Source organism: Caldovatus sediminis, from assembly GCF_014644455.1.
GTDB classification, from domain to species: domain Bacteria; phylum Pseudomonadota; class Alphaproteobacteria; order Acetobacterales; family Acetobacteraceae; genus Caldovatus; species Caldovatus sediminis.
In genome coordinates, this window is record NZ_BMKS01000009.1 from 53678 (window position 1) to 107793 (window position 54116).

Consider the following 54116-nt stretch of genomic DNA (forward strand, 5'->3'; position numbering starts at 1 on the left):
CCGCCGCAAGGAGCGCAAGAACATCGCGACCGGCGTGGCGCACGTCCTCGCCTCCTTCAACAACACCATCGTCACCATCACCGACGCGCAGGGCAACGCCATCGCCTGGTCGTCGGCCGGCAGCCAGGGCTTCAAGGGCAGCCGCAAGTCCACCCCCTACGCCGCCCAGGTCGCGGCCGAGGACGCCGGCCGCAAGGCGCGCGAGCACGGGATGGAGACGCTGGAGATCCTGGTCAGCGGCCCCGGCTCGGGCCGCGAGAGCGCGCTGCGCGCGCTGCAGGCCGTGGGCTTCAACGTCACCGCCATCCGCGACGTGACCCCCATACCCCACAACGGTTGCCGCCCGCGCAAGCGCCGCCGCGTCTGAGCGCACCGCGCGGCGCGCCGCCGCATCGCGCGCGCCGCGCGGCCGCCCGCCGCACCGCCGCCCGGGGGGCAGAGGAGAGGTTAGACCGTGATCGAAAGGAACTGGCGCTCGCTGATCCGCCCGGAGAAGCTCGACGTCGAGCCGGGCGCCGACCCCAGCCGCACCGCCACCATCGTCGCCGAGCCGCTGGAGCGCGGCTTCGGCATGACGCTCGGCAACGCGCTGCGCCGCGTGCTGCTCTCCTCGCTCCAGGGGGCAGCCGTGACCGCGGTGCGCATCGACGGCGCGCTGCACGAGTTCAGCTCGCTGCCCGGCGTGCGCGAGGACGTGACCGACATCGTCCTCAACATCAAGCAGCTCGCCATCCGCTACCACGGCGAGGGCCCGAAGCGCCTGCAGCTCAGCGCCACCGGACCCGGCGAGGTGACGGCGGGCCAGATCCAGACCACCGGCGACATCGAGATCGCCAACCCCGAGCTGGTCATCTGCACCCTCGACGAGGGCGCGAAGCTCTCGATGGAGCTGACCGTGGCGACCGGCAAGGGCTACGTCCCGGCCGCCCAGAACCGGCCCGAGGACGCGCCGATCGGCCTGATCCCGGTGGACGCGATCTACTCCCCGGTGCGCCGCGTCGCCTACCGCGTGGAGCCCACCCGTGTCGGCCAGGTGACCGACTACGACAAGCTCGTCCTCACCGTGGAGACCGACGGCACCGTCGCCCCGGAGGACGCGGTCGGCCTCGCCGCGCGCATCCTCCAGGACCAGCTCCAGCTCTTCGTCAACTTCGAGGAGCCGCGCGAGCGCAAGGTCGAGGAGACCCACGAGGAGCTCCCCTTCAACCGCAACCTGCTGCGCAAGGTGGACGAGCTCGAGCTGTCGGTGCGCAGCGCCAACTGCCTGAAGAACGACAACATCGTCTACATCGGCGACCTGGTGCAGAAGACCGAGCAGGAGATGCTCCGCACCCCGAACTTCGGCCGCAAGTCGCTGAACGAGATCAAGGAGGTCCTCGCCTCCATGGGCCTGTCCCTCGGCATGACCGTGCCGGGCTGGCCGCCGGAGAACATCGAGGAGCTCGCCAAGAAGCTGGAAGAGCCGTTCTGAGCACGGCGAAGGTCTAGGGATCACGCAACCATGCGCCACGGCATCTCCGGCCGCAAGCTCGGCCGGCCGACCGACCATCGGCTCGCCATGCTCCGCAACCTCGCGACCTCGCTCATCAGGCACGAGCAGATCACCACCACCCTGCCGCGCGCCAAGGAGCTCCGCCCCTACGTCGAGCGCATCATCACGCTCGGCAAGCGCGGCGACCTGCACGCACGCCGCCAGGCCTACGCGAAGCTGATGGACGAGACGGTAGTGGCGAAGCTGTTCGGCGAGATCGCCGACCGCTACCGCGCCCGTCCCGGCGGCTACTGCCGCGTCCTCAAGGCCGGCGTCCGCCAGGGCGACGCGGCGACCATGGCGGTGATCGAGCTGGTCGACCGCAACCCCGCCGCGAAGGGCCTCGGCAGCGGCCCGAAGCCGCAGGCGGAGGAGGGCGCCGAGGCCGGCGCCGCCTGAACCGCGCCGCGTCCCTCGCGCGGCCAGCCGGGCGGGGGACGTGAAGGTCCCCCTGCCTCTCTCGCGCGCCTCTGCGCCGCCTCGCCGTTCCGGCTTGCCCTTTCCCTGCGCATGCGGAGGGCGGGCGGGGGGATGGCCGCGGGATGGGAACGCCGCCCCGCCCGACGAGACGACGCTTTGCCGGTTCCGGGCCGCGCTCGCGGAGCGTGACCTCACCGAGCGCCTCTTCGCCGAGGTGAACCGCCAACTCGACGCGAAAGGCCCGATGCTGAAGGCCGGCACGCTGACCGACGCCGCTCTGGTCGAGGCCGCAGTGGTGCGGCCCCCTCGGCGGGGGCGAGGTCTCGACGCAGGACCCGGACGCGACGAGCTTCTCCGGTTTGAAGGTGCATCTCGCCGTGGACCTCGGCTCGGACCCGGTGCGCGGCGCGAGCCTGACCGGCGCGGACGTCGGCGACAGCCTCGCGGCGGATGCGCTGGTGCAAGGCGATGAGGCGGCGGTGTTCGCCGCCAAGGCCCACGATGCGATGGTCCGCCGCGAGGCGCTGGCCGGTTCGACGCATGCGTCGAACGGCATCGCGGACGGCATCGTGCACCGCGGCCACACCCGCCGGCGGCTGGCGCCCTGGCAGCGCTGGATGGACGCCGTGCTCGCGCTCATCCATGGCCAGGTCGGGCGCGCCTTCGGCACGCTGAGACGCAGCATGGCCGGCGCCGGGTGTGCTATCGTGGCCTCGCCCGCAATGGCGCCCACCTGCGGCTGCTCTGCATCGCTCTGAACCCCCGCCGCACCGAACGCCTCGCCGCCTGATGGGGGCAGTGCGCCCGGAGCTCCCGCCCGGGTGCCGAGGATGGCGTCAACGAAGGCGAACCAGCGCTCCGCCACTCCTTTCGCGTCGGTCAGAGCCATCAACCCGCGTTTCGCAGGGGGCTCCTCGCCGAGGAGCGGGCGGCGCGGCGCGCGGCAGAACTCGGGCTGCAGGCCAAGACGCTCGAGGCGAAGCGGCTGCGGCAGCAGCGGTTTGGGCGCTCCTTGGAGCGCCTTGCTGCCGAAATCGCCCCGCGCGAACCGCACCTTGATGACGTGCTCGCCGGCATCTCCACCGCGGATGGCCCTGGTGCCAACGGGGACGGCGCCCAGGCCGGAGCGCCGGGGAGAGCTCCACACCCGCGGCCATCGCTCCTTGCCGGACCGCTTGCCGCACCAGATCATCAAGCGACTCCCCGGCGAGGGTTGCACCTGCCGCGCCTGTGGCGGCGTGCTGCGGAAGGTGGACAAGGACGTGACGGGTTCAGGGCATGCCCTGAGCCCCGGAGTACCGCCCGGCCGGTTCGAGATGGCGCGGCGCGTCCGGACCGCGTTCTCGTGCAGGATCTGCGAGGCGATGGCGCAGGCGCCGATGCCCTCCTCGCCGATCGAGCGCGACAGGCCCCACCCAGGGCTGGCGGTCCACCTACTGGTCTCGAAGTGCTGCGACCACATTCGCCCTACCGGCAATCCGAGATCTATGCCCGCAGGGGCGCCGACCGGCAGCGGGGCCTGATAGTGGGCTGGGCCGGCTCGTCGGCCACCCTGCCCGAGCCGGTCCCGGGCACATCGGCCGCCACGTCGTCGCCGCCGCCCGCGTCCACGCCGACGCCAACGCTGGCACCGGAGCGCGGCCGCGCGGCGACCGGTCGGTTCCGCGCCTACCTCCGGGACGACCGGCCGTTCGGTGGCCCCGATCCGCCGGCAGTGCTCTGCGAGTTCACGCCTGACCGGTGGGGCGAGCGCCCGTGGCGGCTGCCCCGGCTCAACGGCCTCTACAGGGGGGCCGCCGCCTGGCCGAGGCGGCGTGCCGGTCACATGCCGACGCGAGTTCCACCATGTCCTGCTGGCGACCGATACCCACTGGCCGCGATCTCTCGCCGCCAATCCAGCTTCGAAGGGCCTAACCGGCGGAGGTCCGGGAGAGGCAGGCCAGCCCCGGCGGGCGGCGCCGCGTGGCGCCCTGCTCAGGCCTCCGGCAGCAGCGGCCGCCGCGCGGCGACGAACTCCTCCACCGCGGCGACGTAGCGATCGCAGTCCGCCTCCGTCACCGGCAGGCTCAGCGCCGTCATGCCGCGCCGCGCGATGTAGACGCGCGCCTCCAGCATGTCGAGGAAGAACAGCTCGCGCAGCCCGGCCTCGGCGGGCGTCTCCGCGTAGGGCTGCGTCACCGGCCCGCGGCGGAAGTGCGGCTGCGTCATCGAGCCGACGCCGGTGAAGTGCATCGCCGTGCCGGCGCGCGCGCAGGCGGCGTTCAGCCGCTCGCGCAGCGCCTCGCCGCGCGCGAACAGCGCCTCCGCGGCCTCGGCCCGGAAGATCTCCCCCATCGCCACGCAGCCCGCGGCCATCGAGAGGACGTTGTTGTTGAACGTCCCCGCATGCGGCAGCGAGCCCGGCCGGTGGCCGTCGAACACCGACATCACGTCCGCCCGCCCGCCGAAGGCCCCGAAGCTCATCCCGCCGGCGATGTACTTGCCGAGCGTCGTCATGTCCGGGATCACGCCGGTGCGCTGCTGCAGCCCGCCCGGCCCGTGGCGGCTCGTCATCACCTCGTCGAAGACGAGCAGCGCGCCGGTCTCCCGCGTCGCCCCGCGCAGCGCCGCGAGGAACTCCGGCCGCGCCGGGATGCAGCCGCCGGAGCCCAGCATCGGCTCCACGAGCACCGCGGCCAGGCTCTCCCCCGCCTCGCGGATCGCCCGCGCCGCCCCTTCCGCGTCGTTGTAGTCGGCGAAGACCAGCGGCACGGGCAGCGACACCGCGCTCGACCCGCCGACCGGGAAGGTCAGAACCCCGCCGTGGTAGCCGCCGCGCATCACCATCACCGTCCTGCGCCCGGTGAAGGCCCGCGCCGCGGCGAGCGCCATGATGTTCGCCTCGGTCCCCGAATTGGTGAACCGCACCAGCTCGATCGAGGGGAACCGCCCGACGATCAGCCCGGCGAGGCGGCCCTCGTTCTCCCCCACCGCGGCGAGGTTCACGCCGCGCGCCAACGCCTCCCGCACCGCCGCCAGGATGCGCTCGTCCGAATGCCCGAACAGCCCGGCGGTGTACTCGCCGCAGAGGTCGAGATACTCGTGGCCGTCCACGTCCCACAGCCGGCAGCCCTCGCCGCGCGCCATGGCGGTCGGGAAGGGGGTGTAGAACAGCACGGTCCGGGTGTTGCCTCCCGGCATCACCTCGCGCGCCCGCGCATGGATCGCCGCGCTCCTCGGCCGCTGCGCCGTGTAGCGCTCGCGCGCCTCCGCCAGGGCGGCGTCGAGGTCGCTGTTGCGCGCGGGGGCGTCGAGCGGGCTCATGGCGGCACTCCTCCAGGCTCGGTCGCCGAGCCTCGCCCCGCCCCCGCGCCGCGTCAACGCCTGCGCGCCGGCCGGCGAGCGGGGCGAGGCGCGGAGTCCGTGCAACAGCCCCGCGAGAAGCGTCCTCCGCGGTGCGTAACGGTTTGCGCCTTGCTCCCGCCGCGATTATCCCTCGCTCCCGTGAGCCCGAAGTCCCTTCTTCCGCTGGCCCTCGTGGCGGCGCTGGCCGGATCCCCGGCGCTATCCGCTTCGGCTGCCGGCCCTCGGCTCCTCGCTCCGCAATTCGTCCCGGTGACCGCGGCGGCGGCCGACCAGGCTGCCCTCCTCCGCCTGGCCGAGCGGCTTCGCCGTCTGGAGGAGGACGGGCTCGACCCGCGCCACTACGACATCCCGCCGGACGGGCTCGCAGCCTCCGACCCGCAAGGACATCAGGCGGCCCTCCTCGCGGCCGCCGGCGAGGCGCTCGAGGACCTGCTGCACGGCCGGGCGCGCCGGATGCGCGGCCGCGTCGACATCGAGCGGGATCCGGCCGCCCACCCGCTCGCTCCCTGGCTGACCGAGCTGGCCACCGCCGCCGAACCCGCGGCGGTGATCGAGCGGGCCGCGACCCTGCACCCGGAGGCGCCGGTCCTGCGGCGCGAGCTCGCCCGCCTGCGCGCCATCGCTGCCGCGGGCGGGCACGTCCCGGTTCCCGCGGATGGCGGAACGATCGAACCCGGCACCACCGATCCGCGCCGCATCCCTGCCCTGCGTGCCCGGCTCGGCGTGGACGAGCCCGCCCTCGTCGCCGGCGCCGCCGCCGCCAGTCCGCACTACGACCCGGCCCTGGTCGAGGCGGTGAAGCGCTTCCAGGCCGCCGAGGGGCTCGAGCCCGATGGGCGCGTCGGCCGCCTCACGCTCGCGGCGCTCAACCGGCCGGTCGAGGCGCGCATCCTCCAGCTCCGCGTCGCCCTCGACATGCGGCGCGGCCTCGCCCGGCCCGTCGCCGAGCGGCGCATCGAGGTCAACGTCCCGGACTACCGCCTGCGCCTGATCGAGGAGGACGGCCGCGTCTCCCTCGACATGGCCGTCATCGTCGGGCGCGCGACGCGCCAGACGCCGGTGCTGCGCACCCGCCTCACGGCCGTGATGTTCAATCCGCCCTGGGGCGTGCCGCAGCGCAACGCGCGGGAGGACCTGCTGCCGCGCCTCCGCCGCGACCCGCGCGCCGTCATGGAGGGAGGATTCCGCATCTATGCCGTCGCCGGCGGCGCGCGCGTCGAGATCGACCCGACCACGGTGGACTGGCACTCGGTCAGCGCGCAGCGCTTCCCCTACGTCATCCGCCAGGATCCGGGCGAGGCCAACGCCCTCGGGCGGATCAAGTTCGTGATGCCTAACGAAGAGGACATCTTCCTGCACGACACGCCGGACCGGCACCTGTTCCGGCGCGCCGCACGCGCCTTCTCCTCCGGCTGCATACGCCTCGAGCAGCCGATGGAGTTGCTCGAGGCCGCCCTGTGGGGTACGCCGGGCTGGGACCGTGCCCGGGCCAGCCGGGCGATCGCGGCGCGCAGCACCAGCAGCGTGCAGCTCGCGCGCAGCATCCCGGTGCGGCTGCACTACACGACGGTGACCGTGGAGGGGGGCAACAGCGTGCGAATCCGACCCGACATCTACGGCCTCGACGAGGCCTATGTCCGCGCCATGGACGCGCCACGGCAGAGCCAGCGGCGCGTGGCCGCCGTGGACTCCTCCGTGGCGGCGGTGCCTGCGGCGGGGCGTTAGGGGATGCGCTGGAGCCTCGAGCCGGCCTGCCCCTGCTGCAGCGGAGGGGCGGTCGGCCGCCGGGGGGTGATCCGCGTCGCACTCGGCGGCCTCGTCTGCGTCGGCGCCGCGTCCGCTATCCCCGCCGCTGCCTCGGCGGCCGCTCCGGCCGGATCGGAGGCGGTCCGCAGCCTCGCCGTGCGCCGCGTGCAGACCGGCGACTCCTTCGAGGGCGTCTACTGGCGCGACGGCCGCTACGACACCGACGCGCTGCGCCGCCTCGACTGGGTGTTCCGCGACCCGGCGCTCGACGAGGCGACGCCGATGGACCCGCGGCTGTTCGACGTGATGCACGTCATCGCGCGCCGCATGGACACCAGCGAGCCCTACGAGGTGGTGAGCGGCTATCGCGCCCCGGAAACCAACGCCAGCCGCGCGCAGCGCTCGCGCCGGGTCAGCCGCGTCAGCCTGCACATGTCCGGCATGGCTGCGGATGTCCGGCTGCCGGGACGCGACTCGGTCCAGCTCGCCCGCCTGGCCGCGGCGCTCCAGGCCGGCGGCGTCGGTCTCTACCGGCGCGACGGCTTCGTGCATCTGGACTGCGGTCCGACCCGGCGCTGGTAGGCGGCCGGCTTTCGCCCGAAGGCCCGGGCGTGGCCGTTGCGCGCAAGACCGGGCCGCCGGGCGCGCGACGGCCTCTCGCCCAGGGGCACTGCCCCGGGCCGGCGGGCGTGCGCGGTTGTGGGTCGAGGCGGTCGGGGGAGCGGTGCCAAACGGGCTCCACGCGCCCCGCCACCGCATCGGCCCATGTCCGCACCGCGTCCTGCGCGGTGCGCGCGGCAGGCGGGAAGCCCGCTATTCGCGGGCTGTGCGGCCGCCTTCCGCGGCGGTTCCGGGCCGTGCGGGCGGGGCTGGCCTGCGCGCACCCGATTCCTCGTCCTTACGGCTCCGCGCCGCGCTCCGCGGCGATCCCGCGGTGCGTCGCACGCTCCCCGGACGCTGCCGGCCGGCCGCCGATCCCGCTGACGCGCCCCTCGCGGAATGGTAGCGTGCCGCCGGGCGGGCGTGCCGGCGAAGGCGTGACGCACCATGCGGCGGCCGCCCGGACGGCTTTGTCGCGCCCCGGGCCGCGGCCGAAACGGCCGGCCCGCGCCCTCGGCGCCGGCCCAGCCGTTCCGCTTTGCCAAGGACAGCCCACGCCCATGGACGAACGCGCCGGGCCCCGGCCTGCATCGCCGCCATCGCCCGATCCCGGCGCGGACACGCCGGAGGGGCGGCCGGCCGCTTCTGGCGGCAGAATCCGGACCATCGGCCTGCTGCTCGGCCCCGCGGTCTTCGTCGCGATGCTTCTCCTCCCGCCGCCTTCCGGCCTCGAGACCGCGGCGTGGCGGGTGGCGGCGGTGGCGGCGCTGATGGCCCTGTGGTGGGTGACCGAGGCGATTCCGATCCCGGCGACCGGGCTGCTTCCGCTCGTGCTCTTCCCCCTGCTCGGCATCGCGCCGGTGGGGGAGGCCTCGGCGCCCTATGCCGATCCGCTCATCTTCCTCTTCCTCGGTGGCTTTCTGATCGCCCTCGGGCTGGAGCGCTGGAACCTGCACCGGCGCATCGCGCTCGGCATCGTCTCCGCCGTCGGCGTCCGGCCCGGCGCGCTGGTCGGCGGCTTCATACTGGCCACGGCCTTCCTCAGCATGTGGGTCAGCAATACCGCGACCGCGGTGATGATGCTGCCGATCGGCGTGTCGGTGATCGGTCTGCTGCAGCGCGATGCGAGGGCCGCTGCCGGCGCCTCGGCCCCCGGCGGCCGGGACGGCTTCCCGAGCGCCCTGCTGCTCGGCATCGCCTACGGGGCGAGCGTCGGCGGGCTGGCCACCCTGATCGGCACCCCGCCGAACGCGCTGCTCGCCGCCTTCATGCGGCGCACCTACGGCGTCGAGATCGGCTTCGCCCAGTGGATGCTCATCGGCCTGCCCGTGGTCGCGGTGATGCTCGCCATGACCTGGCTGATCCTGACGCGCATCGCCTTCGCCCTGCCGCGCCAGGCGATCCCCGGCTCGGCCGAGCTGATCCGACGCGAGATCGCGGACCTCGGGCCGCTTACCGTCCCGGAGCGGCGCGTCGGGCTGGTCTTCGCCGGGGCGGCGCTGCTCTGGGTGATGCGGCCGCTGCTCGGCGGCGTCCTGCCGGCGGGGCTGAACGACACCACCATCGCCGTCGCCGCGGGGCTGCTTCTCTTCCTCGTTCCGGCCGGCGGCCCGGCCCCCCGCGGGACCGCGCTGATGGACTGGGAGACGGCGAAGCGGCTGCCCTGGGGCGTGCTGCTGCTGTTCGGCGGCGGCCTGTCGCTCGCCGCGGCGATCGGCGCGAGCGGACTGGCCGACTGGATCGGCGCCGGCTTCGCCGCGCTCGGCCAGTGGCCGATGCTGCTCGTGGTGGTGCTGGTGACGGCGGGCATCGTGTTCCTGACCGAACTCACCAGCAACACCGCGACCGCGGCGGCCTTCCTGCCGCTGATGGCCTCGGTGGCGCCGGCGCTCGGCGCCGACCCGTTCCTGCTGACCATCCCGGTGGCGCTCGCCGCCTCCTGCGCCTTCATGCTGCCGGTGGCGACGCCGCCCAACGCCATCGTCTACGGCAGCGGCCACCTCACCGTGGCGCAGATGGCGCGGGCCGGCTTCCTGCTGAACCTCGCCGGCATCGCGGCGATCGTCGGCCTGACCTGGCTGCTGGTGGGCCCGGTCTTCGCGGTGCGGTGAGCGGCGCGACGCGCCGGTCGTCCCGGTCACGCCTGCTCGCGGACCGCGCCGCCGCCGATCAGCGCCCGGCGACCAGCACCATGCCGAAGAGGATGGCCACCACCAGCAGCGACAGCCCGGCCGTTGGCCAGGCGCGCAGCACGCCCTCCATCCCCGCCAGCGCCCGGACGGCCTCGGCGGCGAGGCGCTGGCCCGACGCGGCGAGACGCGGCGCCCGCAGCGGCGGGCGCCAGCGCGCCAGGGCCCGGGTCGCGCCCTCGCCGATCACCACGAGATCGCCCTCCGGCACCGACGGAAGGCGGCCAGCCCGCCACCACAGGCCGAGGGCGAGCCCGGAGCCGGCCAGCACCGGCCAGCCCGCCTCCCAGAGCGCCGCCGGCGAGAGCGCGCCGGCCAGCCCTCCTCCGCCGGCCGTCAGGTAGATCCCCCAGGGCACCAGGACCGCCGCGGCCGCCGCCATCAGCCAGGGGAGGACGATCCCGGCCGGCGGCGCGGCATCGGGCGCAGCCGCCGACCCGCCGCCGACCGCGAGGCGGCGCAGGAAGTGCAGCATCAGCAGCGTGGTTGCCGCCGCCGACAGCGAGGCCAGCGTCCCCGCCGCGCCGCCGCCCAGCGGCTCCTTCACCGCGAGCTTCGCCAGCGCGCCGCCGGTGAGGGGCAGTCCGCCCAGCCCGATCGCGAGCACCGCCGTCACCACCAGCACGGGCAGGAGCCGCCGCGCGCCGGTGGCGGCGGCGACGCCGACCGCGAGGAACATCGCCCCCTTCGCCAGCGCGTGGTGCGCCGCGTAGAACGCCGCCGGCAGCGCCGCCCCGCCGACCCCGCCCGCCGTGGCGAGGCCCATGCCGAGCACCGCCGCGATCACCCCCATCTGGCTCAGGCTGGAATAGGCGAGCACCGTCTTCGGGTGCTCCTGCGTCACGCCGGCCGCCACCCCGTAGAAGGCCGTGCCGAAGCCGATCCAGACCAGCGCCAGCCCCCAGCCCGCCGGCGCGGCCTCCGGCGGCAGGAAGCGGATCAGGCCGATCACGCCGGCCTTGATGATGGCGCCGCTGAGCACCGCCGAGGCCGGCGTCGGCGCCGCCGGATGGGCCAGCGGCAGCCAGACGTGCAGCGGCACCAGTCCGGCCTTCAGCCCGAACCCCGCGACCAGCAGCGCGAGGGCGAGGTCGCGCCAGGGCGAGCCCGGCAGCGCCGCCGCCGCGTCGCGGATCAGCAGGCTGTCCGCCGCCGTCGCCGCCACCATGAAGCCGAGCAGCAGGCAGGTCTCGCCCAGCACGGCGAGGATCAGGTAGATCCGCGCGGCGCGGCGGGCGCGCGGGGTCTCCTCGTGCACCACCAGCCCGTAGGCGGCGAGGCTCGCCAGGGCGAAGGCGAGGTAGAAGCTCGCCAGGTCCGCGGCCAGGAAGACGCCGAGGCTGCCCGCCTGCGTCAGCAGCCAGAACGCCGCGAAGCGCTCCCCATGCGGCTTCCCGCGCAGATAGGCGCCCGCATAGGCGCCGGCCGCGCTCCACAGCAGCGCCACGGGCCCGAGCAGCGTCGCGCCGACGGGGTCGAGCGCCAGCGCCATGCCGAGCAGCAGCGGCTCGCTCCGCGCCTCGCCGCCGACGGCGAGCAGGGAGGCAGCCAACGCCGGCAGGGGCGCAGCCCAGAGCAGCCCCAGCATGCGCGCCCCGAGGCGCGGCGCCGCACCGGCAAGCAGCAGGGCCAGCGGCAGGGCCACCGCCGCCGCCAGCAGGGTCGGGGACTCCGGCACCGCCACCGTGCTCACCACAGCCCGTAGTCCCGCGCCACGATCAGCCGGGCCCAGCCGAGCGGGCTGAAGGCGACGGCCGCGAACAGTCCGGCACCGAGCGCCGCGGCGGCGGTGACGAGCGGCGGCAGCACCAGACCCCACTCGGCCTCCTCGCCGAGGGGCGCCGCCGCCCGGTCCGGCCCTGCCGCGCCCCCGGCGGCGGGCAGGAACCAGGCGCGGTAGAGCAGCGGCAGGAAATAAGCGGCGTTGAGCAGGCTGCTGCCGGCCAGGACGAAGATCACCCAGACCTGTCCGGCCTGCAGCGCGCCCGTGCCGAGGTACCACTTGCTGATGAAGCCGGCGACCGGCGGCACCCCGATCATGCCCAGCGCGGCGACGCTGAAGGCCAGCATGGTGAGCGGCATGCGCCGTCCCGCGCCGTCCAGCTCCTCCACCCTGTGGATGTGCAGCGTCTCGGCCAGCGCGCCGGCGCAGAAGAACAGCGTGATCTTCATCAGCCCCTGGTGCACGAGGTGGACCAGCCCGCCCACCACCGCCGCCGGGCCCGCCAGCGCCGCGCCGAGCGCGATGTAGGAGACCTGGCTGACGGTGGAGAAGGCGAGCCGCCGCTTGATGTCGCTCTGCGCGAGCGCGCGCAGCGAGCCGTAGAGGATCGTCGCCGAGGCCGCGACCGCCAGCGGCAGGCCGAGCCCGAGCCCCTGCACCAGCCCGATGCCATAGACGTCGAACACCACGCGCAGGATGCCGAAGGCGCCCGCCTTCACGACGGCGACCGCGTGCAGCAGGGCGCTGACCGGCGCCGGCGCCACCATCGCCGTCGGCAGCCAGGCGTGCAGCGGCACCAGCGCGGCCTTCACCCCGAGGCCGCCGACGAGGAGCAGGAAGCAGACCCGGAGCGTGCCCGGATCCACGCCGGCGAGGCTGCCGTGCACCGTGAACTCGATCGGACCGACCAGCCCCTCGAGCCACAGGATGCCGAGCAGAAGCGCGGCGCTGCCGCCGAGCGTGTAGGCCAGGTACAGGCGCCCGGCGGCCAGGGAAGGGGCGTCGCCGCGGTGCACCACCAGCGGCCAGGTGGAGAGCGTCAACAGCTCGTAGAAGACGAAGAAGGTGATCAGCGATCCGGAGAGGGCGATCCCGGTCGTGGCGAAGACGCACAGGCTGAAGAAGCCGAAGAACCGCGACTGGTTCGGCCCGTGGCCGAGATAGGCGATGGCGAAGATCGTCGTCAGCAGCCACAGGAAGGCGGAGAGGGTCACGAACAGCAGCGCCAGCGCATCCACGCGCAGCAGCAGGTCGAGCCCGGCCACCAGCGGGAACCCGAACTCGTAGAGCGCCCCTGCGGCCACCCGGTCGAGCATGTACATGACCAGCCCGAGCTTGGCCCCCGCGCCCGCGAGGTTGATCGCGCTGCGCATCCGCCATGCCCGCTCCGGCAGGAAGAAGATGACGACCGCCGGCACCAGCGAGGTGAGCAGGATCAGCAGCGGCAGCAGCGCGGTCATCCGAGGCCCTCCTCCGCCGCGGTCGGCCGGCCGACCCACAGCAGCCGGTAGGGCCCGAGCGGGAGCAGTCCGAGCAGCACGGAGAGCAGCGCGAGCACGAGCGGGATCGCCTGCCGCCGCCGCGGCACGGGCCGGCGCAGCGCCACCGGCTCGTCGGCGCCGGCGAGCGCCGGGTTCAGCACGCGGAACACGTAGCCCGCCGCGAGCAGCCCGCCCGCGAGCATCGGCACCGCCCACCACCACTGCCCGCTCGCCAGCGCCGTGGTCACGAGCAGCCACTTGGCGATGAAGCCGCCGCTCGGCGGCAGGCCCATCAGCGACAGGCCCGCCAGGCCGAAAGCGAACACGGTCATCGGCAGCGCCCGCCCGATCCCCCCCAGCCCGGCGATCCGGTCGTGGCCGACCGCCTCCAGGATGAGCCCTGCGGCGAGGAACATCGCCGACTTGGCGAAGGCGTGCGAGATCGCGTGCAGGATGCCGCCGTTCCAGGCTCCCGCGCTCCAGGGCTGCGCCTCGGTCGGACCGCCGGTGAGCGGGAACATCAGGAACAGGTAGCCGAGCTGCGCCATGGTCGAGTAGGCGACGGCGAGCTTGAGCCGCTCCTGGCGCAGGGCGAGCACGCTGCCGAAGAGGATCGCCGCCGTCCCGAGCGCGGCGAGCAGCGTCGCCGCCTCCGGATGCGCGACCGCCGGCAGGGCGTCGAACCAGAGCCGAACCAACAGGTAGAAGGAGGCCTTGACGACCAGCCCCGAGAGCACGGCGCTGGCCGCCGCCGGCGCGCCGGCATGGGCGGGGGGCAGCCAGAGGTGCAGCGGGAACAGCGCGGTCTTGGCGAGCAGCCCCGCCGTCATCAGCGCGCCCGCGGCCCATGCGGCCGGCTCGCTGCGCGCCGCGCCGGCGAGCAGGGCGATGTCGAGCGTGCCGTAGGCGCCGTAGAGCAGCGCCACCCCGACCAGGTAGAGCACCGAACCGAGCAGGGCGAAGAGCAGGTAGCGCAGCGCCGCGGCGAAGGTCTCCGGCTTCCCTTCCAGGCTCACCAGCGGCACGGCGGCAAGCGTGAGCAGCTCCAGCGCGACGTAGAGGTTGAACAGGTCGCCGCCGAGGAACGCCGCGTTGAGCGCGCCCCACAGCGCGAAGAGCAGCGGCCAGAACAGCACCGAGGCGCGCGCCTCCCGCTCCGCCGAGGGTGGGCGGAACTCCGCCAGGGCGAACAGGCCGGTGGCGCAGACCACCAGCGCCGTCGTCAGCACCAGCAGCGCCGACAGCCCGTCCGCCCGCAGCGCGATGCCGAGCGGCGGCGCGAAGCCGCCGATCGCGTAGGCCACCGTCTCGCCGCCCCGCCAGACCTGGACGACGAGCAGCACCGAGACGGCGAGGCCGGACGGCAGCACCGCCCAGGCGAGGCGGTGCGCGTGGCGGCCGAGGGGCAGCGCCAGCAGCATGCCGGCGAACGGTAGCGCCACGGCCATCACCACCCAGGGCATGTCGTCACCCGCCATTGCGCTCGCCCGGCGCGGGGGGTGGCGGTTCCGGCGACAGCGTGCTCCGTCCGGTCGCGCCGGCGAGCCGCAGGAGCAGCGCCACGGCGAGCGCCGTGGCCGACAGGGCGACGACGATGCCGGTGATGATCAGGGCGTGCGGCACCGGGTCGCCGCGGCCCGGCGCGGCGCGCTCGGCGATCGCGCCGAGGAGCAGGAACACGCCGCTGCCGATCAGGTTGAAGGCGAGGATCTTCCGCAGCAGCGGCGCCTGCACGATCAGGCCGTAGAGGCCGATCCCCACCAGCGCGGCCCCGCAGAGGCCGTAGAGGGTGGCGGCGTCGGTCATCGCGGCGGCCGCTCCGGCGCGCCGGCCACCAGCAGTCCGAGGGTGACGGCGATGGACAGGGTGAGCGCCGCCTCGACCAGCACGACCAGCGGCTTCACGAAATCCGGAGGATAGCCGAGGAAGGCGCCCGCGGTGGCGAGGCCGGCGAGGCCGACGCCGAGGAACACCGCCGGCCCGCCGACCAGGACAAGGCGCAGCGCGAGGCCGCGCACCGCGGGCGCGTCCGTCAGCCCTGCCATGATCGCGAGCAGCCAGACCGCCGCGAGGATCGTGCCGGCCTGGAAGGCGCCGCCGGGCCGGTCGGCGCCGGCCCAGAACACGTGCGCGCCGACCAGGAGCCCCGCGGGCGGCAGCACGCGGCCGAGGAACACGAGCACGCCCTCGGGCCGGGTGCGGTGCCGCGGCCCCGGCACGCCGCCCCACAGGGGATCGGGAGTGAGCGACCACACGCCAAGCAGCGCCAGCAGCAGCACCACGACCTCGAGCAGCGTGTCGTAGCCGCGCCACACCAGCAGGACGGCGGTGACGGGATTGCCGAGCCCGGTGGCGGGCAGGTGCGCCGCGGCGACGTCGGCGAGGCCGGGCGCCGGCTCCGGCAGCGCCAGGACGGCCGCTCCCAGCCCGAGCGCGAGCGCGGCGCAGAGGATGGCCGCGGCGAGGCGGAGCGCCGTTCCCGGACTCCCGTCCGCCCCCGGCTCCGCCGGCGCGGCGGCCGGCAGGCGCGCCAGCGCGCCGAGCAGCAGCACCCCGGTCAGTCCCGCCCCGATCGCCGCCTCCGCCAGCGCCACGTTCTCGGCGCCGAGGCGCACCCAGGCGAGGGCGAGCAGGAGGCCATAGACGATGTAGAAGACGATCCCGGTGAACTGGGCGCGTGCCCCGACCGCGCACAGGGCTGCCGCCAGGATCATCGGCACCAGCACGAGATCGAGGAGGAGCCAGGCGCCGTTCACCCGGCCGCGCTCCCGCCCGGGGACCGGCCGTTCCGGCGCAGGGCGACGCGGGCGACGAGTTGCGCCACCGTCGCCGCCGCGAGCAGCGCGAACAGCCAGACGGCGAGCAGCTTCAGCGCGGCCAGCGGCCCCTCGGCGCGCGGCAGCAGCCCGAGGACGATCAGGCCGAGGCCGAGATTGTCGGCCTTGGTCAGGGCATGGAGGCGGGTCAGGACGTCGGGGAAGCGCAGCAGCCCGACCGTGCCCGCGAGGAAGAAGAAGGCGCCGGCCGAGACGGCGAGCACGGTGAACAGGTCCAGCGCGAGCCTCATCCCCGGTCGTCCTCCGGCAACTCGGGATCGCCCGAGCCCGAGGAGGTGGCGCCCTTGACGAAGGCGACCGCGGCGAAGGCGGCGAGCAGGGCCAGCACCAGCGCCACGTCCACCGCCGCCGGCCGCTCCGCCGCCGCGGCGAGCAGCAGCACCACCGCGATCCCGCCGGTGCCGAGCAGTTGCGCCGCCATCATGCGGTCCGCCGCGGTCGGTCCCTGCAGGATCCGCACCAGCCCCGCCGCGACGGTGATCAGGAGGAAGGCCGCGGCAGCGACCAGGAATTCAGCCATCCGGACCCTCCCCGGCGCCGTCCCGCCCCAGCGCCCGGGCGAGCCGGGTCTGCTCCGCATCGAGCTGTGCCCCCGCCGCCTGGTCGCGGTCGAGGCAGTGTACGGTGAGACGGTCGCCGTTCGCCGCCACCGCGAGCGAGCCGGGCAGGAGGCTGATGCCGGCGGTGAAGACCTGCCGGGCCGGGCCCCGGGGCAGCCGGAAGCGAAGGGTGACGAGGTCCGGGGCCAGGGGCAGGCGGGGACTGAGCGCGCGGCGCGCCACATCCACGCCGGCCAGCACCGACTGGTGCAGGAAGCGCAGCGCGAGGCGGAGCAGCGCCCCGGGCCGGACGCGCCCGGGCGCGTCCGGTGCCGGCGGCAGAAGCCGCAGGCTCAGCCAGCCCGCCGCGACGGAGGCGAGCAGGCCCGGCAGCAAGGCGCCGCCCGCGCCATCGGTGAGGATGAGCCAGAGGCCGAGGAAGCCGACGCTCCGCAACACCAGGCGACGCCACATCGTGCGATCCCCTCATCCGTGCCGCGCCGCGCGCCGCCGGGCGGACAGGCGCGCCGGCGCGCGCCCGGGTGCGCCGTGCTCGTGCCGTCCCGCGCGCCGTCGCATCGCCGTCAGTTCCCGAACGGCATGGCGGCCCAGGTGGCGAGGCGATGCCCGGCGAGCAGCACCGCCGTTGCCCAGGCGAGCGCGAGCAGGGTCAGCACATGGCCGGCGAGAAGCGCCGCCGCGTCGCGTCGCAGCAGGCCGAGGCCGAGGGCGGCCACGGCGAGCCCCGGGAGCTGGTTCCCGAACGGGATCGGCACCAGGATGACGAGGCCGGCGAGCGTCACTGACACCCCCGTCAGCCATCGCCCGAGCGGCCCGCCGATGCTCTGCGCCGCGCGGCCGCCGCGCCGTGGCGGTCGCCGCCCCGCTCGCCTGAGCAGCCTCGCCAGGCGCCTGAGGCCCGCGCGCACCGCGCTGCGCTGCAGCCGCACCCGCCGGAGGGGGCCGGGCAACCAGGGATGCTCGTAGCCGAGCAGCAGCCGTCCGGCGGTGATCAGCACGCCGATTCCGGCCGGCATGCCGGTCATCGGCACGGGCAGGGCGGCGGGCAGGGCGAGCGCCAGCAGGACCGCACCGAATCCCGCCCGTCCGGCACCGTCCACCAGCTCGCCGAGCGTGATCGTCTCGGTCCGGGGGTCGGGGGGGGCCGCGCCGCATCGCACCCGTTCCTCCCTTCAGGCGATCGCGCTCGGCGGAAGGACGCGGCATCCCCCTCGCGGGCGCCCGCCGCGCGCGATTCCGGCTCGCCGGCGGCCGCGCGGTGCGGCCGGGGCAGCGGCGGCGGTCATGGCAGCACCCGCCGAACGGCGGTCTCGAAGCCGCTCTTGATGCCGGCCACCACCGCCTCGGGCGAGGCGGCGTTGATGCTGTGGATGAAGAGTGTCCGCCGGTCCTCCGAGACGTGGATGGCGGTCGTGCCGGGCGTCAGCGTGATCAGGTCGGCGAGGAGGGTGATCCCGGCGTCGCTCCGCAGGTCGAGCGGCACCGCGAGGATCGCCGGATTGACGGCGAGGCGCGGGCTGAGCGTGGTCAGGATCACGTCCCAGGCCGACAGCACGAGCTCGCGCAGGAACAGCACGGCCAGGTACAGCCAGGCGAGGAGGTTCCAGGGGTTCGGTCGGCGCGTCTCGGTCATCGCGCGGCGGCTCCTCCGACGCATCCGGCGGCGCCGCGCCGGCGCGCTTGGCCGGGACCCGCGCCGGCGGCCGCGATCCAGGGCTCGAATCCAGGGCGTCCCGGCTTGCGCATGGTTGCTGCGGCGATGATCCGATGCGGCGTGCCAACGCGCGGCGCGGCGCGGGTTTCCCCGGCGTCGCGCCGGCCCGCCGCGGCCGGGGGCGACGCCGGCCGGCGGACACGGCGCAGGCCGCGGGCTCGCTGCGCCCGGCGGTCGCCGTGCAGCCGCCGCCCGCCGGGCGCGTTTACCGTCCCGATCCCGACGCGCGCCGGTGGCGGAAGACGAAGGACATGTCCCATGGAGGCCGATTCCCGGCTGCAGCGGATCCTCGAGAGGGTCGAACTCGTCGGCGGCATCGGCGCCCCGAAGTTCGGCCGGATGTGCGTCATGTCGCTCGCGGCCCACCTCGCGGGGGAGCCCCATACCGACTGCCCGGCGAGCGTCTCCCCGGTGATCCGCGGCTTCGCCGTCCCGATCAACGACCAGATGCCCGGCCCGGTGCGCCAGCGCCTGAAGCCCTTCGCGCCGCGGCTCATCGGCACCGATGACGGCCTCGACGCGGTCCGCACCGACCTCCTGCGCGCCGCGCTGGCGGAGCGGCTCGTCCCGCGGGCGGCGGCGCGGCATGGAACGCCGCCGGATGCGCGGCGGCCCGCCGGTGCGCCGGTCCACGCGCGGAGCTGGCTCGCCGGCGGCGACCTCCGCTGGCGGATCGGCAGGCTGCTGGAGCAGATCAGGGCGGAGAGCGACCTCCGGCCCGGCAGCGATGTGCATGCGGCGAGCCTGGCGGGGTACCTGATCGGCCTGTGCGCCCGCGCCGCGCCGGACCCCCGCGAGGCGGAATGGTACTGGACCGAGGGGCTCGGGCTGCTGGACCGGATGTGCGATCTCGGTGCCAGCCGGCGGCCGGCCGGCGGCGGGGTGCGGGCGGATCGGCTCGCCCGGCTCGCAAGCGCGCTCCCGGCGCGCGGACGCGGCTCGGTCGGCTTGCGGATGCCTGCCGCCGGGCCCCTGGCGGCCCGATTCCCCGGGCACCCGGTGGGCCTCGGCAGGGCGTTCGGCCGGTCCTGATCCGTCGCCGCTGCCCGGCGCCGGAACGGCGCGGCGCCAGGGCGTGCCGGACCGCGGCGCATCATGGGGAGGGCGGCGCGGGCGGCGCGGGCTCGCGGCCCGGATCGGAGCGCTCCGCCTTGTCGGGAGCCGCCTCTTCCTCGGCGGTCGGCTGCAGGGCGCGCCGCCGTTGCCCCGCATCCACCGGATCGAAGGTCCCGCGCGGAAGCACGCCGGCGAGCTGGTCCGCCACCGTGCCGGTCCAGAGCGGCGCGCCGCCGACATACGCCGCGCGGCCCAGGGCATTGGCGGCCACCGGCGTCGTCGCGAGCAGGAAGCCGAGGATCACCAGGGCGCGCACCCAGGCATCGCCGCCGCCGAAGGCCAACGCGGTGCCGATCAGCACGAGCCCGGAGCCGACCGCGCCGGCCTTGGTCGAGGCGTGCATGCGCAGGAAGGTGTCCGGCAGGCGCGCCACGCCGACCGCCGCGACCAGCACCACGGCGGAGCCGGCGAGCAGAAGCAGCGCGGCGAGCAGCTCAACCATGGCCGTCGCCCTCCTGCTCCGCGCTGCGCGGCTGGCTCGCGCGCTCGATGAAGCCCGCCATCGCCACCGCACCGATGAAGCCGATCAGTCCGAGCCCGAGCGCCACGTCGAGCAGCGCCAGGTGTCCGGCGGCGAGCGCCGCCAGGGCCGAGCCCGTCAGGGCGAGCAGGCCGAGCAGGTCCATCGCCACCGCGCGATCGGCGATGCCCGGCCCGCGCACCATGCGCCAGGAGGCCAGGGCCACCGCGGCGGCGATCATCAGCGCGGAGAGCGCGAGCGCGACCTGGAGCACCGGGCCGGCCCCGCTCATCGCGGCCCTCCCCGCCGGCTCGCGGCGGCGCGGGCGCCTCCGGCGTCGGGGAGCGTCGGCGGGATGCGGTCGGCGGCGGTCATGGTGCGGCGGCCCCTCCCAGGACGGCGTTGAGGTAGGCCTCCCGGCCGGCGGTCAGCTGCTCGCCGGCGGCGAGGGCGAAGGCCAGGAGCGGCTCGGCCCAAAGGCCGAGGGACAGGGTGAGGAGGGCCAGCACCGCGGCGGGCCCGAGCATCAGCCAGCGTTCGGCGGCGCCCATGCGGTGCGGCGCGAGCGGCGCCTCCTCCGGCGCCTCCTTCCAGAATGCCTCGGTCCAGATCCGCAGCATGGAGTAGAGCGCGACCAGGCCGGCGACCAGCACCGCCACGGCGATGACGTAGGCCTCGGCCTCGAGCCCCGAGCGGACCAGCAGCACCTTGCCCCAGAAGCCCGCGAGCGGCGGCAGCCCGGCGAGCGACAGCGCCGGCAGCAGGAACAGCAGGCCGAGCAGCGGCTCGCGCCGCCATAGCCCGCCGAGCCGCGCCAGGGCGTAGCTGCCGCCGGCACGGCGGATGGCGCCGGCGACGAGGAACAGGTTCGCCTTCACCAGCACGTCCTGCAGCACGTAGAACACCGCCCCGGCGATGGCGAGCGGCGTCGCGACCGCCGCGCCGACCAGCATCACGCCGACCGAGCCGATGACGTTGAAGGCGAGGATGCGTCGCACGTCCCAGTGCGCCACCGCGCCGAGCGTCCCGGTGATCATGGTGGCGACGGCGACGGCGCCGAGGACCCAGGGCATCCACTCCGCCGTGCCCGCGAAGACCAGCGTGAACAGGCGGAACACGCCGTAGACCCCGACCTTGGTGAGCAGCGCCGCGAACACCGCGCCGACCTGCGGGGTCGCGGTATGGTAGCTCGCCGGCAGCCAGTAGAACAGCGGGAAGGCCGCCGCCTTCATGCCGAAGGCGCCGAGGAACAGCAGCGCCACCGCCGCGACCGCCCCGCGGTTCTCGACCTCCGGCACGCGCCGCGCGAGGTCGGCCATGTTGAGCGTGCCGGTCATGCCGTAGAGCAGCGCCACCGCGAACAGCAGCACCGTCGTCGCGACCATGTTGAGGGCGAGGTACTTCACCCCGGCGTCGAGCTGCGCGCGCCCGCCGCCGACCGCGAGCAGCCCGAACGAGGCGATCAGCATCACCTCGAACCAGACGTAGAGGTTGAACACGTCGCCGGCGAGGAAGGCGCCGCAGACGCCGAGCATGAGCCCCGAGAGCAGCGGATGGTAGAGCTGCTCCTCGCGCTCCGTCGGCCCGTCGGCGCAGCCGTAGACCGCGACCGCCGCATAGACCAGCGCGGCGGCCGCCACCAGCGCGGCGGAGAGGAGGTCGGCGACGAGGGTGATGCCGAACGGCGCGGGCCAGCCGCCCATCTGGCTCGCCACCGGCCCGCCCCGCGCAGCGACGTGCGCGAGCAGGGCGATGGCGGCGACGAGCAGCGCGAAGGCCGCGGCCAGCGTGAGCCCGCGCTGCGCCATCGGGAAACGCCAGAGCACGGCGCCGAGCGCGCAGGCGAGGAGCGGCAGCGCGAGCGGCAGGACGAGGAGGAGGTCGGCCTCGGCGGCGGCGGGCATCACGCGGCCTCCCGCGCCGCCGGCGTCGGCGGCGGCCGCCGGGTCGGGGGCTCCGCCGCCGCCGCCGCCGCCGGGTCGGCGGCGGGCAGGCCGGGCGGCTCGGCCTCGCGCAGCGCGTCGGGGTCCACCGTGCCGTAGGCGCGGTGCGCGGCGTGCACCAGGACCAGGCTGAAGGCGGTCAGGCCGAAGGAGATGACGATGGCGGTGAGGATCAGCGCCTGCGGCAGGGGGTTGGCGGTGCCCGCGGCGAGCGCCTGCGCGCCCGGCTCGACCAGGGGCGGGATGCGGCCCAGCACGCGGCCGGCCGCGAAGATCGCGATGTTCACCGCGTTGCTCAGCAGCAGCAGCCCGACCGCCACGCGCAGCAGGGTGCGGGCGAGCATCAGGTAGGTGCCGCCCGCGAGCAGCGCTCCGAAGGCCAGGGCGAGGAGCTCGTCCATCCCCGACTCACTCCTCCGCGAAGGGCAGCACCACGGCGAGGGCGAAGCCCGCCACCGTGAGGTAGACGCCGATGTCGAACAGCAGGGTGGTGCCGAGCGGCAGCGCCACCGGGCCGAGGACGAGGTCGCCCCACTGGTGGGTGAGCAGGGGCGAGATGCCGAGCAGCGGCGGGAGCGCGCCGGAGGCGAGGGCGAGCAGCAACCCGACGCCGAGCATGGACTTCGGATCCGCGCGCAGCATGCGGAGGGTCCGCGCCCGCCCGTGCGCCAGGGCGTAGACGATCACGCCGAGCGCGCCGATCAGCCCGCCGATGAAGCCGCCGCCCGGCTCGTTGTGGCCGCGCACCAGGATGAAGACCGAGAGCAGCACGCAGGTGACGAGCAGCAGGCGCGCCGAGGTGCGGAGGATGAGGGAGCCGGTCACGGCCCGCGCACCTCCCGTCTCCGCAGCACCGCATAGGCGGCCAGGGCCGCGAGGCCGAGCACGGTGATCTCGCCGAGCGTGTCGAGCGCGCGGAAGTCCACGATGATCACGTTCACCACGTTGCGTCCATGGGCCGCGGGGGCGGCGTTCTCTCCCATCCAGGCCGGGATCGTCGTGTCGAAGGGCATGGCGAGGGCGGCGAGCAGCACCGCGCCCCCGACCACGCCGGTGAGCAGCGCGACCCCGGCGTCGGCGACGCGCTGGCCGCGGCTGCGCGGATCGGTGCCGCGGAACGGCAGCCGCGCCAGCACCGCGACCAGCAGCACCACCGCCAACGTCTCGACCGAGAACTGCGTGAAGGCGAGGTCCGGCGCGCCGAGGACGAGGAACAGGACCCCCGCCCCGAAGCCGACCAGCGCCACGCCCATGATGGCGGTGATGAGGTTCCGCGCCAGGCACGCGACCAGCGCGCCGGCGGCGACCAGCGCGACCAGCCCGACCTCGTGGGCGAGCGGCAGGGGATCCAGCCCGGGCCAGCGCAGCCCGTCCCCCGCGACCATCGCGGCGCCGACGGGCAGCATGAGGGCGAGGAAGCTGAGCGCGAGGTAGCGCCGCAGGCTGCCCGACTGGATCGCCCGCGTCTGCCAGGCCGCGAGGCGCTGCAGGCCGCGCAGGGCGCGCCCGTACTGCGCGTCCGGCCCGTAGCGGTCGAACAGCTCCACGCCCGCCAGGAGCGGCTGCATCCGGTGCCAGGCGAGATATCCGGCGAGCCCCGCGCCGATGGTGGCGACGCTCAGCCAGAACACCACCGTGAAGCCGTGCCACAGCACGAGCTTCGCCTCCGTCGGCCGGCCGAGGATCGCGGCGGCGGCGGGCTCCACCAGCACGCGCCCGAGCAGCCCGGGAAGCAGCCCGAAGAGCAGGCCGAGCGCCGCGAGCAGCGTCGGGCCGGCGAGCATGGCGAAGCCCGGATCGTGCGCCGGCCGCGGCGTCGGCGCAGGGCGGCCGAAGAAGGGCCGGGCCGCCACCACCCCGGCGGCGATCACCGTGACCGTGTTGGCGACGAGCGCGGCGGCGGGTAGCATTCCCGCGGCGAGCAGGTTCGCCTCGTAGAGCAGCTCCTTCGCCACGAATCCGACGAAGGGCGGTAGCCCGGCCATGGAGAGCGCGCCGAGCGCCGCCACCGTCGCGGTCAGCGGCATGGCGCGCGCGAGGCCGCGCAGGCGCGAGGCGTCGCGCATGCCCGTCTCGTGGTCCACGATGCCGGCGACCAGGAACAGGCACGCCTTGTAGAGCGCATGCACGATCAGGAAGGCGATCGCCGCCGTCGCCGCCAGCGGGTCCTCCTGGCCGATCAGCGCGACCAGGGTGCCGAGGCCGACCACGGTCGAGTAGGCGAGCACGCGCTTGAGGTCGGTTTCGCGCAGCGCCAGCACCGCGCCGACCACCATGGTCAGCGCCCCGAACCCGGTGAGCAGCTCGACCCACAGCGGCATTCCCCCGAACACGGGATTGAGCCGCGCCAGCAGGTAGACGCCGAGCTTCACCATGGTGGCGGAATGCAGGTAGGCGGAGACGGGCGTCGGCGCCGCCATCGCGTTCGGCAGCCAGGAGTGCAGGGGCGCCTGGGCCGACTTGGCGAAGGCGCCGACCACGATCAGCGCCACCACCAGCGGCGCCCAGGGATGCGCCGCGAACTCGGCAGCGCGCGCCGCGATCTCCGAGATCCGGTAGGTCCCGGCGATGCCGCCGAGCAGCAGGGCGCCGGCGAGCAGCGCGAGCCCGCCGCCCACCGTCACCAGCAGCCCCTGCACCGCGGCGCGCCGCGCGCTCGAGCGGCCGCCCTCGAAGCCGATCAGCAGGAAGGAGGAGAGGGAGGTCAGCTCCCAGAACACGACCAGCATCACCAGGTCGTCGGCCAGCACGGCGCCGAGCATCGCCGCCATGAACAGCGCGATGGCCCCGAAGAAGCGGTCGATCTGCGGGTGGCCGCGCAGGTAGGCGCCGGCGTAGAGGAAGATGAGCGCGCCGATGCCGGTGATCAGCAGCGCGAACAGCAGCGAGAGCCCGTCCAGGCGCCAGGCGAGGGCGACGCCGAGCGACGGGAGCCAGGGGAGCGCGCCGAGCGCCTGCTCGCCAGGGGCGGGCGCCGCCGCCAGGAAGCCGACGAACAGCAGCGCCGGCACGGCCGCCGCGATCCAGCCCGCGGCGCGCGGCGCCGTCGCGACGGCCGCGACCAGCAGCGGCACGCTGGCGAGGGCGACGAGGATGATCAGGCCTGGATCCGGCATGGCTCCCGCGGACTGGTTCCGATACGCCGAGGCAACGCGCCCGGGCCGCCGGGTTTGCACGGCCGCCGCGGATCGCATCGCGATCGGGGGATGCCCGCGGTTCGGGGAGGCCCTGCCCGCGGGTCGGGTCGATGTGTGGCGCGACGACAGGCGCGACGTCCAGTCCCGCGCCGGGGACCGGCACCTGCGCCGCAACCAAGCGAAGCGCGACTCGTTGCCTGGGTGCCTCGCCGGCACGGCCCCCGCGTCGCCGCCTTCCGGATGCACCTACGAAAGGAGAGGAGGATGGGCAAGATCATCTTGCTCGCCCGCGCGGCGGCCGGCGTGGCACCGCTCGCCGCGGCGGGGGAGGCGGCGGCCCGGGCGCCGGGGCTCCACGCCTTCGTGATCCGCCCGAGCCGACGGCAGATGGCCGAGGCCGCCCGATTCGACCCCGGGACCTTCGCCGCCGGCGAGGGCTGTGCGCGCCGCCGCGGCGGGATCGGCCGATCCTGGCCGGCGGCCGGCGCCCGATGAGAGGGAGCCGTGGCCGCGCCGGGCCCGCCGCGCCCGGCGGGACGGGACAGGCGCCGCGGCGCAGCGCGACGGCCGTGCCCCCGGGCGCAGGCCGCCGGCGCGCCCGCGCGGCGCAGCCGGCGCGGGGCGTCTCAGGCGGGCCGGCCACGCGCATGGCGGGAGACGGCGTCGACGCCCGACCCTCGCCCGCGCCGCGGCGCGACGGCCGGCTGCTGATCGACCTGGCGCTGCAGGGCGGCGGCGCGCACGGCGCCTTCACCTGGGGCGTCCTGGATCGGCTGCTGGAGGAGGACGGACTCGCCATCGACGGCATCTCCGGCACCTCGGCGGGCGCGATGAACGGCGCGGTGCTGGCGGACGGCTGGGCCGCGGGCGGGCCGGAGGGCGCGCGCGCCGCGCTCGAGCGGTTCTGGCGCGCCATCGCGCAGGCGGCCATGTTCAGCCCCCTTCGCCGGGGGCCGCTCGACGTGCTGATGGGGCGCTGGACGCTCGACAGCTCGCCCGCCTTCATCGGCCTCGACCTCGCGGCGCGGCTGTTCTCGCCCTATGACGCGAATCCGCTCGGGCTCAATCCGCTCGCGGGGATCCTCGAGGCGACGGTGGACTTCCGGCGGCTCGCCCGCTCGCCCGTGAAGCTGTTCGTCACGGCGACCAGCGTCCGGACCGGCCAGGGGCGCATCTTCCGCAACGCCGAGGTGACGCCCGACGTGCTGCTCGCCTCCGCCTGCCTGCCCTTCCTGTTCCAGGCGGTCGAAATCGACGGCGAGGCCTACTGGGACGGCGGCTTCGCCGGCAACCCGACGATCACGCCCCTGGTGCGCGAGTGCGAGAGCAACGACACCGTCCTCGTCCAGATCAACCCGGTCGAGCGCCCGGGCGTGCCCCGCACGGCGCGCGAGATCGTGAACCGCGTCAACGAGGTCTCCTTCAACGCCACCCTGCTCAAGGAGCTGCGCATGATCGCCGTGCTGCGGCGGGTGGTGGACCCGGGCGACTGCGAGGGCGCGCTCTGGGCGCGGATGCGGATGCACCGGATCACGACCGCGGCGATGAACGACCTCGGCTATTCCTCGAAGCTGAACGCGGAGTGGGCCTTCCTGCGCTTCCTGCGCGACGAGGGCCGCCGCGCCGCCGACGCCTTCCTGCGCCGCCACGGCGAGGACCTCGGCCGCCGGTCCAGCCTCGACATCGACGCGCTGCTCGAGGAGGGGGAGGGCTGAGGCCGTGGGACTGTCCGGCATCCTCCTCGCCCTCGGCCTGCTGATCTGGCTCGCCTACCGCGGCTGGAGCGTGCTGCTCGTCGCCCCGGCGGCGGCGGCGCTCGCCGCCGCCCTCTCGGGCGAGCCGCCGCTCGCCTCCTGGACGCAGCCCTTCATGGCGGGGGCGGCGCGCTTCATCGCGCAGTTCTTCCCGCTGTTCCTGCTCGGCGCCGTGTTCGGCAAGCTGATGGAGGCGAGCGGATCGGCGCTCGCCATCGCCCGCGGGCTGACGGCGCGGCTCGGGCGGGAGCGCGCGGTGCTCTCCGTGGTGCTGGCCTGCGCCGTGCTGACCTATGGCGGGGTCAGCCTCTTCGTCGTCGCCTTCGCGGTGGCGCCGGTGGCGGCGGCGCTGTTCCGCGAGGCCGACATCCCGCGCCGCCTCATCCCCGCCGCGATCGCGCTCGGCGCCTTCACCTTCACCATGACCGCGCTGCCCGGCACGCCGGCGATCCAGAACGCGATCCCGATGCCCTATTTCGGCACGACGCCCTGGGCCGCGCCCGGCGTCGGCGTGCTGGCGGCGGCGGTGATGCTCGGCTTCGGCCTGTGGTGGCTGCGCCGCGCCGAGGCGGCCGCCCGCCGCGCGGGCGAGGGCTTCGGCGGCGAGGGGCGCACCGGCGCGAAGGCCGACGAGGAGGAGCTGCGCGAGCACGCGACCACCGTGGACAGCTTCGACCCGGCCGAGCTGGCGCATGGCGGGCGGGCGCGGGAGGGCGACCTGCCGCCGACCTGGCTGGCGGCGCTGCCGATCCTGGTCGTGGTCGGCGTCAACCTCGCCGTCACGGCGCTGGTGCTGCCGCGCCTCGATGCCGGCTGGCTCGCCGAGGAGCGCTGGGGCGGCACGACGCTGCAGGCGGTGGGCGGCGTCTGGGCGGTGCTGATCGGGCTGATCGCCGCCATCCTCGTGATCGCGCTCGCCAATCTTCGGCGCCTGCCCGGCCTGCGCGGCTGCCTCGACGCCGGCGCCAACGCCGCGGTCCTGCCGGCGCTCAACACCGCGAGCCAGGTGGGCTTCGGCGCCGTGGTGGCGGGGCTGCCCGCCTTCGCCGCGGTGCGCGACGGCCTGCTCGAGCTCGGCGGCGGCCCTCTCGTCTCCCTGGCGGTGGCGACGAACGTGCTCGCCGGCATCACGGGCTCGGCCTCGGGCGGCCTGACGATCGCGCTCGAGGCGCTCGGCGGGAACTACGCGGCGCTCGCGGCCGAGCGGGGCATCGACCCCGCGCTGATGCACCGGATCGCCGCCATCGCGACCGGCGGGCTCGACGCGCTGCCGCACAACGGGGCGGTGATCACGCTGCTCGCCATCACCGGCGTGACGCACCGCGAGGGCTATCGCCACATCGCCATGGTGGCGATCGCGGGTCCGCTGCTCTCGCTCGTCGTCGCGATCCTCGCGGGCGCTCTCCTCGGCGGCTTCTGAGGGCAGGCGCGCGGGGCGCGCCGCCGCGTCCGGGAGCTTCCGGGGATTCGAAGGTATCGAGCGCCCGCGATCGGGAATGAGCGCCCGTCCGAATGTTGGCCGGGAGGAATCTCGGAGAACGCCGGCACCGTCGCGGCGTTGGGGCGCCAGGCGACGGCCAGTGGGCTCGCCCGGAAACCGGAAAGGAACATCGCATCATGAAGAAGCTTCTCGGCAGCGCGGCGCTTGCCGCCGCCCTGGCGTTCGGCCTCGGCGGCGTGGCCGGAGCCCAGACCGGCACGCCGCCGAGCCCCATGGGCACTCCGGGCCAGACGGGCGCACCGACCGCCCCCGGCGCGGCCGTCGGTGGCGGCGCGGGCGTCGCGGGGATGATGAACGAGCAGCAGGTCCGCGACATGCTCCGCCAGCGCGGCTACTCGGAGATCGAGGACATCGAGCGCGACGGCGACCGCTTCACCGCGCGCGCCCAGCGCGGCGGCGAGCAGGTGCGCCTGCAGGTGGATGCCCGCACCGGCACCGTGCAGGAGCGCCAGGGCGGGACCGGCAGCAACTGATCTCCGTCGCGCCTCCGTCGCGGCGGGCGCGGGCCGCGACCACGGCCCGGCCCGCCCGCACCGCGCGCCGTGGCGGCGGGGAGGCATGGGGCCTCCCCGCCGTTCCGCATCGAGGCGGCGCGGCCGCGGCGGGCGGTCCGGGGCCGGATCCCTCCGGGCGTCAGGCGAGCTGCGGGCGCAGCCTCGCGTAGATCGCCTCCACGTCCGCGCGGCGCGCATGGGCGGTGCCCGGGCTCGCGACGGTGGCGCCTCCTGCGGCGCTGCCCCAGACGAAGGCGTCCTCCGGCGCCGCGCCGCGCGCGAGCGCGACCGTCATCGCCGCGACGAAGCTGTCGCCGGCGCCCGAGGCGCCCCGCACCGGCACGTCCGGCGCCGGCAGGCGCCAGGTCTTCCCCTCGGCGCTGGCGAGCACCGCCCCGCGATGGCCGAGCGTGACCGCGACCAGCCGTGCGGCGCCCGATCGGGCGAGCTCCGCGGCCGCCGCCTCGATCGCCGCGGTCTCCTTCAGCGCGCGGCCGAGCAGCGCCTCGAACTCGCCGAGGCTCGGCTTCACCAGCTCCACCCCGCCCTCGGCGAGCGCGGCGCGCAGCGCCGCGCCCGAGGTGTCGAGCACGACGCGCCGGCCGCGCGCCCGCGCCTCGCGGATCGCGCGGGCATAGAAGTCCTCCGGCACGCCGCGCGCGAGGCTGCCGCTCAGCACCACCCAGCCGCCCGGCTCCTCCGCGAGCGCGGCGAGGGCGGCGCGCCACTCCGCCTCCTCCAGCGCGGGCCCCTCGGGGATGAAGCGGTATTCGAGGCCGCTGGCGCGGTCGTGCACCACCATGGTGATGCGGGTGCGTCCCCGGATCGCCACGCTGCGGCGCGGCACGCCGGCTTCGTCCAGCAGCTCCTCGAGGAACCGGCCGGCGACGCCGCCGGTCATCACCACGGCCAGCGTCTCGCCGCCCAGCTCGCGCGTCACGCGCGAGACGTTCACCCCGCCCCCGCCCGCGTCGTAGGTCTCGCCCGAGGTGCGGATCTTGCGCACCGGCCGCACCGCCTCGGCCTCGCAGGCGAGGTCCACGGCGGGGTTCAGCGTCAGGGTGACGATGCGCCGTTCGGTGCTCATGATGCCCCGGATGCGCGGGAGGGGACGCCGCGGGTCACGCCGGCGGCTCCGGCGGCGGCGCGATGAGCAGGTCGCAATCGAGCTCGGCCACGAGCTCGGCGGCGACGCTGCCGAGCAGCACCCGGTGCAGCACGCCGTGCCGGCCGGTCCCGGCCAGGACGAGCTCGGCCCGCAGGCGGCGGACCGCCTGCTTGACGACCGTCGCCGGCCTGCCCTCCTCGACCGCGAGCCGCGGCGCGGCGGGGCCGAGGTCCACCCCGATCCCCGCGAGGAAGCGCGCGAGCTCCGCCTCGGCCTGCTCCGCCGTGACCTGGCGGTGCTCCTCGATCGCCTCCTGCGGCGCGTCGCCGAGCGCGAGGCCGCCCTTTCCCGGCAGCGCGAAGGCGTGCAGCACGGTCAGCTTCGCCCCGCCGGCGAACAGGCCGAGCGCCGCGGCGGCGCGCAGCGCGCGGGCCGAGGCGTCCGACAGGTCCACCGCGGCGAGGATGCGGCGGTAGGGGCCGGTCGGCAGCAGGTTGACCATCAGCACCGGGCAGCAGCCGCCGCGCACCACCCGCTCGGCGGTGGTGCCGACGACCATGTTCCGCAGCAGGCCGCGCCGCGGCGTGCCCAGCACCACGAGGTCCGCCCCCTGCGCCTGCGCGGCGCGGAGGATCGCGTCGAAGGCGTCGCCGGTCTGGACCAGGACCTGGGTCGGCAGGCCGTTCAGCTCCGCCAGTCCGGCCACCTGCGCGCGCAGCAGTTCGGCGGCCTCGCGCAAGGCCGCCTCCACCAGCCGGGCCGGCTGGTCGTCGTCCACCACATGCAGCAGGAGCAGCTCCGCGCCGCGCGCCCGCGCGAGCATCGCCGCCCGCCGCACCGCGCGGTCGGAGCGGGCGGACAGGTCGGTCGCGCAGATCAGCCGCATCGCCCTCGCTCGGAGGTTAACATCTCCCGGTCCGGCCAGTAGAGACGGGACGGGCCGGCATGGAAAGGGGGGCGAGGCGACCGACGACGGGATGGTGATGGACCGCTTGCCCCAATTCCTCCGCCTGCTGCTCGAGAACCTCCGCGACCTCGCGCCGCTCGTTCTGGTGGTGGGGTTCTTCCAGGCCGCGGTGCTGCGCGAGGCGCCGCCGGACCTCGCCGCCAAGCTGGCCGGCGCGGTGCTGGTCGTGCTCGGGCTCACGCTCTTCGTGCGCGGGCTCTCGATGAGCCTGTTTCCGCTCGGCGAGGGGCTGGCCGACACCTTCGCGCGCCGCGGCAACCTGACGCTGCTGCTCGCCTTCGCCTTCGCCATCGGCTTCGGCAGCACGGTGGCGGAGCCGGCCTTGCACGCCGTCACGAGACAGGCGGCGGAGGCCGCCGCGGCGGCCGGGCGGGTCGCCGGCGACGGGGCGGCGGAACGCTACGCCCTGGCGCTGCGCTACGCGGCCTCGGCGGCGGTCGGCGCCGCCGTCGCCCTCGGCTGCCTGCGCATCATCCTTGGCTGGCCGGCGGTGTGGTTCCTGCTCGGCGGCTACGGCCTAGTCGCGGCGCTGGCGCTGCTCGGGGAGACGCCGATGCTCGGCGTCGCGGCCGACGCCGGCGCCGCCGCGACCTCGGCCATCAACATCCCGCTGATCGCGGCGCTCGGGATCGGGCTTGCCTCGACGATCCGCGGGCGGCGGCCGCTGGCGGACGGGTTCGGCGTGGTCGCGCTCGCCAGCCTGATGCCGATGCTCACCGTGCTGGTCGGCGCGCTGGTGATGGGCTGAACCGCGCCGATGCCCGACGCCCTGGTCCGGACCGCCGGCGGGACGCTGCTCGACGCGGCGCCGGTCGCGCTCGTCCTCCTCGTCTTCCAGGGCGCGGTGCTGCGCCGCCGGCCGCCGCACCTGCGGTCGGTGCTGATCGGCGCCGGCTACCTCCTCCTCGGGCTGATCCTGTTCCGCCTCGGGCTCGAATGGTCGCTGCTGCCGATCGGGAGCCACCTCTCCGACCGGCTGACGCAGCCGGCGCTCGCCGCGGTCCCGGAAGGGGGCACGGCGCCCTGGCACCGGTTCGGCTGGCTCTATGCCTTCGCCGCCACCGTCGGCTTCGCGACGACGCTGGTGGAGCCGGCGCTGACCGCCGTCGCCGAGCGCGTGGGGACCCTGACCGGCGGCGCGGTGCGGCCCTGGACGCTGCGCCTGGTGGTCGCGGTCGGGGTCTCGGTCGGGCTGCTGCTCGGCACGCTGCGCATCGTCACCGGCGTCCCGTTCGCCTGGGCGCTCGCCGCGATGGTCCTGCTGATCGCGGGCCTCGCCGCCCTGGCGCCGCGGCCGCTGGTGCCGCTCGCCTTCGACTGCGGCGGCTTCGCCACCTCCGTCGCCACCGTCCCGCTGGTCGCGGCCTTCGCCGTCGGCGTGGCCCATGCCCTGCCCGGGCGGGATCCCTTGACGGACGGCTTCGGCGTAATCCTATTCGCCCTGCTGTCCCCGGTGGCCAGCGTCCTGGGCTATGCGGCCCTGCTGGCCGGCGGCACCCGGCGGAGCGGCGGGCGCGCAGGAGGAGGCGATGCGGTTTAAGCTGCTGCTCGTGCTGGTCGAGGACGACCGGCTCGACGAGGTGCTGAAGGCGGCGCGCGAGGCCGGGGCGACCGGCGCCACCACGATCACCAGCGCCCGCGGCGAGGGGCTGGTGCCGCGCAAGACCTTCCTCGGCCTGGACCTGACCACCCAGCGCGACATCGTGCTGCTGGTGGTCGAGGAGCATCTCAGCCGCAGCATCCTCGAGGCGGTCGCCGCCGCGGGCCGGTTCGAGAAGGAGCCCGGCTCCGGCATCGCCTTCCAGCTCGCGGTCGAGGACGCGGTCGGGCTCGAGTCGCAGATCCGGTTCCTGTCGAAGCGCGTGGAGGACGAGCTTTGAGCGGCACCGCCACCCATCACCTGCCGGTGCGCGAGGCGATGACGCGCGACCCCGTGGTCGTGGACGGCCTGACCACGGTGCGCGAGGCCCTCGCCATCATGCGCGAGCGCAACATCAGCGCGCTGGTCGTCGAGCGCCGCAACGAGCGCGACGAGTACGGAATCGTGCTGGTCGCCGACATCGCCCGCGAGGTGATCAACCAGAACCGCGCCCCGTCGCGGACCCACCTCTACGAGGTGATGGCCAAGCCGGCGCCGAGCCTGGATTGCGAGATGAACGTCCGCTACGCCGTCCGGCTGCTGCACCGGCTCGGCCTGACGCATGCGATCGTGCTGGACCAGCGCCGGCTGGTCGGGATCGTGACGCTGCGCGACCTGGTGGTCCGCTACGTCGATTCCGCGCCGGGGCCGAGGCCGGAGCCGGCCGCCTAGAGCGGATCGCGGTCGGCCGGAAACGGCCGGGAGCGGGCAGCGGCTCGACAAACGGCCCTCGCGCGCCGCTTGCCGAGCATGGCCGAGCGGAGACCGCCCTAGGCGGTGCGGGACGCGGCGGCGGCCACCTCGGCGAGCAGCCGGCCCTCCCCGCCGGGGTAGCGCGGCGAGAAGTGGAACGGCTCGAGGCGCCGCACGCCGGCCTCGCGGGCGATCTCCCCGGCGGCGCGGGTGGTCAGGTGGCGGCGCTCCGCCGCGATCGCCGCGTCCTCGGCGAGGAAGGGCGCCTCGATGAACAGGATGTCGGCGCGGCGCGCGAGCGCGACGGCGGCGGCGCGGTTTGCCGGCGTGTCGGCGAAGTCGGTCAGGTAGGCGAGGCGCTGCCCCGGCGTGACGCTCACCAGGTCGCGCAGGGTGCCGAGCGGCCGCACCGGCGCGCCGGCCGCCTCCGAGGCGCGGGCGAAGACCGCCACCGGATGGTCGTCGGGACATCCTTCCGCCACCGCGGCCTTGAGGCCGGCGAGCCAGGGGCCGACGGGCAGGCCGCGCTCCTCCAGGCGGCTGCGCCAGACGTTGACGTGCTCGGCCTCCTCCAGCGCGAAGCCGAGGCAGGGCGTGCCGTGGTCGAGCACCGCGGCGCGCAGCCGCAGTCGGCCGAGATGCAGGACGGTGCCGTCCGGCGTGGCCGGGACGAGGGGCGGCAGGGGCTCGGGCCGGAAGCCCGAGTGCAGGCGCAGGCGGGTGCGCGGCCAGGCGGCGCCCGCGGCCGTGCCGGTCACCTCGATCGCCTCGAGGACAAGGTCGTCGCGGATGCGGTCGGCGAGGTTCCAGGTGTAGGACTGCAGGCGGTGGAACAGGCGCTGCGCGAAGCCCTCGGGCCCCACCACCGGCAGCCGGCGCGCGCGGCCGACGAGGACCCGCAGGAGCCGGTCGAAATCCGCCCAGTGGTCCATGTGGGCGTGGGAGATGCCGAGCAGGCCCACGCGCAGCAGATGGCGCGGCGCGAGGGCGGAGAGGTCGCCGCAGTCGAACAGGACGGCGTCGGAAAGGTGCATGGCCTCGACGTAGAGGCCGGGATCGCCGCCGCGCCCGTTCAGCAGCCGCGGGTGCAGGGTGGGCCGCATCGCGCCGAAGGGGTGCCACGGCGGGGCCGCGGCGTCGAGGCGCGCCGCTGCGGCCAACGGACGCGCACCGGGATCAGCCGGAGGCGCTCGTCCCGGCCCCGCCGCGGAGCGCGGCAAGCTCGCGGCGCAGAGCCCGCAGCTCCTCGAAGCGCCGGGTCACGTCGCGCAGGATCGCGGCCATGCCCTCGATGCGGCCGTCGGGGCCGCGCAGCGGCACGATGGTGAACTCCAGCGAGACGCGGCTCCCATCCTTGCGCAGGCCGGGGACGGCGAGCAGGTCGCCCTCGCCGTAGCGACTCTCGCCGGTGTCCATGACCCGGCGGTAGCCGTCCCAGTGCCGCGCGCGCTGCGGCTCGGGGATGATGATGTCGAGCGGGCGGCCGAGCGCCTCGGCGGCGGAGAAGCCGAACAGGCGCTCGGCGCCCGGGTTCCAGAAGCGGATCGCGCCGTCGCGGTCGGCGAGCACGATCGCCTCGGCCCGCGTCCGGAGGAGGGCGCGGCCGAGGCGATCGAGTTCGGTCCCGGACAGCGGTGCCGCCCCTCCGCTCATCGCGCGGTCTCCTTCTCCCTCGGTGCCGCGCGCCCCGCGCGCGACGACCTCGCGCCCGGTCGCGATCGCGTCCATGGGCCCCGAGGCTGGCGCCGGGCGCGCACCTCCCGTCGGCTCGGCACGCTTCAGCCTCGGGGCGGTTGCGGCGGGTCGGGCGCCTGCCGGCCGCCGCCGGGTTCCAGCATCGCGAGCGCCGTCTCGACGTCGCGCCGCAGCGCCTCGTCCTGGAGGCGCGGCAGCGCCTCGCGGAGCCGGCGGACGAGGCGGTCGCCGGGCCGCGGCCGCTGTCCGGCCGGCGCCGCCGCCGGCCCGGGCGGCGTGGCGCCACCGAGCCGCTCCGCATGGCGCCGGAGCCGCGCGGGCAGGCCGGCGCCGTCCGGCAGGGCGGCGAGCAGCTCGGCCAGCAGCCCGCGCGCCTCGTCGCGGCCGAGATAGCCGAGATAGGAGGGGTCGAGCTCGTGCATGTAGCAGGGCGGCGAGCTGCACGAGACGACCGCGTTGGGGTCCTCCTCCGGCGGCGCCGGCGCGGGGCGCGCCCCGGATCCCCGCGCGCTCACGCCGGCGCGTCCGCGTGCCGCCGGGCCGCCGCGGGGCGCGCCTCGCCCCGCTCGGCCGCCGCAGCGCGCAGCGGCCCGCCGCTGCCGCCCCGGCGCAGCATCACGATCTCGCTCGCGACGGAGAGCGCGATCTCCTCCGGCGTCCGCGCGCCGAGGTCGAGGCCGGCCGGCGCGCGGATGCGCGCGAGCGCCGCCTCGTCGAAGCCCTCCGCGCGCAGGTGGTCGAGCACCAGGCCCGCGCGCTTGCGGCTGGCGACGATCGCGACGTAGCCCGCCGGCGAGCGGAGCGCGCGCGCCGCCGAGAGGTGATCGCCCTTGTGCTGCGTCGCGATCACCACGGCGTCCCCGGCTTCCGGCGCGAGGCGCGCATAGTCGTAGTCGTCGCCGATGATCTCCTCGGCGTCGGGGAAGCGCGCGGGGTCCGGCGCGGGCGCGTCGTCGACGACGACGCGGAAGCCGAGCGTGGCGGCGAAGCGGGACAGGGTCTCCGCGACGCGCCCGTGGCCGAGGATCCAGAGGGTCGGACGGGGCAGCACGGGTTCGACGAAGACGCGCATCGAGCCTCCGCAGGGCATGCCGGTGCCGAGCACCTCGTCGTTGAGGTCGAGCCCGATGACGCGGGGCTCGCCGCTCCGCAGGCAGTCGAGCGCGGTCTCGCGCACCGCCGATTCCGCGCAGCCGCCGCCGACCCAGCCGGCGAGCAGCGTGCCGTCGCGCCCGATCAGCGCCTTCGCGCCGGGCCGCGCGGAGGCCGAGCCCTCGGTCTCGACCACGGTGGCGAGCGCATAGGGCTCGCGCCGCGCGCGCAGCGTCGTCATCAGGTCCAGCAGATCCGTCGGTTCCGTGCCCGCCATGCCGATGCGCCTCTCCCGAGGCGGAATCTCGGGCCGGCTCGGTCAGCGGACAAGCCAAATCCATTGCGGGATGGCTGCGCGCCCGCACCTTCCCCGCCATCCCCGCCGCCGGGGGCTTCGCGCGCGCCGCCGAGCGGCTCGGGGTGAGCCAGACGACGGTGAGCGTCCGCGTGCGGTCGCCGGAGGCGCAGCTCCGGCGCCCGCTCTTCGCGCGCAGCAAGGCCGGGGCCACGCCCACCCCGGCGGGGGAGCGGTTCCTGCACCAGGCGCCGGCGCTGGTGCAGCTCTGGGAGAGGGCGCGGCAGCAGGTGGCGGTGCCGCCCGGGCAGCGGGCGCCGCTCGCGGTCGGGGTGGAGCCGAGCCTGTCGGACCCGCTCCTGCTGCGCTGGCTGCTCCGGATGCGGCGCTCGTTGCCGGACGTGGCGTTGCGGGCGCAGCTGGGACCGCCGGACGATCTCATGGGCCAGATGGCGGAGGGCATCCTGGACATCGCGGTGCTCTACGCGCCGCGCTGCCGGGCCGGACTCGCGGTCGAGCTGCTGGCCGAGGAGCGCCTGGTCATGGTGACGACGCCGGCGGCGGCCGGCGCCGAGCCGCCCGGCCACGTGCACGGGGACTGGGGCGCGGAACTCGCGGTGCGGGCGGGCGGATGCGGTCCTGCATGTCGGCGGCTTCGCGCCGCTCGGCCTCGCCTACATCCTGGAGGCCGGGGGGCGCGGGTATTTCCGCCTCGGGGCGGTCCGGCCGCATCTTGAGAGCGGCAGGCTGGCGCTGGTTCCCGGCGCGCCCGAATTCGCCCATCCCGCCTATGCGCTCCATCGCGGATCGGCCGGCGATGCCGGCCTGATACGAACGGCGCTGGCGGGACTGCGGCGGGTGGCGCGGCCCGGAGGGGCGGAACGGGGCGGGGCGTGGCGACCGCGTGGCGTGCCGACCCCGGCCGCGATGCGGCGACGGGCGGAACCAGGCGATAGGGCGGGCGCAGCCGTCAGGTGTGCCCCGATGGCGTCATAATTGCGTGAAATTTGCCGCATTGCGGCATCGGCATGCACGGCCGGGCCAGCGACGCGGTATCTCTCTCGCCCCCGCAGCACGGGATCGGACGGGCGACCGACCGGCCCAGGAGCCATGAACGAGGTCCCTCTCGCCGCGGCGAACCGCACCGGATCCCTCCCCGAGCCGGCCGCCGACGCTCCCGGCATCCCCCCCGGCGCGCCGTGCCTGCACCCTCCGATCCGGGACGTTCCGGTGCCGATGCATGCGGTCACGCCGGACGGCCGCCTCATCGAGGTGAGCGAGGACTGGGTCCGGCTGTTCGGCGTCTCTCGCGAGGCGGCGCTCGGGCGCTGCTTCTCGGACTTCCTCGACCCGCCTTCCGCCGCCCGCTACCGCGCGGCCGCCGCAGAGGGGCGCGACGACCCGCCCCGGCCCGGCGAACCCGCCGCCGACGAGGTGCGGGAGGCCGAGTACCGCGTCCTCGCCCGGTCCGGCGCACACCGCGACGTCATCCTGCGCGAACGGCCCGAGCGCGATGCCGGGGGGCGGCTGCTGTGCCGCCTCGGCGTCCTCGTCGACGTCACGGAGCGCAACCGCACCGAGCAGGCACGGTGGCATGCGCGGAAGATGGAGGCGCTCGGCCGGCTCACCACCGGCATCGCGCACGACTTCAACAACCTGCTCCAGGTGATCTTCGGCAATCTCCGGCTGCTGGAGCGGCGCCTGGCGGAAGGCGCGGCGGGCGAGGCGCTCCGCCTCCCGATCTCCGGCGCGCTGCTGGCGGCGCAGCGGGGCGGGCGGCTGACGCACCAGTTGCTCGCCTTCGCGCGGCGCGGCCACCTCGATCCGGCGACGGTGGACGTGAACGCCCGCCTCGGCGGGCCGACGGGCGCGCTGCTGCGCCATGCCCTCGGCGGGCGGACGCGCCTGGCCTTGAGGCTCGAGGAGGGCCTGTGGCCCGCCCGCGTGGACCCTTCGCAGCTCGACGTCGCCCTGCTCAACCTCGCGGTGAACGCGCGGGAGGCGATGGCCGGCCGGGACGGGGGCACGCTGGTCGTGGAGACGGCAGGGGTGCGGCTGCGCCCCGGCGACGACCGCCTCGTGGACGGCGCACATGCCGCGGCGCGCGAGGCGACCGGCGCCGGCCTGGCGGGCCCGGCCGAGGAGCCGCTGGCGCCGGGCGACTACGTGCGGATCGCCGTGACGGACACCGGCCCGGGCATGCCGCCCGAGGTCCTCGCCCACGCCTTCGAGCCCTTCTTCACCACCAAGGAGGTGGGCGAGGGCTCCGGGCTCGGGCTCAGCCAGGTGCACGGCTTCGCCCGCCAGTCGGGCGGCGCGGTACGCATCCGCAGCGCGCCGGGCGAGGGGACGACCGTCTACCTCTATCTCCCGCGGGCGGACACGGCCCCGGGGCGCGCCGCGGCCGGCGATGCCTCCGGCGAGGCGCCGCGCGCCCGGGCGAAGCCCTGAGCGCGGCCGAACCGGCCACCCTCCGACACAAGAGCGTGAGCCTGCCGCTCGTGCCGACGCGCCGCTGGAATGGTCCGCCGCCTCGGCATGCCGTCAGGCTGCCCGCCATCGCCGCCACGCACCGCGCCTGCCGGATGCCGCGCGGCGCCGTCCCCGTATGTGCGGGGCTGGACAGACCGCGGCGGGAGTGCATGGTAGCTGCGCCTCCGTGCGCTGCGCAGGGGGCCTGACTCGATCGCCGAGGCCGATGCCGTCCTGTGCCAGGGGAGAGGCATGGCCATGCTGGTGGGCGTTCGCATTCTCGTCGTCGAGGACGAGGCGCTGGTGGCCCTGATGGTGGAGGATGCCCTCCGCGACGCGGGCGCGGAGGTGCTCTGCGCCTACACGGTCGAGGAGGCGCTGAGGCTCCTCGGCGGCGAGGAGGGCGCCGGGCTGGATGCGGCGGTGCTCGATCTCTCGCTTGCCGGCGAGGGGGCGGCGCCGGTGGCCGAGGCGCTGCGGAAGCGCGGCATCCCCTTCCTGATCGCCACCGGCTACGGCGACGCGCAGCAGAACGCCGCGGGCGGCGCGACGGCGGGCGCGCCCGTGCTGTGCAAGCCCTTCGAGCCCGAGGCGCTGGTCGCCACCATCGCGACGTTGGTGGCGCCGGACCGGCAGCCCCTGCGCACCGGCACCTGAAGGCGGAGGGGCGCCAGGCGCGCGGCCGGCGGGCCGCGCCAGCGGGATGCGCGGCGCGAGCGCCGACGCCATCTGTCCTCCGTCTCCCTGTCCGCGGGCGGCCGCGCCCGCCGCGGGGTCACCCAACGCGGAGGCCGCCATGCCCATGCCCGTCGCCCCCGGAGCCGCCGAGGACCGCGCTGAGATGCGCCGGCTGCATCGGCTGGACGAGGCCGAGGCGCTGGCGCCGCTGCTGCGCGCCGCCGCGCTGCCGCCCGAGAGGGGACGCCGCGTGCACATGCGGGCGCTGGAGCTGGTGCGGCACGCCCGCGCGGCGCACCGCCCCGGGGCCGACGTGTCGGTCTTCCTCGCCGAGTTCGGGCTCGACACGCCGGAGGGGGTGGCGCTGCTCTGCCTCGCCGAGGCGCTGCTGCGCATCCCCGACGCCGCGACCCAGGACGCGCTGATCGAGGCGACGCTCGGCGGGGCGGACTGGCAGGCCCATCTCGGCCATGCGGACAGCCTGGCGGTGAACGCCTCGACCTTCGCCTTCATGCTCAGCGGGCGCGTGCTCGGGCTCGAGGAGAGCCGCGCCGTGCCCGGGGCGATCGGGCGCATCGTGAAGCGGCTGGGCGAGCCGGTGATCCGCGCCGCGCTGCGCCACGGCATGCGGGTGCTCGCGCGCCAGTTCGTCATGGGCCGCACGATCGCCGAGGCGCTGGGTCGCGCCGGCGACACCGACGGCCGCCGCTGGCGCTACTCCTTCGACATGCTGGGCGAGGCGGCGCGGACGGCGGCCGACGCCGCCCGCTACTTCGACGCGTACCGGGAGGCGATCGGCGCGGTCGGGCAGGCCTCGGCGGGCCGCGGTCCGGTGGAGGGCCACGGCGTCTCGGTGAAGCTCTCGGCGCTGCACCCGCGCTACGAGGCGCTGCAGGCCGACCGCTGCGTGCCGGCGCTGGTCGGCGCGCTGACGGCGCTGGCGCGGGATGCGAAGGCGCAGGACATCGGGCTGACGGTGGACGCCGAGGAGGCGGAGCGGCTCGAGATCTCGCTCGATGTCTTCGCGGCGGTGCGCGCGGATCCTGCGCTCGACGGCTGGGAGGGTCTCGGCCTCGCCATCCAGGCCTACCAGAAGCGGGCGCCGGCGGTGGTGGAGTGGACCGCCGCCCTGGCGCGCCGCACCGGCCATGCGATCCCGGCGCGGCTGGTGAAGGGCGCCTACTGGGACACGGAGATCAAGCAGACGCAGGTGCAGGGGCTGCCGGACTATCCCGTGTTCACGCGCAAGGCGGCGACCGACGTCTCCTGGCTGGCCTGCGCGCGGCGGATGCTGGAGCTGCGGGACGCGCTGCGCCCGGCCTTCGCGACGCACAACGCGCACAGCCTCGCCTACGTGCTGGAGCTCTCCAGCGGGGTGGGGATCGAGGCGCAGCGCCTGCACGGCATGGGCGAGGCGCTCTACGAGCGCGTCGTGGCGCGTGGCGAGGCGCCGGTGCGGGTCTATGCGCCGGTCGGCTCGCACGAGGACCTGCTCGCCTATCTCGTGCGCCGGCTGCTGGAGAACGGGGCCAACACCTCCTTCGTCCACCGCCTGGTGGACGCGGAGGTGCCGGAGGAGGCGATCGTCGCCGACCCGGTGGAGGCCGCCCGCGCCGGACCGGCGCGCCATCCACGCATTCCGCTGCCGGCGGCGCTGTACCACCCGGATCGGCGCAATTCGCGGGGGCTCGACCTCGCCGATCCGGCGGTGCGGGAGCCGGCGCTGGCGGCGGTGCGCGCGGCCGCGGCGCGGGACTGGAGCGACGCGGCGCAGCGGCGCGGTCCGTCGCGCGAGGTGCGGAGCCCGGCGGACCGGGCGGCGCTGGTGGGAACGGTGCGGGAGGCCGGTCCGGCCGACCTCGACGCCGCGCTCGCCGCCGCCGCCGCCGCCTGGCGCGGCTGGGACGCGCGCGGCGGCGCGGCGCGCGCGGCGGTGCTGGAGCGCGCGGCCGACCTGATCGAGGCGCACCGCTTCGAGTTCCTGGCGCTGCTGGCGCGCGAGGCCGGCAAGACGCTCCCGGACGGCCATGCCGAGGTGCGCGAGGCGGCGGATTTCTGCCGCTGGTACGCGGCCCGCGCGCGCGAGTGGTTCGGCCCCCCGCGCGAGCTGGCGGGCCCGACGGGCGAGCGCAACACCTGGGCGCTCGCGGGCCGCGGCGTGTTCGCCTGCATCAGCCCGTGGAACTTCCCGCTGGCGATCTTCACGGGGCAGGTCGCCGCGGCGCTCGCCGCCGGCAACGCGGTGGCGGCGAAGCCCGCGGAGCAGACGCCGCTGGTCGCCGCCCTCGCCGTGCGCCTGCTGCACGAGGCGGGCGTGCCGCGCGAGGTGCTGCACCTGCTGCCGGGCGACGGGCCCTCGGTCGGCGCGCCGCTGGTCGCCGATCCGCGCGTGGCGGGAGTCGCCTTCACCGGCGGCACGGAGACGGCGCAGGCGATCGCGCGCTCGCTCGCGGCGCGGCCGGGGCCGCTCGTGCCGCTGATCGCCGAGACCGGCGGGATCAACGCCATGGTGGTGGACAGCAGCGCGCTGCCGGAGCAGGCGGTGCAGGACGCGCTGACCTCCGCCTTCGGCTCGGCCGGGCAGCGCTGCTCGGCGCTGCGCGTGCTCTGCGTGCAGGAGGAGATCGCCGACCGGGTGCTGGGGATGCTGGCGGGCGCGGCGGCGGAGCTCAGGGTGGGCGACCCGCTGGACCCGGCGACCGATGTCGGCCCGGTGATCGACGAGGAGGCGCGGGAGGGGCTGGAGGCCTGGTGCCGCGGCCTCGCCACGGCGCCGCTGTTCGAGGTGCCGGTGCCGCCGGACGTGGCGCGCCGCGGCACCTTCTTCGCCCCGCGCGCCTATGCGCTGCCCTCCGTGCGCGCGCTGACGCGGGAGGTGTTCGGCCCGGTGCTGCACGTGGTGCGCTGGCGCGGCGGCGCGCTCGACGCGCTGCTGGACGACATCGCGGCCAGCGGCTTCGCCCTGACCCTCGGCGTGCACAGCCGGATCGAGTCCGTGCAGCGCCGCGTCGCGGAGCGGCTCAGGGTCGGCAACACCTACGTGAACCGCAACCAGATCGGCGCGGTGGTGGGGGTGCAGCCCTTCGGCGGGCACGGGCTCTCCGGCACCGGGCCGAAGGCGGGCGGGCCGGTGACGCTGATCCGCTTCGCGACCGAGCTGACGGTGAGCGTCAACACCGCGGCCACCGGCGGCAACGCCTCGCTGCTGGCGCTGGACGCGGGCGGGGTGTAGCGGCGGGCCTCAGCGCCGCTCGAAGTCTATCGGCTCGTCGGTCGGGAGGCCGGAGAGCAGGCGGCGCAGGCAGTCGAGGCCGAGCTCGGCGGCGCCGAGGCGGATCCACTCGCGTCCGCCGAGCAGCCGCGCCTCCCGGGCCACCGTGGCGCCGCCCTCGCCGGCGATGCCGATGCAGACGGTCCCGCCGAGCTCGCGGCGGTCCTCGCCCGGATCGAGCGCGGTGAGGACGGCGAGGGCGTGGCTCGCCCCGCTCGCCGCCCGCAGCGCGGCGGCGGCGGCGTGCGCGGCGGCGGGCGAGACCTCCCCGGCGCCCCCGCGGAGGCCGAGCGCCTCGCGGAGCCGCGCGAGGTCGGGCGCCGCGACGCCGCGCAGGAACACGCCCTCGGCGGCGGGCAGCGGCGCGAGCCGCGCGGCGATGCCGCCCGCGGTCAGCATCTCCGCCACCGCCAGCGTGCCGCCGCGCGCGCGCAGCGCGCCGAGCAGCACGCCCTCGAGCGTGGCATCGTCCTCGGCGACGATGAAATTGCCGAGCCGGCGCCGCACCTCCTCGGCCACCGGCGCGAGGCGCGCCTCCACCTCCGCCGCGTCGGCGCCGCGCGCGGCGAGCTTGGTCTCGAGCTGCGGGTAGTGCGACTGGAAGCCGAGCTTCACGCCGCCGCCCGGCCCCGCCAGCGCCTCGACGCCCGCCAGCATCTGGTCGGCGCGCGATTCGCCGATGCCGAAGGAGTGGAAGCGCTTGAGGCGCGTCACGCCCGGCATGCCGCTCATCGCGAGCAGGCGGGGGATGATCTGCTCGTCGAGCATCCGCCGCATCTCGCGCGGCACGCCGGGGGTGAAGAAGAAGCGCGCGCCGCCGATGGTGACGGCGAAGCCGCAGGCGGTGCCGATCGGGTTGTCTATGAACTCCGCGCCCGCGGGCAGCATCGCCTGCTTGCGGTTGTTGGGCGGCATGGCGCGGTTGCGGCGGCGGTAGAACTCCTCCATGCGCGCGAGCCAGGGCTCGTGCAGCACGAGGTCCACCCCGGCGGCCTGGGCGGCGACCTCCTGCGACAGGTCGTCCACCGTCGGGCCGAGGCCGCCGTTGACGATCACCGCCTCCGCCCGTGCCGCCGCCTGGCGGAAGGCGGCGAGCAGCGCCGCGCGGTCGTCGCCGACCGTGGTGCCCCAGGAGGCGGAGAGGCCGACCTCCTCCAGCCGGCGGGCGATGTGGCTGTAGTTGGTGTTGACGGTCTTGCCGGTGAGGATCTCGTCGCCGGTGCAGAGGATCTCGATGCGCATGGGTGCTCCTCAGTGGGCGAGGGTGGCGCCGATGCCGGCGAGCGCTTCCATGTGCCGCTCCTGCTCGCCGGCGAAGCGCAGGACGAGGTGGGTCGCGCCGGCGGCGACGAAGCCCTGCAGCCACGCGCGCGCGCCGGAGAGCGGGCCGGCGTAGCAGGCCTGCTTCTTGCGCATCGCGTCGGGGCGCTGGCCGTAGTAGGCGGCGAGGAAGGCGTCGAGGCGCGCCTCGGCCCGCGCCGCGTCCTCGTCCACGGCCAGCGTCAGGTAGGCGGCGCCGGTCAGCGCCTCGGGGTCGCGCCCGGCCTCGCGCGCGACGGCCCGCATCCGCGTCCAGGTCGCGGCGTAGTCCTGCGGGCTCGGCCCGTTGGGGAACCAGCCGTCGAAGTGGCGGCCGACGCGCTCGACCGTCGCCGGCACCGAGCCGGCGAGCCAGATCGGCGGGCCGCCGGGGCGGTGCGGGGTCGGGCCGAGCACGCCCTGGCGCACGGTCCAGCGGCCGTCCCAGTCCACCGGCTCGCCGCGCCAGAGCGCGCGGCAGAGGCGCAGCCCCTCCAGCATCCGCGCGGCGCGCCTCTCGAAGGGCACGCCGGCGGCCTCGAACTCGGCGCGGATGTTCGGCACGTCGGAGGCGACGCCGACGCCGAGGATGAGGCGCCCCTCGGCGATGCGGTCGAGGGTCGCGACCTGGTGCGCCAGGATGACCGGGTTGCGCAGCGCCGGCAGCAGCACGGCGGTGCCGAGCGCGACCCGGCGCGTGCGCGCCGCGGCGGCGGCGAGCAGGGTGAAGGGCTCGTGCCGCGGGCGGGCGAGGAGGGAGTCGCCGACCCAGACGGAATCGTAGCCGAGCGCCTCGGCGCGCTCGGCGAGCGCGAGCAGCGGCGCGGCCTCGTGCCGGCCGGCCATGACGCTCTCGCGCGTCGGCACGAGGTATCCGATGCGAACCGCCATGCTGGTCCTCCGGTCGGGACGGCCCGTCGCGCGCGGGCGCCGCGATGCTACCGCCGCTCCGCGCGGCGGCAAGGCTACCCGGGATTCATCCCGGCGGCGCGCACCGCCTCGTCGGCGAGGGCGCCCAGGGCGACGGTCAGCCCGGCGATCATCGAGTCGTTCAGCGCGTTGCGGTGCGCCGCGTTGTCGAGCCGTAGCAGCGCGACGCCGTCCTCGCGCCGCTCCTCGCGGACCGCGCCGCTCACACCACGCCTTCGCGCCGGAGGGCGGCGATCGCCTCGGGGCCGAGGCCGAGTTCCTGCGACAGGATCTCCTCCGTGTGCTCGCCGAGATCGGGCGGTCGGCCGCCCGGCCGCTCGCGCGCTTCGCGACGCCGGAGACCCAGGCGCTGAACCGCCAGCAGGAGGTCGAGCGGCGCGAGGTCGCGACGAGGGTCGAGCCGCGGCTGCGCGACCTCGACGCCGCCGGCATCGACCTCCAGGTCGTCGCGCCGGTGCCGCCGCAGTGCTACGTCACGCTGCGGCCGGAGCACGCGGTGCCGGCGATCCGCCTGGGGAACGACGGCGTCGCCGCCTGCGTCGCGCAGCGCCCGGACCGCTTCGTCGGCCTCGGCACCGTGCATGCAGGAGCCGGCGGAGGCGGTGCGCGAGCTCGAGCGTTGCATGGGTCCGCTCGGCTTCAAGGGCGTGCAGGTGCTCACCGACGTCGCGGGGCGGGAGCCGTCGGAGCCCGACTTCGCGCCGTTCTGGGCGGCGGCGGAGCGCCTCGGCGCGCTGGTCATGCTGCACCCCAACGGATTCACCGAGGGTGTGCGCTTCCGCCGCTTCTACTTCGGCAACGTCATCGGCAACCCCTTGGACACCACGGTCGCGCTGCACTACCTGGTCTTCGACGGCGTCCTGGAACGCCACCCGGCGCCGAATCTCCTGGCGGTGCATGGCGGCGGGTTCCTGCCGGCCTATTCCGGGCGGATGGACCACGCCTGGGGCGCGCGCGGGAACCTGCCGAAGCCGCCGAGCCACTATCTGCGCCGGGTGCACTTCGACACCATCGTCTTCACGCCGCACCAGCTCGAATACCTCGTGCGCGTCTTCGGCAAGGAGCGGGTCCTGATGGGCACGGACTACCCTTATGACATGGCGGAGTCCGATCCCCTCGGGCATATCGGCGCGGTCGAGGGCTTCGACGCGGCGACGCGCGCTGCCATCGCCGGCGGCAACGCGCGACGGCTGCTCGGGCTGTAAGGAGCCGGCCGGCGCCGGCACCGGACGACGCGCGGCGTCGCCGCGCTAGGCTGCGGCGCCGCCACCGGGGCACCATGCGGCGCATGCTGGACACCCTCATCGAGTCGCTCGGGCTCGGTGCCCTCTGGCCGTGGCGGGCGGCGCTGGCAGCCGGTGCGGCGGCGCTGGCGTGGGGCGTGGCGCTGCGCGCGCCCGGCGGCCGGGCGGCCGGCGCGGCGGCGGGCGTCGGTCTCGCGGTCGGCTGGCTGATGGCGCTGCCGCTGCTGATCGCGGCGAGCCCGCGCCAACTCATCGAGCGCCTGCTGCCGCTGGTGCTCGCCGCCCTCGCCCTGGGCGCGGCGGCGACGATGCTGCGCGCCGCCTGGCCGCGCCTGGTGCAGACCCTGCTGCCGGTGCTCGGGGCCGTCGCGGCGCTCGGCTGCGGCTGGTGGATGGCCGGGACGCCGCTGACCGAGGCCGATCTCCGGCGCGCCGCGCCGGTCGGGCTGGGCGTGGCGCTCGCCGCCGGGCTGGCGCTGTGGCGCCTGCGCGACGGGTGGTGGGCGGCGGCGGCGGCGGCGGCCCTCGCGGCCGGCCTGTGGGCCGGGCGTGCGGCGGCGGGGCCGGGAATGCTGCTGGCGGGCGCGGCGCTGCTGGCCGCGGTGGGCGCGCTGGTCGCGGGCGCGGGCTTCGGGCTGGCGTCGCGCGCCGCGCTGGCGCTCGGTCTCGCCGCGCTGGCCGCGCTGCCGGTGATCGCTCGCGGCGCGGTGGCGGATTGGGCGGCGGCGGTCGCGCCGGCGCTCGCGCTGGCGTTCGGTCCGGCGCTCGGGGCACGGCTGCCGGGGCGGCGCGCGGGGCCGGCGATCGGCTGGGCGGCGGCGGCGGCGCCGGCGGTGCTCGCCGCGGCGGTCGCGGCCTCGCGATTGTCCTGACGTCGCGATTTCCTTGACAATGGCCTTGCGGTGACGCGCCGGCCGGACCTAGTTACGCAACCATGGCAACGCTCGCTCCGGCGCGCTGGGTATTGCTCGGCCTAGGCGGCGGCGCCGTCCTGGCGGGAGCGTACCTGTTCGCGCCGGATCTCTGGCATGCCGTGACCGCGCCGGAGGCGGAGGGCGTGGCCGCGACGGCGCCGCGGTCACCGCCCGCCGGTCCTTCGCCGGTGCCACTGCCGCCGCGCGACGAGCCGCGCGCCCGGCCGTCCGCGGCGCCCTCCGCCCCGACCGAACGAGCGGGTTCGCGGTCCGCCTCGGCGGGCGCGACGGGAGCGCCGGCCGTGGGGGCGACGGTGCCCGCCGCGCCTGCGGCAGGCGCCGGCGCGACCGCTCCGGCGGCGCCGGCGCCGCAGGAACCGCCGCGCTTCGACGTGGTGCGCATCGGCGCGCGCGGGACCGCGGTGGTGGCCGGGCGCGCGCGGCCCGGGGCGGAGGTGGTGCTGGTGCTCGACGGCGCGCAGGAGATCGGACGCGCGCGGGCGGATGTGCGCGGCGAGTGGGTGATCCTGCCTGCCGAACCGCTCGCCCCCGGGGCGCGCGAACTGAGCCTGCGCGCGCGTCACGCAGGCGAAGAAACCGCCGGTCCCGACACTGTGGTCGTCCTGGTGCCGGATCCGGCCCCGCTCGAGGTCGCGGCGGCACCGCGGCAGCGGCACGCCGCCGCGCCGCAGCACCGGGCGACGCAACCCGGCGGAAGCACGCAGTCGGCGGAGCCGCGGCAGGCCGATGCGCCATCCCTTCCTTCGCCATCGCAGCCCGTCGCGCCGCGGGATGCGGCCGCGGCTCCGGCTGCCGCCGCGGCGGCCGAACCCGGTCGCGCCGCCGCCGCCGATGTCGGCCCCGCCGCGCCGCCGCGCGCCGCTGCGGACCTTGCGGCGACCGCGGCGCGCCCGATGCCCGCGCCAGCCCCGGATGAGCGGACCGCCGCGCCGGCGACACCGTTCGCCGTGCTGCTGCCGCCTCCGCTTCCGCTCGCGCCGGCACCCGATGCCGCAGCCGGGGGGCGCGGGGCGGCGGAGATCCCGGCCCTGCCGCGCGTGCTTCAGGCGCCGCCACCCGGCGGGTCCGCAGCCCCCGAGACCGCCGCCGCGCAGCCGGCGCCGCGCGCCGCGCCGTCTGCGGCGAGGCTGGCGCTGGAGGCGGTCGAGTACGACGATTCCGGCGCCATGCGTTTCGCCGGGACCGCGCCGCCGGGCGCGGTGGTGCGAGTCTACGTGGGCCAGCGCCACGCCGGCGACACGCGCGCCGACGCGGCGGGACGCTGGGTGTTCACGCCCGCCGAGCCGCCGAGCTACGGCGTGCACACGCTGCGGCTCGACCAGATCGCCGCCTCCGGCTCGGTCGCGGCGCGCATCGAGCTGCCGTTCCAGCGCGACCGGCTGCCCGCATCGGCGTTCGCGGCCCCCGCCGCGCCGCCGGCGGCGCCGACGGAAACGGCCGCCGCCGCGGCGCCGCGCGAGTCGACCGCGCCGGGCGACGCAGCGAGCGGCGCGCCGACCTCCGCCACCGTCCCGCGGGCCGGACGGCTGATCGTGCAGCCGGGCCACAACCTGTGGCGCATCGCGCGCGAGACCTATGGTCAGGGCGTGCGCTACACGATCATCTACCAGGCCAACCGCGACCAGATCCGCGATCCGGACCTGATCTATCCGGGCCAGATCTTCACGCTGCCGGCGCCTCATCCGCAGGCATCCCCGGCGACGCCCGCGGACTCCAGCCGGTCCAGATAGGGATCGAGGGTCAGGGCGAATCGCACCATCGCCGCGACCAGTCCGGTCGCCGTCGCCGGCGCGGCGAGCCGCGTCCGCGCCTCGATCCGCACGCGGTGATCGGGGGTGAGGGCGAGCCGCCAGCCGCCCGGGAGGGCCCGCTGGACGGCGCCGAGCGCGGCGAAGGCGGCGCTTCGCCGCGCCGCGCCGTCCGGCTCGGCGGTCGAGGGGATGCGCGCGGCGATCGCCGCGAGCCGCAGCTCCGACGCCGCGTCGAGGCGGGCCTCGCACGGCCTGCCGCGCCAGGCGAAACGCAGGCGGGGCGGATCCTGCCCGGGGGCGCGGGGCGCCAGGACGCCATCCTCGCCGACCGCGAAGGGCCCGAGGGTCAGAGCCGTCGCCGCGGGCGCGGCGGCGGGAAGCGGAGCGGCGTCCCGCGGCGGCGCGAACCCGCCGTCAGGCGGTGCACCTGCTGGAATCGGCATGCGCCAAGGGTTGTGCGGGAGTGGTGAACGCACCATAACCGCCGCCCATGGCGCTCGGCGATACCCTGCGGCTGGTGCTGGCTCCGCCGCATCCGGCCGGCCATCCCTTCATTGCGATCGGCGTCGCGGCCATGCTGCTCGGCTGGCTGCTGCTCGGCGACTGGCTGGTGTGGCTCGGCCTGCTCTTCACCCTGTTCTGCCTCTACTTCTTCCGCGATCCGGAACGCGTGCCGCCGCCCCGGCCGGGAGTGATCCTGGCCCCCGCCGACGGCAAGGTGGTCTCCATCGTGCCCGCCGTCCCGCCGGCGGAGCTGGGCCTCGGCGAGGCGACGCGCTGGCGGGTGGCGATCTTCCTCTCGGTCCTCGACGTGCACGTGAACCGCGTGCCGGCGGACGGCACCGTCACCCGCATCGCCTACCGCCACGGCGCCTTCCTCAACGCGAGCCTCGACAAGGCCTCGGAGGAGAACGAGCGCAACGCCATCGCGATGGTGCTGCCCGACGGCCGCGACCTGGCGGTGGTGCAGATCGCGGGGCTGATCGCGCGGCGCATCGTCTGCGGGCTTCGCGAGGGCGACGCGGTTCAGGCCGGCGCGCGGTTCGGGATCATCCGCTTCGGCAGCCGCACCGACCTCTACCTGCCCGAGGGGGTGCGGCCGCTGGTCGCGGAAGGGCAGACCATGATCGGCGGCGAGACGGTGATCGCCGAGCTCGGCCCCGGGAGGGGCGGGGGCGGGCCGTGAGCGGCGGCGGGCCGGAGGATCGCGGCGCGCACGCGCCGCCGCGCGGGCGCCCGGAGGGCGGGACCTACGAGGGTCTCGCGCGCCGCGGCAGCGCCGGGATCCGCCGGCTGCGCCGCCGCTTCCGCCCGCGCACGCGCCCGCGGTTCGAGGGCCAGAGCTTCAACCGCCTGATCCCCAACATCCTCACCCTGATCGCGCTCTGCGCCGGGCTGACGGCGATCCGCTTCGCGCTCGACGGGCGGTGGGAGCCGGCGGCGGGCCTGATCGTCTTCGCCGCGGCGCTCGACGGCATCGACGGACGGCTGGCGCGGCTGCTCAAGGTCACCTCGCGCTTCGGGGCGGAATTCGACAGCCTCTCCGACTTCCTCTCCTTCGGCGTGGCGCCGGCGCTGCTGCTCTATCTCTGGACCATGCACGAGGGGCGGGGCCTCGGCTTCGCGCCCTGCCTGCTGTTCGCGGTGTGCAGCGCGCTCAGGCTCGCGCGCTTCAACGCCTCGCTCGACGCGCCGGGGCCGGTGCCGCTGACCGGGCCGCCGCCGAAGCCGGCCTACGCCCAGAGCTTCTTCACCGGCGTCCCCGCCCCGGCCGGGGCGGGGCTCGCGCTGTTCCCGCTGTTCGCGGCGCTGGCGCTGAACGGCTGGAACATGCCCGTGCTCGCCGAGGCGATGCGGCACCCGCTCTTCGTCGGGACGGTGCTGGTGGTCGTCGCCGCGCTGATGGTGAGCACGCTGCCGACCTGGAGCTTCAAGAACTTCAAGGTACCGCGCGAGCTGGTGCTGCCGCTCTTGCTCGGCGTCGGCATCTTCGCCGCCTTCCTGGTCACCGATCCGTGGGCGGCGCTGGCGCTCGGCGGACTGATCTACGCGGGCATGCTGCCCTTCTCGGTGCGGAGCTACCGGCGGCTGAAGCGCGAGGCGGAGGCGATGCTGGAGCCGGTGGTGGTCCCCTCGTCGGAGCACGCGGGCGGCGGCGCGCCCTGACGCCACGTCGCGCGCGGCGCGGCGGGCCACGCGCCTCCCATCCTCGGCATGGCGCGACGCCGGACGGCGGCGCCAGCGTGCGATGCCGAATCCGCGTTGCGCGATGCGGCGCGCCAATTCGAGGAAGGGAGGCAATGACGGGAATGGCCCGGATCGGGAGCCGGCCGACGGCCGTCGCGATCGGCATCGCGGTGGCGACGGCGCGTCTCGCCGGGCGGGCCGCGGCGCCGGCGCCGGCCGCGGGTAGGGCGCGGCCGCTATCTCGTGGAGAGCGTCGCCGGCTGCGGCAATGGCCACACGCCGAAGCCGCCGGTCGGCGGACTGCCAGGCCGGAACCTCGCCGGCGGCATGATGTTGAACGAGCCGCCCTTCCGCGCCGTCGCCTCCAACGCACGCCCGACCCGGAGACGGGGATCGGCCGCCGGACCGGCGCGCAGATCGTCCGGGCGGTCACGCGGGGAATCCCGGCCGACGTTCGGCTGTTCCCGCCGATGGGCTTCCCCTAATACGCGCGGATGAGCGAGCGGGATCTGCATAGCAGCACCATGGTCCACGAGCCGCTGATCGCATATGCCCGTGAGGTGCGCCTGGACCGGCGCGCCAACCGCGGTGGCGCGGGCGACGGCACGGGGCTCGAGCTGCTTCTCGCGCCGCGCTTCAAGGCGCTGATCGAGGCCGTGCTGGCCTCGCGCATGCCGGCGGCGCCGCGCGTGCTGCCGGAGTACGAACGCCAGGGCATAGGCCGGCCGGACATCGCCTTCGCGCGGCCAGGCGCGCCCGCCCGCGCCTTCATCGAGCTGAAGGAGCCGGGCAAGCCTCTCGACCCGCGGCGGCTGCGCGGCCACGACGCGGACCAGTTCCGCCGCTTCCGCGAGCTGCCGCTGTGGGGCCTCTGCAATTTCCACACGCTGCACCTCTACCGGCGCGACGCGCTGCTCGACGAGGCGGTGATCCTGCCCGCGGCGGCGCTCGACCCCGCGACCGCGGACGCGGCGGCGGAGCGGCTGATCCGCCGCACCGATCCGGCCGCCTTCCTGCGCGTGCTCGACGCGCTGGCGCTGGCCGGCCCGGTCGCGCCGCGCAGCGCGGCGGAGGTGGCGGAGGCGCTGGCGCAGGCGGCGCGGCTGGTGCGCGCCGTGGTCGCCGACCAGTGCCGCGCCGGCGCGCCGGCCGATCTCGCCGCCGTGCGCGACGAGTTCCGCGAGACCCTGTTCGCCCACGCCGCCGCCGGGGGCTACGACGAATCGGACGAGACGGCGCTGTTCGCCAACGCCTTCGCCCAGACCCTCGCCTTCGGCCTGCTGCTGGCGCGCGAGGCGAGCCGGGCGGACCTCGACCGCGACGCCTACCGCCGGCTGCCCGAGGGGGCCTATCCGCTGCTGCGCGCGACGCTGCGGGCGCTGACGCAGGACGAGATCCTCGATCTGCTCGGCGCCGCCTTCGACGTGGTGCTGGACACGGTGAACGCGGTGGACACCGACCTGCTCAGGCCGCGCGCCGGGCACGACCCGATCCTCTACTTCTACGAGGACTTCCTCTCCGTCTTCGACCCGGAGGCGAAGAAGCGGCACGGCGTGTTCTTCACCCCCGTCCCCGTGGTGCGCTTCATGGTCGCCGCGACGGATCGGGCGCTGCGCGAGGCGCTCGGCACGCGCGGCCTGCTCGATCCCGCCGTGCTGCTGCTCGACCCGGCCTGCGGCACCGGGACCTTCCTGGTCGCCGCCGCGGCACGCGGGATGGAGGCGGCGCGCGCCGAATACGGCGAGGGCGCGGTGCCCGCCGAGATGGCGGCGCTCGCCGCCCGGCTGCACGGATTCGAGCTGCTGGTCGGCCCCTACACGGTGGCGCACTACCGCATGCTGCGCGAGGTGGCGGCGAACGGGGTGGCGCCCGCGCGGCGCCTGCCGATCTTCCTCGCCGACACGCTGGCGCCACCCTCCGGCGCGCGGGGGGTGACGCCGCGCCTCGGCCTGCTGGCCCGGCCGATCGTCGCCGAGCGCCAGGCGGCGGACGAGCTCAAGCGGAGCACGCCGATCATCGCCATCCTCGGCAACCCGCCCTACCGCCGGCTCGCGGAGGGCGAGGAGCGGGCGCTGGTCGCGGGCTGGGACAACGGCTTCTGGGAGGACCTGAAGGCGCCGGTGCGCGCGGCCGGCTGGGGCGGGGAGCTCAACACCTTCCCCGACCTCTACGTCGCCTTCTGGCGCTGGTGCCTGTGGAAGCTGTTCGAGAGCGACGGCGCGCCGGGGCGGGGCGTGCTGTGCCTGATCACCAACCGCACCTTCCTCGCCGGGCACCCCTATGCGGGGCTGCGGCGGATGCTGCGCCGGCGCTTCGACCGGATCGAGATCGTGGACCTGCGAGGCGATTCGCGCGGCGCGCGGCCGGCGGGGGTGGAGGAGGACGAGTGCGTCTTCGCCATCCAGGCCGGCGTGTGCGTGGTGACCGCGGTGGCGACCGGCGCGCCGCGCGCCCCGGGGGCGGAGGCGCGGGTGCGCTACGCCGACGTGTGGCGCCACGGCGCCTTCACGGCGCGCGACAAGCTCGCGCTGCTGGAGCGGGCGCGCGGGCAGGCGGGGACGCTGCACTTCGTCGCGATCGCGCGGGGCGGCCTGGCGGATTTCGTGCCGGCGGGGTTCGAGGGGCTGGACTGGCCGGCGCTGCCGGAGGTGTTCGGGTTCCGGTCGTCGGGTGTGCAGACGAAGCGGGATGCCGTGGTCTATGCCTTCGCCGACGCGACCCTGCACCAGCGCATGACCGAGATCGCCACGGCGCCCGAGGATGAGGCGAAGCGCCTTTTCCACGAGACGCGGGACCGCACGGTGGGGCCGGCCCGAGGGGTGGGGTGGGCGCCGTCGGCCGTGCGGGATGCGGCCTACCGCCCCCTCGACCGGCGGCGCCTCCATGATCGCCGCGAGTTCATCGATTTTCCGCGCCCCGCTCTCGCCGAAGCGTGGGGCGCCTCGAACGTCTGCCTTTACGCCCTCCCTGCCGGCACCGGCGCCGGACCGGCCGTCTGGATTCACGGGCTGCTGCCGGACTATCACGCCTTCCGCGGCAGCTACGGCGGCTATGCCTTCCCGCTGTGGGACCGCCGCCGCGGCGCCACCGCGCACAACCTCAACCCCGCCCTGCTCGCCGGCCTCGCCGCCGCCTACGGCGCGCCGGTCACGCCCGAAGCCGCCTTCGACGCCATCACGGCGCTGCTCTCGGCCACCTCCTACACGCGCCGCTTCGCCTGGGACCTGGAGGAGGCCTTCGCCCACATCCCCTTCCCGGCGGAGGCCGACGCCTTCGCCGAGGCCGCGCGCCTCGGCGCCGCCATCCGCG

The 54116-nt window shown here is 76.0% G+C and carries 54 protein-coding genes (2 of these 54 running past the window's edge); 26 read left to right on the forward strand and 28 right to left on the reverse strand.

The window, feature by feature from the left end:
- The 4 genes from rpsK to IEX99_RS14690 form a co-directional block, all read left to right on the forward strand.
- Positions 1-367, forward strand: partial view of a 30S ribosomal protein S11 gene (gene rpsK, locus IEX99_RS14675; RefSeq protein WP_188901566.1) — the 3' portion only. Its footprint begins 44 nt before the window's first position; the window shows 367 of its 411 coding nt (coding positions 45-411); its start codon lies beyond the left edge, outside the window; its stop codon occupies positions 365-367.
- An 87-nt stretch (positions 368-454) separates the two neighbouring features.
- A complete protein-coding gene (locus tag IEX99_RS14680; protein ID WP_188901568.1) occupies positions 455-1471 on the forward strand; it encodes a DNA-directed RNA polymerase subunit alpha in 1017 nt (338 codons plus the stop codon).
- Positions 1472-1501: 30 nt separating this feature from the next.
- Positions 1502-1930, forward strand: coding sequence for a 50S ribosomal protein L17 (rplQ, locus tag IEX99_RS14685; RefSeq protein ID WP_188901570.1), 429 nt, complete (start codon positions 1502-1504; stop codon positions 1928-1930).
- A gap of 380 nt (positions 1931-2310) precedes the next feature.
- Positions 2311-2709 carry a hypothetical protein gene (locus tag IEX99_RS14690; RefSeq protein WP_188901572.1) on the forward strand — a complete coding sequence of 133 codons (399 nt, stop codon included), beginning with the start codon at positions 2311-2313 and terminating at the stop codon, positions 2707-2709.
- Between the two features lie 1216 nt (positions 2710-3925).
- Here the strand turns inward: IEX99_RS14690 and IEX99_RS14695 are convergent.
- The gene (locus IEX99_RS14695) at positions 3926-5254 is read right to left on the reverse strand and encodes an aspartate aminotransferase family protein (RefSeq protein ID WP_188901574.1); all 1329 of its coding nucleotides are present in this window, start codon (positions 5252-5254) and stop codon (positions 3926-3928) included.
- 291 nt (positions 5255-5545) lie between these two features.
- Between IEX99_RS14695 and IEX99_RS14700 the strand changes: the two genes are divergently transcribed.
- The 3 genes from IEX99_RS14700 (at position 5546) to IEX99_RS14710 (ending at position 9753) form a co-directional block, all read left to right on the forward strand.
- Positions 5546-7021: a L,D-transpeptidase family protein gene (locus tag IEX99_RS14700; protein ID WP_188901576.1), complete on the forward strand. Its 1476-nt coding sequence runs from the start codon at positions 5546-5548 to the stop codon at positions 7019-7021.
- Positions 7022-7024: 3 nt separating this feature from the next.
- Positions 7025-7624 carry a DUF882 domain-containing protein gene (locus tag IEX99_RS14705; RefSeq protein WP_188901577.1) on the forward strand — a complete coding sequence of 200 codons (600 nt, stop codon included), beginning with the start codon at positions 7025-7027 and terminating at the stop codon, positions 7622-7624.
- Between the two features lie 578 nt (positions 7625-8202).
- Positions 8203-9753, forward strand: a complete 1551-nt coding sequence (locus IEX99_RS14710; protein ID WP_188901579.1) for an SLC13 family permease — start codon at positions 8203-8205, stop codon at positions 9751-9753.
- A gap of 58 nt (positions 9754-9811) precedes the next feature.
- Here IEX99_RS14710 and IEX99_RS14715 read toward each other — a convergent pair whose 3' ends face one another.
- The 10 genes from IEX99_RS14715 to IEX99_RS14760 form a co-directional block, all read right to left on the reverse strand.
- Positions 9812-11524, reverse strand: a complete 1713-nt coding sequence (locus IEX99_RS14715; protein WP_188901581.1) for a complex I subunit 5 family protein — start codon at positions 11522-11524, stop codon at positions 9812-9814.
- Positions 11521-13014, reverse strand: a complete 1494-nt coding sequence (locus IEX99_RS14720) for a complex I subunit 5 family protein (protein ID WP_188901583.1) — start codon at positions 13012-13014, stop codon at positions 11521-11523. The genes IEX99_RS14715 and IEX99_RS14720 overlap by 4 nt, the downstream gene beginning before the upstream one ends.
- Positions 13011-14513: a complex I subunit 5 family protein gene (locus tag IEX99_RS14725; RefSeq protein WP_188901585.1), complete on the reverse strand. Its 1503-nt coding sequence runs from the start codon at positions 14511-14513 to the stop codon at positions 13011-13013. The genes IEX99_RS14720 and IEX99_RS14725 overlap by 4 nt, the downstream gene beginning before the upstream one ends.
- Positions 14503-14841: an NADH-quinone oxidoreductase subunit K gene (locus IEX99_RS14730; protein ID WP_188901587.1), complete on the reverse strand. Its 339-nt coding sequence runs from the start codon at positions 14839-14841 to the stop codon at positions 14503-14505. Before IEX99_RS14730 ends, IEX99_RS14725 begins: the two co-directional genes overlap by 11 nt.
- Positions 14838-15791, reverse strand: coding sequence for a Na(+)/H(+) antiporter subunit B (locus IEX99_RS14735; protein WP_229678048.1), 954 nt, complete (start codon positions 15789-15791; stop codon positions 14838-14840). Before IEX99_RS14735 ends, IEX99_RS14730 begins: the two co-directional genes overlap by 4 nt.
- Positions 15788-16102, reverse strand: a complete 315-nt coding sequence (locus IEX99_RS14740) for a monovalent cation/H(+) antiporter subunit G (protein WP_188901589.1) — start codon at positions 16100-16102, stop codon at positions 15788-15790. Before IEX99_RS14740 ends, IEX99_RS14735 begins: the two co-directional genes overlap by 4 nt.
- On the reverse strand, positions 16099-16392 hold the full coding sequence (locus tag IEX99_RS14745) for a monovalent cation/H+ antiporter complex subunit F (protein ID WP_188901591.1): 294 nt from the start codon (positions 16390-16392) through the stop codon (positions 16099-16101). Before IEX99_RS14745 ends, IEX99_RS14740 begins: the two co-directional genes overlap by 4 nt.
- Positions 16385-16885, reverse strand: a complete 501-nt coding sequence (locus tag IEX99_RS14750; protein ID WP_188901593.1) for a Na+/H+ antiporter subunit E — start codon at positions 16883-16885, stop codon at positions 16385-16387. The genes IEX99_RS14745 and IEX99_RS14750 overlap by 8 nt, the downstream gene beginning before the upstream one ends.
- A gap of 110 nt (positions 16886-16995) precedes the next feature.
- Positions 16996-17592 carry an exopolysaccharide biosynthesis protein gene (locus IEX99_RS14755; RefSeq protein ID WP_188901595.1) on the reverse strand — a complete coding sequence of 199 codons (597 nt, stop codon included), beginning with the start codon at positions 17590-17592 and terminating at the stop codon, positions 16996-16998.
- A 122-nt stretch (positions 17593-17714) separates the two neighbouring features.
- Entirely contained in the window at positions 17715-18065 is a 351-nt protein-coding gene (locus IEX99_RS14760) for a Na+/H+ antiporter subunit E (RefSeq protein ID WP_229678049.1), read from the reverse strand.
- A 339-nt stretch (positions 18066-18404) separates the two neighbouring features.
- On the opposite strand from IEX99_RS14760, the gene IEX99_RS14765 reads away from it, so the two are divergent.
- Complete coding sequence (locus IEX99_RS14765) at positions 18405-19178, forward strand: hypothetical protein (protein WP_188901600.1); 774 nt, start codon at positions 18405-18407, stop codon at positions 19176-19178.
- Positions 19179-19239: 61 nt separating this feature from the next.
- On the opposite strand, the gene mnhG is transcribed toward IEX99_RS14765, so the two are convergent.
- The 6 genes from mnhG to mbhE all read right to left on the reverse strand — a co-directional run bounded on the left by mnhG (position 19240) and on the right by mbhE (position 24781).
- Complete coding sequence (mnhG, locus tag IEX99_RS14770; protein WP_188901602.1) at positions 19240-19704, reverse strand: monovalent cation/H(+) antiporter subunit G; 465 nt, start codon at positions 19702-19704, stop codon at positions 19240-19242.
- A complete protein-coding gene (locus tag IEX99_RS14775) occupies positions 19697-20014 on the reverse strand; it encodes a monovalent cation/H+ antiporter complex subunit F (RefSeq protein ID WP_188901604.1) in 318 nt (105 codons plus the stop codon). The genes mnhG and IEX99_RS14775 overlap by 8 nt, the downstream gene beginning before the upstream one ends.
- A 79-nt stretch (positions 20015-20093) precedes the next feature.
- Complete coding sequence (locus IEX99_RS14780) at positions 20094-21626, reverse strand: proton-conducting transporter transmembrane domain-containing protein (protein ID WP_188901606.1); 1533 nt, start codon at positions 21624-21626, stop codon at positions 20094-20096.
- Positions 21626-22066: an NADH-quinone oxidoreductase subunit K gene (locus tag IEX99_RS14785; RefSeq protein ID WP_188901608.1), complete on the reverse strand. Its 441-nt coding sequence runs from the start codon at positions 22064-22066 to the stop codon at positions 21626-21628. The genes IEX99_RS14780 and IEX99_RS14785 overlap by 1 nt, the downstream gene beginning before the upstream one ends.
- A 7-nt stretch (positions 22067-22073) precedes the next feature.
- Positions 22074-22490 carry an MnhB domain-containing protein gene (locus IEX99_RS14790; protein WP_188901610.1) on the reverse strand — a complete coding sequence of 139 codons (417 nt, stop codon included), beginning with the start codon at positions 22488-22490 and terminating at the stop codon, positions 22074-22076.
- Positions 22487-24781, reverse strand: a complete 2295-nt coding sequence (gene mbhE, locus IEX99_RS14795) for a hydrogen gas-evolving membrane-bound hydrogenase subunit E (protein WP_188901612.1) — start codon at positions 24779-24781, stop codon at positions 22487-22489. Before mbhE ends, IEX99_RS14790 begins: the two co-directional genes overlap by 4 nt.
- Before the next feature lie 285 nt (positions 24782-25066).
- On the opposite strand from mbhE, the gene IEX99_RS14800 reads away from it, so the two are divergent.
- The 4 genes from IEX99_RS14800 (at position 25067) to IEX99_RS14815 (ending at position 28530) form a co-directional block, all read left to right on the forward strand.
- The gene (locus IEX99_RS14800; protein ID WP_188901613.1) at positions 25067-25297 is read left to right on the forward strand and encodes a hypothetical protein; all 231 of its coding nucleotides are present in this window, start codon (positions 25067-25069) and stop codon (positions 25295-25297) included.
- A gap of 152 nt (positions 25298-25449) precedes the next feature.
- Positions 25450-26517: a patatin-like phospholipase family protein gene (locus IEX99_RS14805; RefSeq protein WP_188901615.1), complete on the forward strand. Its 1068-nt coding sequence runs from the start codon at positions 25450-25452 to the stop codon at positions 26515-26517.
- A 4-nt stretch (positions 26518-26521) separates the two neighbouring features.
- Complete coding sequence (locus IEX99_RS14810) at positions 26522-27976, forward strand: GntP family permease (RefSeq protein ID WP_188901618.1); 1455 nt, start codon at positions 26522-26524, stop codon at positions 27974-27976.
- Positions 27977-28173: 197 nt separating this feature from the next.
- Positions 28174-28530, forward strand: a complete 357-nt coding sequence (locus tag IEX99_RS14815; protein WP_188901620.1) for a PepSY domain-containing protein — start codon at positions 28174-28176, stop codon at positions 28528-28530.
- Positions 28531-28690: 160 nt separating this feature from the next.
- Here the strand turns inward: IEX99_RS14815 and IEX99_RS14820 are convergent, their stop codons facing one another.
- Positions 28691-29638, reverse strand: a complete 948-nt coding sequence (locus IEX99_RS14820; protein WP_188901622.1) for a 1-phosphofructokinase family hexose kinase — start codon at positions 29636-29638, stop codon at positions 28691-28693.
- A 34-nt stretch (positions 29639-29672) separates the two neighbouring features.
- Positions 29673-30545, reverse strand: coding sequence for a universal stress protein (locus IEX99_RS14825; protein WP_188901624.1), 873 nt, complete (start codon positions 30543-30545; stop codon positions 29673-29675).
- 97 nt (positions 30546-30642) lie between these two features.
- On the opposite strand from IEX99_RS14825, the gene IEX99_RS14830 reads away from it, so the two are divergent.
- The 4 genes from IEX99_RS14830 to IEX99_RS14845 are packed head-to-tail and all read left to right on the forward strand — an operon-like array spanning position 30643 to position 32937.
- Entirely contained in the window at positions 30643-31374 is a 732-nt protein-coding gene (locus IEX99_RS14830) for a DUF1538 family protein (protein WP_188901626.1), read from the forward strand.
- A 9-nt stretch (positions 31375-31383) separates the two neighbouring features.
- On the forward strand, positions 31384-32166 hold the full coding sequence (locus IEX99_RS14835) for a DUF1538 domain-containing protein (protein ID WP_188901628.1): 783 nt from the start codon (positions 31384-31386) through the stop codon (positions 32164-32166).
- Complete coding sequence (locus IEX99_RS14840; RefSeq protein WP_188901630.1) at positions 32156-32506, forward strand: P-II family nitrogen regulator; 351 nt, start codon at positions 32156-32158, stop codon at positions 32504-32506. Before IEX99_RS14835 ends, IEX99_RS14840 begins: the two co-directional genes overlap by 11 nt.
- Positions 32503-32937, forward strand: coding sequence for a CBS domain-containing protein (locus IEX99_RS14845; protein WP_188901632.1), 435 nt, complete (start codon positions 32503-32505; stop codon positions 32935-32937). The genes IEX99_RS14840 and IEX99_RS14845 overlap by 4 nt, the downstream gene beginning before the upstream one ends.
- Positions 32938-33035: 98 nt before the next feature.
- On the opposite strand, the gene IEX99_RS14850 is transcribed toward IEX99_RS14845, so the two are convergent.
- From IEX99_RS14850 to IEX99_RS14865, 4 genes are all read right to left on the reverse strand, one after another.
- The gene (locus tag IEX99_RS14850; RefSeq protein WP_229678050.1) at positions 33036-34118 is read right to left on the reverse strand and encodes an MBL fold metallo-hydrolase; all 1083 of its coding nucleotides are present in this window, start codon (positions 34116-34118) and stop codon (positions 33036-33038) included.
- A 16-nt stretch (positions 34119-34134) separates the two neighbouring features.
- Entirely contained in the window at positions 34135-34611 is a 477-nt protein-coding gene (locus tag IEX99_RS14855) for a PAS domain-containing protein (protein ID WP_188901634.1), read from the reverse strand.
- Positions 34612-34736: 125 nt separating this feature from the next.
- Positions 34737-35168 carry a hypothetical protein gene (locus tag IEX99_RS14860; protein WP_188901636.1) on the reverse strand — a complete coding sequence of 144 codons (432 nt, stop codon included), beginning with the start codon at positions 35166-35168 and terminating at the stop codon, positions 34737-34739.
- A complete protein-coding gene (locus IEX99_RS14865; RefSeq protein ID WP_188901638.1) occupies positions 35165-36022 on the reverse strand; it encodes an XdhC family protein in 858 nt (285 codons plus the stop codon). The genes IEX99_RS14860 and IEX99_RS14865 overlap by 4 nt, the downstream gene beginning before the upstream one ends.
- A 74-nt stretch (positions 36023-36096) precedes the next feature.
- Here IEX99_RS14865 and IEX99_RS14870 point away from each other — a divergent pair, with 74 nt between their 5' ends.
- From IEX99_RS14870 to putA, 4 genes are all read left to right on the forward strand, one after another.
- Positions 36097-36777, forward strand: a complete 681-nt coding sequence (locus IEX99_RS14870; RefSeq protein WP_268237498.1) for a LysR family transcriptional regulator — start codon at positions 36097-36099, stop codon at positions 36775-36777.
- Between the two features lie 493 nt (positions 36778-37270).
- Entirely contained in the window at positions 37271-38491 is a 1221-nt protein-coding gene (locus IEX99_RS14875; RefSeq protein WP_188901640.1) for a PAS domain-containing hybrid sensor histidine kinase/response regulator, read from the forward strand.
- 279 nt (positions 38492-38770) lie between these two features.
- The gene (locus IEX99_RS14880; RefSeq protein ID WP_229678051.1) at positions 38771-39169 is read left to right on the forward strand and encodes a response regulator; all 399 of its coding nucleotides are present in this window, start codon (positions 38771-38773) and stop codon (positions 39167-39169) included.
- Positions 39170-39314: 145 nt separating this feature from the next.
- Entirely contained in the window at positions 39315-42422 is a 3108-nt protein-coding gene (gene putA / locus IEX99_RS14885; protein WP_268237499.1) for a bifunctional proline dehydrogenase/L-glutamate gamma-semialdehyde dehydrogenase PutA, read from the forward strand.
- Positions 42423-42431: 9 nt separating this feature from the next.
- Here the strand turns inward: putA and IEX99_RS14890 are convergent, their stop codons facing one another.
- The 4 genes from IEX99_RS14890 to IEX99_RS14905 all read right to left on the reverse strand — a co-directional run bounded on the left by IEX99_RS14890 (position 42432) and on the right by IEX99_RS14905 (position 45273).
- The gene (locus tag IEX99_RS14890; protein WP_188901646.1) at positions 42432-43703 is read right to left on the reverse strand and encodes a CinA family nicotinamide mononucleotide deamidase-related protein; all 1272 of its coding nucleotides are present in this window, start codon (positions 43701-43703) and stop codon (positions 42432-42434) included.
- A 9-nt stretch (positions 43704-43712) separates the two neighbouring features.
- Complete coding sequence (locus IEX99_RS14895; RefSeq protein WP_188901648.1) at positions 43713-44651, reverse strand: LLM class flavin-dependent oxidoreductase; 939 nt, start codon at positions 44649-44651, stop codon at positions 43713-43715.
- 74 nt (positions 44652-44725) lie between these two features.
- Entirely contained in the window at positions 44726-44896 is a 171-nt protein-coding gene (locus IEX99_RS14900) for a hypothetical protein (protein ID WP_188901650.1), read from the reverse strand.
- Complete coding sequence (locus IEX99_RS14905) at positions 44893-45273, reverse strand: hypothetical protein (RefSeq protein ID WP_188901782.1); 381 nt, start codon at positions 45271-45273, stop codon at positions 44893-44895. The genes IEX99_RS14900 and IEX99_RS14905 overlap by 4 nt, the downstream gene beginning before the upstream one ends.
- Between IEX99_RS14905 and IEX99_RS14910 the strand changes: the two genes are divergently transcribed.
- The 3 genes from IEX99_RS14910 to IEX99_RS14920 all read left to right on the forward strand — a co-directional run bounded on the left by IEX99_RS14910 (position 45272) and on the right by IEX99_RS14920 (position 48599).
- Positions 45272-45895 (forward strand): amidohydrolase family protein, encoded by a 624-nt coding sequence (locus IEX99_RS14910; RefSeq protein WP_188901652.1) that lies wholly within the window; start codon positions 45272-45274, stop codon positions 45893-45895. The two genes, IEX99_RS14905 and IEX99_RS14910, sit on opposite strands and share 2 nt — an antisense overlap.
- 83 nt (positions 45896-45978) lie before the next feature.
- Positions 45979-46806, forward strand: coding sequence for a hypothetical protein (locus tag IEX99_RS14915; RefSeq protein ID WP_188901654.1), 828 nt, complete (start codon positions 45979-45981; stop codon positions 46804-46806).
- Between the two features lie 956 nt (positions 46807-47762).
- A complete protein-coding gene (locus tag IEX99_RS14920; protein ID WP_188901655.1) occupies positions 47763-48599 on the forward strand; it encodes a LysM peptidoglycan-binding domain-containing protein in 837 nt (278 codons plus the stop codon).
- On the opposite strand, the gene IEX99_RS14925 is transcribed toward IEX99_RS14920, so the two are convergent.
- Positions 48548-49063 (reverse strand): hypothetical protein, encoded by a 516-nt coding sequence (locus IEX99_RS14925; protein ID WP_188901657.1) that lies wholly within the window; start codon positions 49061-49063, stop codon positions 48548-48550. The two genes, IEX99_RS14920 and IEX99_RS14925, sit on opposite strands and share 52 nt — an antisense overlap.
- Positions 49064-49110: 47 nt before the next feature.
- Between IEX99_RS14925 and IEX99_RS14930 the strand changes: the two genes are divergently transcribed.
- The 3 genes from IEX99_RS14930 to IEX99_RS14940 form a co-directional block, all read left to right on the forward strand.
- Positions 49111-49806, forward strand: a complete 696-nt coding sequence (locus tag IEX99_RS14930) for a phosphatidylserine decarboxylase (RefSeq protein WP_188901659.1) — start codon at positions 49111-49113, stop codon at positions 49804-49806.
- Between the two features lie 107 nt (positions 49807-49913).
- Positions 49914-50786, forward strand: coding sequence for a CDP-alcohol phosphatidyltransferase family protein (locus IEX99_RS14935; RefSeq protein ID WP_188901774.1), 873 nt, complete (start codon positions 49914-49916; stop codon positions 50784-50786).
- A 515-nt stretch (positions 50787-51301) separates the two neighbouring features.
- Positions 51302-54116: the 5' portion of a type ISP restriction/modification enzyme gene (locus IEX99_RS14940; RefSeq protein WP_188901661.1), read on the forward strand. Its footprint extends 461 nt past the window's final position; 2815 of the gene's 3276 nt are visible here — the first part of the coding sequence; the start codon lies at positions 51302-51304; its stop codon lies off the right edge, out of view.

What these genes read in the sequence shown, in the direction of transcription:
- IEX99_RS14740 (WP_188901589.1), bottom strand. Translation starts at nt 16,102, where the DNA reads ATGAGGCTCGCGCTGGACCTGTTCACCGTGCTCGCCGTCTCGGCCGGC.
- IEX99_RS14785 (WP_188901608.1), bottom strand. Translation starts at nt 22,066, where the DNA reads ATGGACGAGCTCCTCGCCCTGGCCTTCGGAGCGCTGCTCGCGGGCGGC.
- IEX99_RS14880 (WP_229678051.1), top strand. Translation starts at nt 38,771, where the DNA reads ATGCTGGTGGGCGTTCGCATTCTCGTCGTCGAGGACGAGGCGCTGGTG.
- IEX99_RS14930 (WP_188901659.1), top strand. Translation starts at nt 49,111, where the DNA reads ATGGCGCTCGGCGATACCCTGCGGCTGGTGCTGGCTCCGCCGCATCCG.
- rplQ (WP_188901570.1), top strand. Translation starts at nt 1,502, where the DNA reads ATGCGCCACGGCATCTCCGGCCGCAAGCTCGGCCGGCCGACCGACCAT.
- IEX99_RS14820 (WP_188901622.1), bottom strand. Translation starts at nt 29,638, where the DNA reads ATGAGCACCGAACGGCGCATCGTCACCCTGACGCTGAACCCCGCCGTG.
- mnhG (WP_188901602.1), bottom strand. Translation starts at nt 19,704, where the DNA reads ATGGTTGAGCTGCTCGCCGCGCTGCTTCTGCTCGCCGGCTCCGCCGTG.
- IEX99_RS14905 (WP_188901782.1), bottom strand. Translation starts at nt 45,273, where the DNA reads ATGCACGGTGCCGAGGCCGACGAAGCGGTCCGGGCGCTGCGCGACGCA.
- IEX99_RS14725 (WP_188901585.1), bottom strand. Translation starts at nt 14,513, where the DNA reads ATGGCGGGTGACGACATGCCCTGGGTGGTGATGGCCGTGGCGCTACCG.
- IEX99_RS14780 (WP_188901606.1), bottom strand. Translation starts at nt 21,626, where the DNA reads ATGCCCGCCGCCGCCGAGGCCGACCTCCTCCTCGTCCTGCCGCTCGCG.
- IEX99_RS14800 (WP_188901613.1), top strand. Translation starts at nt 25,067, where the DNA reads ATGGGCAAGATCATCTTGCTCGCCCGCGCGGCGGCCGGCGTGGCACCG.
- IEX99_RS14705 (WP_188901577.1), top strand. Translation starts at nt 7,025, where the DNA reads ATGCGCTGGAGCCTCGAGCCGGCCTGCCCCTGCTGCAGCGGAGGGGCG.
- IEX99_RS14895 (WP_188901648.1), bottom strand. Translation starts at nt 44,651, where the DNA reads ATGGCGGTTCGCATCGGATACCTCGTGCCGACGCGCGAGAGCGTCATG.
- IEX99_RS14915 (WP_188901654.1), top strand. Translation starts at nt 45,979, where the DNA reads ATGCTGGACACCCTCATCGAGTCGCTCGGGCTCGGTGCCCTCTGGCCG.
- IEX99_RS14925 (WP_188901657.1), bottom strand. Translation starts at nt 49,063, where the DNA reads ATGCCGATTCCAGCAGGTGCACCGCCTGACGGCGGGTTCGCGCCGCCG.
- IEX99_RS14695 (WP_188901574.1), bottom strand. Translation starts at nt 5,254, where the DNA reads ATGAGCCCGCTCGACGCCCCCGCGCGCAACAGCGACCTCGACGCCGCC.
- IEX99_RS14730 (WP_188901587.1), bottom strand. Translation starts at nt 14,841, where the DNA reads ATGACCGACGCCGCCACCCTCTACGGCCTCTGCGGGGCCGCGCTGGTG.
- IEX99_RS14910 (WP_188901652.1), top strand. Translation starts at nt 45,272, where the DNA reads ATGCAGGAGCCGGCGGAGGCGGTGCGCGAGCTCGAGCGTTGCATGGGT.
- IEX99_RS14830 (WP_188901626.1), top strand. Translation starts at nt 30,643, where the DNA reads ATGGACCGCTTGCCCCAATTCCTCCGCCTGCTGCTCGAGAACCTCCGC.
- IEX99_RS14805 (WP_188901615.1), top strand. Translation starts at nt 25,450, where the DNA reads ATGGCGGGAGACGGCGTCGACGCCCGACCCTCGCCCGCGCCGCGGCGC.
- IEX99_RS14745 (WP_188901591.1), bottom strand. Translation starts at nt 16,392, where the DNA reads ATGGCTGAATTCCTGGTCGCTGCCGCGGCCTTCCTCCTGATCACCGTC.
- IEX99_RS14775 (WP_188901604.1), bottom strand. Translation starts at nt 20,014, where the DNA reads ATGAGCGGGGCCGGCCCGGTGCTCCAGGTCGCGCTCGCGCTCTCCGCG.
- IEX99_RS14750 (WP_188901593.1), bottom strand. Translation starts at nt 16,885, where the DNA reads ATGTGGCGTCGCCTGGTGTTGCGGAGCGTCGGCTTCCTCGGCCTCTGG.
- IEX99_RS14855 (WP_188901634.1), bottom strand. Translation starts at nt 34,611, where the DNA reads ATGAGCGGAGGGGCGGCACCGCTGTCCGGGACCGAACTCGATCGCCTC.
- IEX99_RS14710 (WP_188901579.1), top strand. Translation starts at nt 8,203, where the DNA reads ATGGACGAACGCGCCGGGCCCCGGCCTGCATCGCCGCCATCGCCCGAT.
- IEX99_RS14920 (WP_188901655.1), top strand. Translation starts at nt 47,763, where the DNA reads ATGCCCGCGCCAGCCCCGGATGAGCGGACCGCCGCGCCGGCGACACCG.
- IEX99_RS14815 (WP_188901620.1), top strand. Translation starts at nt 28,174, where the DNA reads ATGAAGAAGCTTCTCGGCAGCGCGGCGCTTGCCGCCGCCCTGGCGTTC.
- IEX99_RS14840 (WP_188901630.1), top strand. Translation starts at nt 32,156, where the DNA reads ATGCGGTTTAAGCTGCTGCTCGTGCTGGTCGAGGACGACCGGCTCGAC.
- IEX99_RS14720 (WP_188901583.1), bottom strand. Translation starts at nt 13,014, where the DNA reads ATGACCGCGCTGCTGCCGCTGCTGATCCTGCTCACCTCGCTGGTGCCG.
- IEX99_RS14890 (WP_188901646.1), bottom strand. Translation starts at nt 43,703, where the DNA reads ATGCGCATCGAGATCCTCTGCACCGGCGACGAGATCCTCACCGGCAAG.
- putA (WP_268237499.1), top strand. Translation starts at nt 39,315, where the DNA reads ATGCCCGTCGCCCCCGGAGCCGCCGAGGACCGCGCTGAGATGCGCCGG.
- IEX99_RS14825 (WP_188901624.1), bottom strand. Translation starts at nt 30,545, where the DNA reads ATGCGGCTGATCTGCGCGACCGACCTGTCCGCCCGCTCCGACCGCGCG.
- IEX99_RS14760 (WP_229678049.1), bottom strand. Translation starts at nt 18,065, where the DNA reads ATGACCGAGACGCGCCGACCGAACCCCTGGAACCTCCTCGCCTGGCTG.
- mbhE (WP_188901612.1), bottom strand. Translation starts at nt 24,781, where the DNA reads ATGCCGGATCCAGGCCTGATCATCCTCGTCGCCCTCGCCAGCGTGCCG.
- IEX99_RS14865 (WP_188901638.1), bottom strand. Translation starts at nt 36,022, where the DNA reads ATGGCGGGCACGGAACCGACGGATCTGCTGGACCTGATGACGACGCTG.
- IEX99_RS14765 (WP_188901600.1), top strand. Translation starts at nt 18,405, where the DNA reads ATGGAGGCCGATTCCCGGCTGCAGCGGATCCTCGAGAGGGTCGAACTC.
- IEX99_RS14835 (WP_188901628.1), top strand. Translation starts at nt 31,384, where the DNA reads ATGCCCGACGCCCTGGTCCGGACCGCCGGCGGGACGCTGCTCGACGCG.